General features: G+C 68.8%; 62 protein-coding genes and 1 pseudogene (1 of these 63 only partly in view). 27 read left to right on the top strand and 36 right to left on the bottom strand.

Translation table 11 applies throughout. The features are described 5' to 3' along the window. Nucleotides 1-87: 87 nt before the first annotated feature. On the bottom strand, nt 88-402 hold the full coding sequence (locus ITJ62_RS06180; protein ID WP_191939878.1) for a helix-turn-helix transcriptional regulator: 315 nt from the start codon (nt 400-402) through the stop codon (nt 88-90). An 85-nt stretch (nt 403-487) separates the two neighbouring features. Between ITJ62_RS06180 and ITJ62_RS06175 the strand changes: the two genes are divergently transcribed. Continuing rightward, nucleotides 488-1537, top strand: a complete 1050-nt coding sequence (locus ITJ62_RS06175) for an SDR family oxidoreductase (RefSeq protein ID WP_194600106.1) — start codon at nt 488-490, stop codon at nt 1535-1537. Nucleotides 1538-1551: 14 nt separating this feature from the next. On the opposite strand, the gene bla is transcribed toward ITJ62_RS06175, so the two are convergent. From bla to ITJ62_RS06160, 3 genes are all read right to left on the bottom strand, one after another. Beyond that, nucleotides 1552-2343 (bottom strand): class A beta-lactamase, encoded by a 792-nt coding sequence (bla, locus tag ITJ62_RS06170; RefSeq protein WP_194600104.1) that lies wholly within the window; start codon nt 2341-2343, stop codon nt 1552-1554. A 143-nt stretch (nt 2344-2486) separates the two neighbouring features. Then, complete coding sequence (locus ITJ62_RS06165) at nt 2487-2894, bottom strand: SRPBCC family protein (protein ID WP_194600102.1); 408 nt, start codon at nt 2892-2894, stop codon at nt 2487-2489. 8 nt (nt 2895-2902) lie between these two features. Beyond that, nucleotides 2903-3787, bottom strand: a complete 885-nt coding sequence (locus ITJ62_RS06160) for an AraC family transcriptional regulator (protein WP_194600100.1) — start codon at nt 3785-3787, stop codon at nt 2903-2905. A 123-nt stretch (nt 3788-3910) separates the two neighbouring features. Between ITJ62_RS06160 and ITJ62_RS06155 the strand changes: the two genes are divergently transcribed. The 4 genes from ITJ62_RS06155 (at nt 3911) to ITJ62_RS06140 (ending at nt 6974) form a co-directional block, all read left to right on the top strand. Continuing rightward, nucleotides 3911-4459, top strand: coding sequence for a carboxymuconolactone decarboxylase family protein (locus ITJ62_RS06155; RefSeq protein WP_194600098.1), 549 nt, complete (start codon nt 3911-3913; stop codon nt 4457-4459). A 26-nt stretch (nt 4460-4485) separates the two neighbouring features. Next, nucleotides 4486-4713 carry a hexameric tyrosine-coordinated heme protein gene (locus ITJ62_RS06150; protein WP_194600096.1) on the top strand — a complete coding sequence of 76 codons (228 nt, stop codon included), beginning with the start codon at nt 4486-4488 and terminating at the stop codon, nt 4711-4713. Nucleotides 4714-4817: 104 nt separating this feature from the next. After that, complete coding sequence (locus tag ITJ62_RS06145) at nt 4818-5888, top strand: S41 family peptidase (protein ID WP_194600094.1); 1071 nt, start codon at nt 4818-4820, stop codon at nt 5886-5888. A 249-nt stretch (nt 5889-6137) separates the two neighbouring features. Next, nucleotides 6138-6974, top strand: coding sequence for an alpha/beta fold hydrolase (locus ITJ62_RS06140; RefSeq protein ID WP_086472353.1), 837 nt, complete (start codon nt 6138-6140; stop codon nt 6972-6974). 101 nt (nt 6975-7075) lie between these two features. Here ITJ62_RS06140 and ITJ62_RS06135 read toward each other — a convergent pair whose 3' ends face one another. Further along, nucleotides 7076-7954, bottom strand: a complete 879-nt coding sequence (locus ITJ62_RS06135) for a helix-turn-helix transcriptional regulator (protein ID WP_194600092.1) — start codon at nt 7952-7954, stop codon at nt 7076-7078. A gap of 135 nt (nt 7955-8089) precedes the next feature. Here ITJ62_RS06135 and ITJ62_RS06130 point away from each other — a divergent pair. The 3 genes and pseudogenes from ITJ62_RS06130 to ITJ62_RS06120 form a co-directional block, all read left to right on the top strand. Next, nucleotides 8090-8977: pseudogene (locus tag ITJ62_RS06130) on the top strand (aldo/keto reductase); the annotation flags it as partial. Between the two features lie 65 nt (nt 8978-9042). Further along, nucleotides 9043-9336, top strand: a complete 294-nt coding sequence (locus ITJ62_RS06125) for a hypothetical protein (protein ID WP_194600091.1) — start codon at nt 9043-9045, stop codon at nt 9334-9336. Between the two features lie 53 nt (nt 9337-9389). Beyond that, nucleotides 9390-9788 carry an AraC family transcriptional regulator gene (locus ITJ62_RS06120; RefSeq protein WP_370581847.1) on the top strand — a complete coding sequence of 133 codons (399 nt, stop codon included), beginning with the start codon at nt 9390-9392 and terminating at the stop codon, nt 9786-9788. Between the two features lie 9 nt (nt 9789-9797). On the opposite strand, the gene ITJ62_RS06115 is transcribed toward ITJ62_RS06120, so the two are convergent. The 3 genes from ITJ62_RS06115 to ITJ62_RS06105 form a co-directional block, all read right to left on the bottom strand. Further along, on the bottom strand, nt 9798-10256 hold the full coding sequence (locus tag ITJ62_RS06115) for an NUDIX hydrolase (RefSeq protein WP_194600087.1): 459 nt from the start codon (nt 10254-10256) through the stop codon (nt 9798-9800). Nucleotides 10257-10347: 91 nt separating this feature from the next. Beyond that, entirely contained in the window at nt 10348-10731 is a 384-nt protein-coding gene (locus ITJ62_RS06110) for a cupin domain-containing protein (RefSeq protein WP_194600085.1), read from the bottom strand. Nucleotides 10732-10815: 84 nt separating this feature from the next. Then, complete coding sequence (locus ITJ62_RS06105) at nt 10816-11373, bottom strand: dihydrofolate reductase family protein (protein ID WP_194600083.1); 558 nt, start codon at nt 11371-11373, stop codon at nt 10816-10818. Between the two features lie 121 nt (nt 11374-11494). On the opposite strand from ITJ62_RS06105, the gene ITJ62_RS06100 reads away from it, so the two are divergent. Further along, nucleotides 11495-11968 carry a GNAT family N-acetyltransferase gene (locus tag ITJ62_RS06100; protein ID WP_194600081.1) on the top strand — a complete coding sequence of 158 codons (474 nt, stop codon included), beginning with the start codon at nt 11495-11497 and terminating at the stop codon, nt 11966-11968. Between the two features lie 141 nt (nt 11969-12109). After that, the gene (locus ITJ62_RS06095; protein WP_194600079.1) at nt 12110-12619 is read left to right on the top strand and encodes a hypothetical protein; all 510 of its coding nucleotides are present in this window, start codon (nt 12110-12112) and stop codon (nt 12617-12619) included. Here the strand turns inward: ITJ62_RS06095 and ITJ62_RS06090 are convergent. Together ITJ62_RS06090 and ITJ62_RS06085 are read right to left on the bottom strand one after the other, a co-directional pair. Then, nucleotides 12574-12978, bottom strand: coding sequence for a VOC family protein (locus ITJ62_RS06090; RefSeq protein ID WP_194600077.1), 405 nt, complete (start codon nt 12976-12978; stop codon nt 12574-12576). The two genes, ITJ62_RS06095 and ITJ62_RS06090, sit on opposite strands and share 46 nt — an antisense overlap. A 53-nt stretch (nt 12979-13031) precedes the next feature. Continuing rightward, nucleotides 13032-13520 carry a MarR family winged helix-turn-helix transcriptional regulator gene (locus ITJ62_RS06085; protein ID WP_194600076.1) on the bottom strand — a complete coding sequence of 163 codons (489 nt, stop codon included), beginning with the start codon at nt 13518-13520 and terminating at the stop codon, nt 13032-13034. Between the two features lie 96 nt (nt 13521-13616). Between ITJ62_RS06085 and ITJ62_RS06080 the strand changes: the two genes are divergently transcribed. After that, complete coding sequence (locus ITJ62_RS06080) at nt 13617-14408, top strand: SDR family NAD(P)-dependent oxidoreductase (protein ID WP_194600075.1); 792 nt, start codon at nt 13617-13619, stop codon at nt 14406-14408. Between the two features lie 68 nt (nt 14409-14476). Here ITJ62_RS06080 and ITJ62_RS06075 read toward each other — a convergent pair whose 3' ends face one another. Continuing rightward, complete coding sequence (locus ITJ62_RS06075) at nt 14477-15367, bottom strand: MurR/RpiR family transcriptional regulator (protein WP_194600074.1); 891 nt, start codon at nt 15365-15367, stop codon at nt 14477-14479. 202 nt (nt 15368-15569) lie between these two features. Here ITJ62_RS06075 and ITJ62_RS06070 point away from each other — a divergent pair, with 202 nt between their 5' ends. The 5 genes from ITJ62_RS06070 to ITJ62_RS06050 all read left to right on the top strand — a co-directional run bounded on the left by ITJ62_RS06070 (nt 15570) and on the right by ITJ62_RS06050 (nt 22791). After that, nucleotides 15570-16895, top strand: coding sequence for an MFS transporter (locus ITJ62_RS06070; RefSeq protein ID WP_370581846.1), 1326 nt, complete (start codon nt 15570-15572; stop codon nt 16893-16895). A gap of 8 nt (nt 16896-16903) precedes the next feature. Then, nucleotides 16904-18055: an anhydro-N-acetylmuramic acid kinase gene (locus ITJ62_RS06065; protein ID WP_194600320.1), complete on the top strand. Its 1152-nt coding sequence runs from the start codon at nt 16904-16906 to the stop codon at nt 18053-18055. Nucleotides 18056-18142: 87 nt separating this feature from the next. Further along, nucleotides 18143-19039: an N-acetylmuramic acid 6-phosphate etherase gene (murQ, locus tag ITJ62_RS06060; protein ID WP_194600072.1), complete on the top strand. Its 897-nt coding sequence runs from the start codon at nt 18143-18145 to the stop codon at nt 19037-19039. 19 nt (nt 19040-19058) lie between these two features. Beyond that, nucleotides 19059-19844: a glucosamine-6-phosphate deaminase gene (gene nagB, locus ITJ62_RS06055; RefSeq protein ID WP_370581845.1), complete on the top strand. Its 786-nt coding sequence runs from the start codon at nt 19059-19061 to the stop codon at nt 19842-19844. 118 nt (nt 19845-19962) lie between these two features. Continuing rightward, entirely contained in the window at nt 19963-22791 is a 2829-nt protein-coding gene (locus ITJ62_RS06050; RefSeq protein ID WP_370581844.1) for an FAD-binding and (Fe-S)-binding domain-containing protein, read from the top strand. 52 nt (nt 22792-22843) lie between these two features. Here ITJ62_RS06050 and ITJ62_RS06045 read toward each other — a convergent pair whose 3' ends face one another. Together ITJ62_RS06045 and ITJ62_RS06040 are read right to left on the bottom strand one after the other, a co-directional pair. After that, nucleotides 22844-23665: an ornithine carbamoyltransferase gene (locus ITJ62_RS06045; RefSeq protein WP_194600070.1), complete on the bottom strand. Its 822-nt coding sequence runs from the start codon at nt 23663-23665 to the stop codon at nt 22844-22846. Nucleotides 23666-23763: 98 nt separating this feature from the next. Further along, complete coding sequence (locus tag ITJ62_RS06040; RefSeq protein ID WP_194600069.1) at nt 23764-24639, bottom strand: oxidoreductase; 876 nt, start codon at nt 24637-24639, stop codon at nt 23764-23766. A 110-nt stretch (nt 24640-24749) separates the two neighbouring features. On the opposite strand from ITJ62_RS06040, the gene ITJ62_RS06035 reads away from it, so the two are divergent. Then, nucleotides 24750-25178, top strand: coding sequence for a helix-turn-helix domain-containing protein (locus ITJ62_RS06035; RefSeq protein ID WP_194600068.1), 429 nt, complete (start codon nt 24750-24752; stop codon nt 25176-25178). 141 nt (nt 25179-25319) lie between these two features. Here the strand turns inward: ITJ62_RS06035 and ITJ62_RS06030 are convergent, their stop codons facing one another. Continuing rightward, nucleotides 25320-26051 (bottom strand): hypothetical protein, encoded by a 732-nt coding sequence (locus ITJ62_RS06030; RefSeq protein ID WP_194600067.1) that lies wholly within the window; start codon nt 26049-26051, stop codon nt 25320-25322. Between the two features lie 163 nt (nt 26052-26214). Here ITJ62_RS06030 and ITJ62_RS06025 point away from each other — a divergent pair, with 163 nt between their 5' ends. Then, entirely contained in the window at nt 26215-27021 is an 807-nt protein-coding gene (locus ITJ62_RS06025; RefSeq protein ID WP_228497848.1) for a hypothetical protein, read from the top strand. Nucleotides 27022-27072: 51 nt separating this feature from the next. Continuing rightward, nucleotides 27073-27417 carry a cupin domain-containing protein gene (locus ITJ62_RS06020; protein WP_194600065.1) on the top strand — a complete coding sequence of 115 codons (345 nt, stop codon included), beginning with the start codon at nt 27073-27075 and terminating at the stop codon, nt 27415-27417. Between the two features lie 180 nt (nt 27418-27597). Here the strand turns inward: ITJ62_RS06020 and ITJ62_RS06015 are convergent, their stop codons facing one another. Together ITJ62_RS06015 and ITJ62_RS06010 are read right to left on the bottom strand one after the other, a co-directional pair. Beyond that, on the bottom strand, nt 27598-28485 hold the full coding sequence (locus ITJ62_RS06015; RefSeq protein WP_194600064.1) for a MerR family transcriptional regulator: 888 nt from the start codon (nt 28483-28485) through the stop codon (nt 27598-27600). Nucleotides 28486-28595: 110 nt separating this feature from the next. Next, nucleotides 28596-29468 carry an alpha/beta fold hydrolase gene (locus tag ITJ62_RS06010; protein WP_194600063.1) on the bottom strand — a complete coding sequence of 291 codons (873 nt, stop codon included), beginning with the start codon at nt 29466-29468 and terminating at the stop codon, nt 28596-28598. 85 nt (nt 29469-29553) lie between these two features. Between ITJ62_RS06010 and ITJ62_RS06005 the strand changes: the two genes are divergently transcribed. Then, on the top strand, nt 29554-30051 hold the full coding sequence (locus ITJ62_RS06005) for a CGNR zinc finger domain-containing protein (protein WP_194600062.1): 498 nt from the start codon (nt 29554-29556) through the stop codon (nt 30049-30051). Nucleotides 30052-30097: 46 nt separating this feature from the next. On the opposite strand, the gene ITJ62_RS06000 is transcribed toward ITJ62_RS06005, so the two are convergent. Both ITJ62_RS06000 and ITJ62_RS05995 read right to left on the bottom strand, forming a co-directional pair. Then, nucleotides 30098-30607, bottom strand: a complete 510-nt coding sequence (locus tag ITJ62_RS06000; protein ID WP_370581843.1) for an RES family NAD+ phosphorylase — start codon at nt 30605-30607, stop codon at nt 30098-30100. Then, nucleotides 30604-30855, bottom strand: coding sequence for a hypothetical protein (locus ITJ62_RS05995; protein WP_228497846.1), 252 nt, complete (start codon nt 30853-30855; stop codon nt 30604-30606). The genes ITJ62_RS06000 and ITJ62_RS05995 overlap by 4 nt, the downstream gene beginning before the upstream one ends. A 91-nt stretch (nt 30856-30946) precedes the next feature. Between ITJ62_RS05995 and ITJ62_RS05990 the strand changes: the two genes are divergently transcribed. Beyond that, complete coding sequence (locus ITJ62_RS05990) at nt 30947-31270, top strand: hypothetical protein (RefSeq protein WP_194600060.1); 324 nt, start codon at nt 30947-30949, stop codon at nt 31268-31270. Nucleotides 31271-31558: 288 nt separating this feature from the next. On the opposite strand, the gene ITJ62_RS05985 is transcribed toward ITJ62_RS05990, so the two are convergent. The 8 genes from ITJ62_RS05985 to rpsF all read right to left on the bottom strand — a co-directional run bounded on the left by ITJ62_RS05985 (nt 31559) and on the right by rpsF (nt 36268). Continuing rightward, nucleotides 31559-31990 (bottom strand): hypothetical protein, encoded by a 432-nt coding sequence (locus ITJ62_RS05985; protein WP_194600059.1) that lies wholly within the window; start codon nt 31988-31990, stop codon nt 31559-31561. Beyond that, the gene (locus ITJ62_RS05980; RefSeq protein WP_194600058.1) at nt 31987-32307 is read right to left on the bottom strand and encodes a transcriptional regulator; all 321 of its coding nucleotides are present in this window, start codon (nt 32305-32307) and stop codon (nt 31987-31989) included. Before ITJ62_RS05980 ends, ITJ62_RS05985 begins: the two co-directional genes overlap by 4 nt. Nucleotides 32308-32332: 25 nt before the next feature. Further along, nucleotides 32333-32566: a hypothetical protein gene (locus tag ITJ62_RS05975; protein WP_194600057.1), complete on the bottom strand. Its 234-nt coding sequence runs from the start codon at nt 32564-32566 to the stop codon at nt 32333-32335. 24 nt (nt 32567-32590) lie between these two features. Continuing rightward, nucleotides 32591-33964: a replicative DNA helicase gene (gene dnaB / locus ITJ62_RS05970; RefSeq protein ID WP_369808454.1), complete on the bottom strand. Its 1374-nt coding sequence runs from the start codon at nt 33962-33964 to the stop codon at nt 32591-32593. 575 nt (nt 33965-34539) lie between these two features. Beyond that, the gene (gene rplI, locus ITJ62_RS05965; RefSeq protein WP_056780635.1) at nt 34540-34992 is read right to left on the bottom strand and encodes a 50S ribosomal protein L9; all 453 of its coding nucleotides are present in this window, start codon (nt 34990-34992) and stop codon (nt 34540-34542) included. Between the two features lie 12 nt (nt 34993-35004). Further along, nucleotides 35005-35268 carry a 30S ribosomal protein S18 gene (gene rpsR, locus ITJ62_RS05960; protein ID WP_056010351.1) on the bottom strand — a complete coding sequence of 88 codons (264 nt, stop codon included), beginning with the start codon at nt 35266-35268 and terminating at the stop codon, nt 35005-35007. Nucleotides 35269-35333: 65 nt separating this feature from the next. Then, nucleotides 35334-35855 (bottom strand): single-stranded DNA-binding protein, encoded by a 522-nt coding sequence (locus tag ITJ62_RS05955; RefSeq protein ID WP_064295656.1) that lies wholly within the window; start codon nt 35853-35855, stop codon nt 35334-35336. A gap of 5 nt (nt 35856-35860) precedes the next feature. Further along, nucleotides 35861-36268: a 30S ribosomal protein S6 gene (gene rpsF / locus ITJ62_RS05950; RefSeq protein ID WP_217485263.1), complete on the bottom strand. Its 408-nt coding sequence runs from the start codon at nt 36266-36268 to the stop codon at nt 35861-35863. 204 nt (nt 36269-36472) lie between these two features. On the opposite strand from rpsF, the gene ITJ62_RS05945 reads away from it, so the two are divergent. Together ITJ62_RS05945 and ITJ62_RS05940 are read left to right on the top strand one after the other, a co-directional pair. Beyond that, a complete protein-coding gene (locus ITJ62_RS05945; protein WP_194600056.1) occupies nt 36473-37780 on the top strand; it encodes a heparan-alpha-glucosaminide N-acetyltransferase domain-containing protein in 1308 nt (435 codons plus the stop codon). After that, entirely contained in the window at nt 37777-38880 is a 1104-nt protein-coding gene (locus tag ITJ62_RS05940) for a hypothetical protein (protein WP_194600055.1), read from the top strand. The genes ITJ62_RS05945 and ITJ62_RS05940 overlap by 4 nt, the downstream gene beginning before the upstream one ends. Before the next feature lie 80 nt (nt 38881-38960). Here ITJ62_RS05940 and ITJ62_RS05935 read toward each other — a convergent pair whose 3' ends face one another. From ITJ62_RS05935 to ITJ62_RS05925, 3 genes are all read right to left on the bottom strand, one after another. Continuing rightward, complete coding sequence (locus tag ITJ62_RS05935) at nt 38961-40109, bottom strand: cupin domain-containing protein (RefSeq protein ID WP_194600054.1); 1149 nt, start codon at nt 40107-40109, stop codon at nt 38961-38963. Between the two features lie 20 nt (nt 40110-40129). Then, complete coding sequence (locus tag ITJ62_RS05930; RefSeq protein WP_194600053.1) at nt 40130-41110, bottom strand: ester cyclase; 981 nt, start codon at nt 41108-41110, stop codon at nt 40130-40132. 149 nt (nt 41111-41259) lie between these two features. Then, nucleotides 41260-42261, bottom strand: coding sequence for a LacI family DNA-binding transcriptional regulator (locus ITJ62_RS05925; RefSeq protein ID WP_228497845.1), 1002 nt, complete (start codon nt 42259-42261; stop codon nt 41260-41262). A 149-nt stretch (nt 42262-42410) separates the two neighbouring features. On the opposite strand from ITJ62_RS05925, the gene hisD reads away from it, so the two are divergent. The 3 genes from hisD to ITJ62_RS05910 are packed head-to-tail and all read left to right on the top strand — an operon-like array spanning nt 42411 to nt 45234. After that, on the top strand, nt 42411-43739 hold the full coding sequence (gene hisD, locus ITJ62_RS05920) for a histidinol dehydrogenase (RefSeq protein WP_194600051.1): 1329 nt from the start codon (nt 42411-42413) through the stop codon (nt 43737-43739). Next, nucleotides 43736-44494 carry an SDR family NAD(P)-dependent oxidoreductase gene (locus ITJ62_RS05915; protein WP_194600050.1) on the top strand — a complete coding sequence of 253 codons (759 nt, stop codon included), beginning with the start codon at nt 43736-43738 and terminating at the stop codon, nt 44492-44494. The genes hisD and ITJ62_RS05915 overlap by 4 nt, the downstream gene beginning before the upstream one ends. Continuing rightward, complete coding sequence (locus ITJ62_RS05910; RefSeq protein ID WP_370581842.1) at nt 44491-45234, top strand: HpcH/HpaI aldolase/citrate lyase family protein; 744 nt, start codon at nt 44491-44493, stop codon at nt 45232-45234. Before ITJ62_RS05915 ends, ITJ62_RS05910 begins: the two co-directional genes overlap by 4 nt. Here ITJ62_RS05910 and ITJ62_RS05905 read toward each other — a convergent pair. From ITJ62_RS05905 to ITJ62_RS05880, 6 genes are all read right to left on the bottom strand, one after another. After that, a complete protein-coding gene (locus ITJ62_RS05905; protein ID WP_370581841.1) occupies nt 45225-45929 on the bottom strand; it encodes an alpha/beta fold hydrolase in 705 nt (234 codons plus the stop codon). The two genes, ITJ62_RS05910 and ITJ62_RS05905, sit on opposite strands and share 10 nt — an antisense overlap. Nucleotides 45930-45940: 11 nt before the next feature. After that, entirely contained in the window at nt 45941-46825 is an 885-nt protein-coding gene (locus ITJ62_RS05900) for a carbohydrate ABC transporter permease (protein ID WP_085511550.1), read from the bottom strand. After that, nucleotides 46822-47694 (bottom strand): carbohydrate ABC transporter permease, encoded by an 873-nt coding sequence (locus ITJ62_RS05895; RefSeq protein WP_159453361.1) that lies wholly within the window; start codon nt 47692-47694, stop codon nt 46822-46824. Before ITJ62_RS05895 ends, ITJ62_RS05900 begins: the two co-directional genes overlap by 4 nt. A 76-nt stretch (nt 47695-47770) precedes the next feature. Beyond that, a complete protein-coding gene (locus tag ITJ62_RS05890; RefSeq protein WP_370581853.1) occupies nt 47771-48874 on the bottom strand; it encodes an ABC transporter substrate-binding protein in 1104 nt (367 codons plus the stop codon). 304 nt (nt 48875-49178) lie between these two features. Then, nucleotides 49179-49415, bottom strand: coding sequence for a hypothetical protein (locus ITJ62_RS05885; RefSeq protein WP_194600047.1), 237 nt, complete (start codon nt 49413-49415; stop codon nt 49179-49181). 127 nt (nt 49416-49542) lie between these two features. Further along, a complete protein-coding gene (locus ITJ62_RS05880; protein ID WP_194600046.1) occupies nt 49543-51261 on the bottom strand; it encodes a bifunctional 3'-5' exonuclease/DNA polymerase in 1719 nt (572 codons plus the stop codon). A gap of 217 nt (nt 51262-51478) precedes the next feature. Between ITJ62_RS05880 and ITJ62_RS05875 the strand changes: the two genes are divergently transcribed. Beyond that, nucleotides 51479-51793: a YbjQ family protein gene (locus ITJ62_RS05875; protein WP_064294105.1), complete on the top strand. Its 315-nt coding sequence runs from the start codon at nt 51479-51481 to the stop codon at nt 51791-51793. 91 nt (nt 51794-51884) lie between these two features. On the opposite strand, the gene ITJ62_RS05870 is transcribed toward ITJ62_RS05875, so the two are convergent. Then, nucleotides 51885-52386, bottom strand: the end of a protein-coding gene (locus tag ITJ62_RS05870) for an ABC transporter ATP-binding protein (RefSeq protein ID WP_194600045.1). It continues 1220 nt past the right edge of the window; 502 of the gene's 1722 nt are visible here — the last part of the coding sequence; the start codon falls outside the window, past its right edge; its stop codon occupies nt 51885-51887.

Genomic DNA, 52386 nt, shown 5'->3' with positions numbered 1-52386 from the left:
GGTCAAGGCCTACCCCGCACACTCCAGCGAGAGCTCGGTGATGGGCCATGAGCTCCGGAGACAGCTGGCGGCACGCCGTCTCGGCGATCAGAGGTCGAGGGACAGCCGCCGACCGAGCGCTTCGATCGCAGCCTCGTCGCGCTGATAGTGCGACCACTGGCCGATCCGGGTGCACGTCACGAGGCCGGCACGCTGAAGTGTCGCCATGAACTGCGAGGCGGTCGACTGTGACACCTCGGCCCTCGCCTGGATGTGCTTGAGGCATACGCCGACCTCGGCCGCCGGCTGATCCTGCGGCGGGAACGACTCAGGATCCTTCAACCACCCGAGGATCGCGAGGCGAGTCGGATGGCCGAGCGCTTTGAAGATCGCCACCAGGTCCAAGTCGTCAGCGTTCGTCATACGTCGACCATATCGCAATATCGCGATTCCACGATGTTGTGCAACACTGTGGATCGGTAAATCGCGATCTAACGATGGAGATGTCATGACGCAACACACAGCACTGGTGGTCGGAGCCCGCGGAGTGATCGGCGGGAACCTGATCACCCACCTCGAGGGGCTCGGCTGGGACGTGATCGGGCTGTCCCGCCGCGGCGGTACCGACCGGGGATCCGTCAGGCACCTCGCGGTGGACCTGCTCGACCGCGACGCGACCATCCACCAGTTGCAGGGTTTGTCGGAGGTGACACACCTGTTCTACGCCGCCTATCAGGACCGCCCCAGCTGGGCCGAGCTCGTCGAGCCGAACCTCGCGATGCTCACCAACGTCGTCGATGCCGTCGAACCCGTCGCGCCGGGCCTCGAACACATCAGTCTGATGCAGGGCTACAAGGTCTACGGCGCACATCTGGGGCCCTTCGCGACACCCGCGAAGGAGTCCGACCCGCCGCACATGCCGCCGGAGTTCAACGTCGACCAGCAGCAGTTCCTCGAGCGCCGACAGCTCGGGGCGGCCTGGTCATGGTCGGCGTTGCGGCCGTCGGTCGTCGCCGGGATCGGACTGGGCAACCCGATGAACCTGGCGATGGTCATCGCCGTCTACGCGTCCATGAGCAAGGAACTGGGCATCCCGCTGCGATTCCCCGGTAAGCCCGGCGCGTACACGAGCCTGATCGAGATGACCGATGCCGATCTCCTCGCGAAGGCCACGGTGTGGGCCGCGACGCACGAGGCCGGACGCAACGAGGCGTTCAACATCACGAACGGCGACCTGTTCCGGTGGTCGTCGATGTGGCCGAAGATCGCCGCCTTCTTCGACCTCGACGTCGCGCCGCCACTCGAGATGAGCCTCGCCGAGGTGATGGCCGACAAGGAGGCCCTGTGGAACACGATGGTCGAGCGGCACGGCCTCGCGCCCACCAGCTACGTAGAAGTGTCGTCGTGGGCGTTCGGTGACTTCGTCTTCGCGTGGGACTACGACGTCATCGCCGACACGTCGAAGTCGCGCCGGGCCGGGTTCCACGAGTACGTCGAGACTGAGGCGATGTTCCTCCGGATCTTCCAGGACCTCCGCGATCAGCGACTCATCCCGTAAGCGTCGGAGCCCGGCTACTGCTCGGAGGCGGCGAGCGCGACGCTCGCCGCCTCCGCGACCAACGCGTCGTCGTACTCGGCGTCCGGGTCGAGTGTGTTCGTGAGGATGGTCAGGACGATCGGGTCGCCGCCCGGCCGGTCGATGATCGCGATGTCGTTCCGGATCCCACCTGCACCCCCGGACTTGTCGGCCACCTGCCATCCCGCCGGAGCACCGGCCCGGATCAGCGTGTCGCCCGTCGCGTTGCCGCTCATCCAGGCGAGGAGCGTCGCCCGGTCGGCGGGCTCCAGGTAGGAGCCGTCGGCGAGGCGGGTCAGGTCGTCGGTGAACGCGGCAGGGGTGGTGGTGTCATCGGTGCTGCCCGGTTCGATCACGTTCAACAGTGGCTCCGCGTTGACGACCTCGGTCACCTCGTCGCCGAGCGTGACGAGGGCGGCGTCCAGCGCGGCCGGCCCACCGATCCGCGCGAGGACGAGGTTGAGGGCCGTGTTGTCGCTCCGCCGGACGGCGGCCTCGGCGAGCTGGGACAGGGTCAGGCCGGTCTCGACCTGTTCACTCGTCACCGGCGAATAGCCGGCCGCCTCGACATCATCAGCCGACCAGGTGACGACCTCGTCACGCGCCGAACCGCGCACCTCGTGGAGGAAGACCGCCGCGGCGAGCGCCTTGATCGTCGAGGCGTACCCGAAGCGCTCGTCCGCGCGGTAGGACAACCGGGCACCGGTCCCCGTGTCGAGGGCACTCACGCCGACGCGCGCGCTGAACTCAGCCTCCAGGGCTTGGAACTCGACGGACAGGTCCGGCATCGGGGTGGGCGGCGCCGACGTTGGCGCCGAGGTTGGGGAGCTCGGCGCCGCCGAAGGGGACGGAGGAGCGGAGGCGCACCCCACGGGCCCGAGCACCAGCCCGCCAGCGATGGCGATGGCGACGACGCCACCGGTGCTCCGCGTCATCGACGAACGCCGGCCTGCCCAGCGACCTGGTGATCGAGGCGTTCGAGGTCCGCCTCGACCATCGCGATGTCCCGCGCGAACGCGTCGTCGTCCAGCTCGATCTGGCGCACGGTGAACACCACCTCGGCACCCTCCGGATGCGCCAGCACGCGGACCGGGTTGGTCACGACGGTCCCGGACGGCAAGGTGACGTCGTGGTCGAGCACGCCGAAGCGGTTGCTCTCGACGAACCGGACCTCCACCCGACCCATCGGCGACTCGACGAACAGCGAGTCACCTTCGCGCACCACCTCGGCCTGCGCGAGCCCGGCCGCCCACCGCGGGAGGTTGTCGACGTCGGACGCGTACTCGTACACGGCATCCGGCGATGCGCCGATGACCCGGCTCACGTGGTGACTTCTCATGGACGGCATCATGCCACCTCGGTGCGGGAGCCGTCAGGCACGGCGACGGCCGCAGCGAGCCACGCTCGCGGTGAGGCGCCGACCCGCTGGGAGAAGGCGCGGGAGAAGGCGGGCGCGCTCGCGTAGCCGAGTCGCGAGGCGGTGAGCCCGACCGGCTCACCGGCGCGGAGCATGCCCTGCGCGAGCGTCACCCGCCAGGTGATCAGGTATTCGGCGGGCGGCACACCCACCAGTGAGGCGAACCGCGCCGCGAAGGTACTGCGCGAGAGGCGCGCCTCGTCGGCCATCGAGGCCAGCGTCCACGCCTCACCCGGAGCCTCGTGGATCGCGACGAGGGCTCGTGCCAGCGCGGGATCCGCCAGCCCGGTGAGGAGCCCCGCCGGCAAGCCGACCTCGTCCGTGTGGTCGAGCATCCAGCGGAAGAGCTGCATGAGCACCACCTCGAACAGGCGATCGACGATGACCCGCTGCCCGCAGGCGCCGGCGTCGACCTCGGAGAACAGCAGGTCGAGGGCGGGCCGGAGCGTCGCGACAGCGTCGAGCGGGATCACGACGACGGGCGGCAGCGCCAGGAGCAGTGGGTGCGTGGCCCCACCGTCGACGTCGATCGTGGCGCAGGCGAAGTCGGAGTCCTCAGTGGGCGCGTTGTGGAAGGCGTGCTCGAGCGGCCTCGGGTAGAACAACAGACTCGGACGATCGACGATGACGGTCTCCAGCCGACCGTCGGCCTGCTGGTGGGTCACCGACATCTCGCCGTCACGGAGCACGTGGAGGAAGCCTCGTCCGGGCGACGCCGCGAACGTCGTCACGCCGCACAGCGGACCGGCGTGGAAGAGGCTTGCACGGATCCTGAAGTGCTCGAGCATCGACGACAGGCGGTCCACGGGTGGCATGCGGACAGCATCGCAGACGATCTGCACTGAAGTCTAGACGAAATGCATCGAATCGTCCGACACTGACGCGCAGGATGGAGTCATCCCCGGAAAGACCGGGGCCAATCAGGACAGGAACCCCTCATGTCACTCATCCCCCTCGTCGACCGCGAGACCGCGACCGGTACCACCAAGGAGCAGCTCGACCAGATCCACGCCGCGTTCGGAACCGTGCCGGCGATGTTCGCGACCGTCGCCAACTCGCCCGCCGCGCTCACGAGCATGTGGTCGGCCTTCGGGGCGTTCGGGTCGAGCAGCTCGCTTGGTGCCGCGCTCGGTGAGCAGATCGCCGTCGCCGTCGCGAATCGCAACGCGTGCGAGTACTGCCTCGCCGCCCACTCCGCCCTCGGTCGCAAGGCAGGCGTCAGCCGTGACGCGATGTCCGCCGCGCAGACGGGCCAGTCGGACGACCCGAAGACCGCCGCGATCCTCGCGTTCGCCCTGCGGCTCGTCGAACTCCGGGGTCAGATCCCCGCCTCCGACGTCGAAGCGCTGCGCTCGCACGGCGTCACCGACGAGCAGATCGTCGAGATCGTGGGCCAGGTCGCCCTCAATCTGTTCACGAACTACCTCAACGTCGCACTCGAGGTGCCGGTCGACTTCCCGACCGTGCCGCTCCGTCGCGTCGCCTGAGCTCGACCGGAACGACAGGCACCGACATGTCCGAATCCTGGCTCCCGAGCCTGCTGACCCCGACACCCGAGGAGGGCTACGCACTCGCGATCAAGCTCTCGAGGACCGGCGTCAAGATGACCCAGCCCGACGCGGACGTCCGCGCACGCCTGCGCGTCGCTTACGCCGAGAACCCCGACAGTCTGATGGGCGCTTCCCAGGTCATCGCGATCAACTTCCAGACCGTCGCCGCGGCGAACGGCTACTGGCGCTGAGCGACACGACGAAGCACCACGATCCCGCCCGCGGCTGATACTCCGCGAGCGGGATCGTCCTGCGGGCTGACGATTCGAGCATCGACGATTCGTAGCCTGGAGGCATGCCCGGCATCACCCGCAGTCGACCGCCCTTGCCATCACCGGCCCCCATGGAACAGCGACGTCGTCGGCGTCGGCGTGGCCTCATCGCCACCGTCGTCACGGCATCATTCCTCGCGCTGGTGGTCGGCGGCGCCGTCGTCGCCGCGCCGCTCCTGCGGTCGTACGGGATCTACCTCGTACCGCCGTCGCCGCAGACGTATGCGGAGGTCGCGCTCGACGCCATGCGACAGGGTGTCGCGGCCACACCGGACCGCTATGCCGAGGTGCGGGCACGGGCCATGGCCGCCGTCGCGGACGCCTCCGACTACGCCGACACCTACGGGCCGCTCGAGGAGGCGGCGACCGAGTTGGGCGGTCCGCACACCACCTTCAACGATCCTGCGGCTGCGGCCGAACTGTTCGGCCCGTCGTCCGGGTCCGAGGCCGCGAACGAACTGCCCACCGTCACGACCGCCGACGGTGTGACGACCATCCGGCTCCCGACACTCATCGGTGGCGGCTCCGGGAGCGACTCCTTCGGCCAGCGATACATCGACACGGCCGTCGACGCGATCACCGCCGCCGCGCCCCACACGTCGGCATGGGTGGTCGATCTGCGGGACAACCATGGCGGCAACGTGTGGCCGATGTTGGCCGCCGTGGCGCCCCTGCTCGACGACGGGACCGTCGAGACCTTCGAGTCCGTCGACAGGTCGACGGTCGTCTCGGTGTCGGGCGGCGGCGTCTCGTCCGGCGGCAACCGACAGAGCGCGGCGACGAAGCCGCAGCCGAAGGTGGACGGGCCGATCGCCGTGGTCATCGACGGGATGACCGGCAGCTCCGCCGAGGCGGTCGCCATCGCCTTCATCGGGCAGTCGGACGTGCGCGTGTTCGGACAGCCGAGCTACGGCTTCAGCACGGCCAACCAGCCGGTCCGCCTCTACGACGGCGCGGTCGTCAACCTGACCGTGGCCGTCGACGCCGACCGCACCGGCAAGCGCTACGGCGTCCCGATCGAGCCCGACACCGACGTCGAGGACTTCACGCAGCTCCCCGCGGCGATCAGCACGTGGCTCGCCGACCGCGGCTGAACGACACGTCCACCGAGAGTGCCCGTTCTGCCCGTCCGAGCACCACCAGCGAGCAGAACGAGCACTCTCGGCCGCCCGGAACTGGACGTCTGCGGCAACCGGTTTGGACAGGTGTCGGGACTTTCGACAGACCAGCGAAACGGCCGTCGCGCCGCGTTACCGTGGTCGCGCTCCCACATTCCGTGGAAGCGGAATTCGCGAGAGTCGTTCCGAGCGCGGCTTGGCTCGACATGAGCTTGGAGGTCAGTCATGCCATTCGTGACAACGGACGACGGCACGGAAATCTACTACAAGGATCTGGGCGACCCGGCGGCGCAGCCCATCATGTTCCACCACGGGTGGCCGCTGTCGTCGGACGACTGGGACGCGCAGGTGCTCTTCTTCCTGTCGAAGGGGTACCGCGTGGTGGCCAGCGATCGGCGCGGACACGGGCGGTCCTCGGAGATCGGTTCAGGCCACGACATGGACCACTACGCCAGCGACGTGTCGGCGGTCGTCGAGCACCTCGACCTGCGCAACGTCGTCCACATCGGGCACTCGACGGGTGGTGGCCAGGTCGCGCGGTACGTCGCCAAGTACGGCGAGCCGCAGGGTCGTGTGGCGAAGGCCGTCCTGGTCTCGTCCGTGCCTCCGCTGATGGTGCAGACCGACGCCAACCCCGAAGGGACGCCCATCTCGGTCTTCGACGGCTTCCGGAGCGCGCTCGCTGCGAACCGGGCGGAGTTCTTCCAGGCCGTGGCTTCGGGCCCGTTCTACGGATTCAACCGAGACGGTGTCACCGTGTCCCAGCCGGTCATCGACAACTGGTGGCGTCAGGGCATGACCGGCAGCGCCGTGGCGCACTACGAGGGCATCAAGGCGTTCTCCGAGACCGACCAGACCGAGGACCTCAAGGCGATCTCCGTGCCGGTCCTCTGCATGCAGGGTGACGACGACCAGGTCGTGCCGTACAAGGACGCCGTCATCAAGCAGGCCGAGCTCCTCAGCAACGCGACCCTCAAGGTCTACGAGGGCTTCCCGCACGGCATGCTGACCACCCACGCCGACATCATCAACCCCGACCTCCTCGCCTTCATCGAGCAGTAAGGGAACCACCACCGGAGACGGACGGCGCACCCGGGTCAGCTCGGGTGCGCCGTTCGCGCGATGGCCGAGTCCGGCCGTCGCAACGCCCGGCGATCGACCGATCAGCGGCTGGGCCGTCGCTCGAACGCGACACGCCCAGACTCCGCCCAGTTGGCGAGGAGTTGCATGCGGTCGGCGGAAGCGGATCCGGGCTCGGCGGAGAAGACGAGCATCTGCAGGCCACGATCTGAGGCCAGGTCCATGCTCTGGTAGTTGAGAGCGAGATCGCCGACGATCGGATGGTGGACGTTCTTGGACCCACCGCGGTGCTCCCGGACGTCGTGGGCACCCCAGAGCTTGCGGAACAGGTCGCTGCGCGTGGACAGCTCGCCGACGAGGTCGCTGAGTTCCCGGTCGTAGGGTGAGCGGCCGGCTTCGGCGCGGAGGATCGCGACGATCTGATGAGCGTTGCCCTCCCAGTCTTGGTAGAAGTTCTGGGAACGCTGGTCGAGGAACACGAACCGCGCCGCGTTCACCGGTGGGCTCACGTCGTCGAACATCTCAGAGAACAGCGCCCGACCGAGCGTGTTGGTGGCGATGGCGTCGAGCCGCCCGTTCTGCACGAAGACGGGAACCGTGGACATCGCATCGATGGTCTGTTGCATGCCAGCCGTCAATGTCGTCATACGGGTCTGTCGCCGCTGCGGACGAATTCCGGCGTTCGCAGTGCGGATGAGCCCGGCGAGGTGCGAGTGCTCCGCCTCGGTGAGCTGCAGGGCGCGGCTGACCCCGTCGACGACGGCTTCCGAGACCCCGGTGGCGTTTCCTCGCTCGAGCCGCTTGTAGTACTCGGCGCTCATTCCTGCGAGCAGGGCGACCTCCTCGCGGCGGAGCCCGGGCACTCGGCGCCGACCGCCGTAGTCGGGCAGTCCGGCCTGCGACGGCGTCAGCTTCGCCCGGCGCGAGGTCAAGAACTCGCTCAGGTCGTCGTGGATGTCCATGCATCGACGGTACGCCGGCTCACCGCCGTGAGAGGGGCCCTCCTGGTGCACCTGTAGACCGGGCCTCGCTCACCCGAGCGCCGAGCGGTTGACTCGGAGCATCACCCCTCGACAGACACCACCGGCGGCGGGCTCGACGACGACGAATCCGTCCGCACCATCCACCGCGCCCTCGAACTCGGCGTGACGCACATCGACACAGCTGAGGTCTACGGGCCGTTCCACAGCGAGGAGGTCGTCGGACGAGCCATCGCGGGGCGTCGCGATCAGGTCAAGCTCGCCACGAAGTTCGGGCTCGTGTCCCATTCCGGCAAGCAGGGTCGTGTCGCCGACAGCTCGGCGGCGAACGTGCGGGCGGCCGTCGAAGGGTCGCTTCGGCGACTCGGCACCGACCACATCGACCTCTACTACCAGCACCGCGTCGATCAGCACACGCCCATCGAGGAGACGGCGGGCGCCGTCGCCGAGCTGATCGCTGAAGGCAAGGTGCTGCACTTCGGGCTCTCCGAGGCTTCTGCTGAAACGATCCGCCGTGCGCACGCTGTGCAGCCGGTGTCGGCGCTGCAGACCGAGTACTCCCTGTGGACTCGCGAGGTCGAGACCGACATCCTGCCTCTCCTCCGCGGGCTCGGGATCGGGTTCGTGCCGTACTCCCCGCTCGGCCACGGCCTCCTCACCGGGCAGCTGCGTTCGTCCGACGACATCCCCGAGGGCGACTGGCGCAAGACGAACCCGCGGTTCACTCCCGAGAACTTCGGTCGCAACCTGGCGATCGTGGATGAGGTCCGGGCCATCGGCGCTGAGATCGGTGCCACGCCGGCCCAGACCGCGCTGGCCTGGCTCCTCACCCGCGGCGACGACATCGCGCCCATCCCCGGAACACGACGGGTCTCACGGGTCGAGGAGAACACGGCCGCCGATGCCGTGCAGCTCAGCCCCGAGCAGGTCGAGCGGTTGAGCACCCTCACCCCTGCGGCCGGTGCTCACCACGATGACGCCAACATGGCCTCGATCGACCGCTGAGCACACCGTCGCGAGACGTGTTAGACACGAGGCATCCGCCTCGTTTCCGCAGAAGGAGTTCCCAGATGAGTCAGCGCTCCAAACGCTCCACGAGACAACGCCGAGACGAGGAGCGGCGCGCGGCTGAACGCCGTCACCGGCGCCGCGCCTGGCTCATCTTCGGTGCCGTGGTGATCGTCGTGCTCGGGGTCGGAATCGCCTTCGCCATTGTGTCGGGAGAGCTCGGTTTGATCCTCAGCGCGGCCATCGGTCTGCCTGCTCTCGCCGGCGTCGCGGCAGCGATCCAACATCGGCTCCTGCAGGGGGATGACGCCGAGGACAACGACCTCTACGCCGCAGGGAACACGTGGGTCGGATGACACGAGACGCGACCGATTTCCCACGAACCCACTACCTCGGCCGGATCGATGTCGTGACGCTCGACGACATCGCCGCCTTCAGCCAGGACGTCGCACTCGACATCGGGCAGGTGCAGGCGGCATGGCCGGCGTTCGAGAACTCGTTCGACTCGCTGCAGGGCCGCAGGATGATGGGCCTGATCTACGGAGGAAGTGACAGGTACCGCATGGCGTCCGCGCGGCTGGACCGGGATGCCGACAACCCGCTCGGCCTGGACGAGACTGTGATCCCCGGCGGCGACTACCTCAGGCTGCGTCTTCGCGGCGAGGCGCCCGGCGTCTACGCCCGGATCGGCGACGCCTTCGACGTGCTCTTCGACCTCGCCGATCACGACGAAGACCGCCCCCACATCGAGCACTACCGGCGCGAGGGCGAGGTCGACTGCCTCGTTCCGGTCAGGTCGCCCAGCTGAGCTGTCGGCTCAGCCCACCAACGGGAACCAGTGTCGGTCGCGCAGCTGATGCTCGTCATCGTCGAGTCGCACCCATGTGCCGTGAGCCTTCGGAGTCGCGTCCGAAGCCCACACGCCGAAGTGGGCGACCGGTGCCGGCCAGTCGTATCCGTCGGCCGGTGCCTCCACGACGTTGCGTACGGCGCCGATGAAGTGCGTGCCCGTGTGCTCACCGGTGATGCGTTGCGCCAGTTCACGAACGGCCGCCGTGCCGTCGACATCATCGGATGCAGCCTCGAGCATCGGCAGATCGAGCCGCCCTGTGCCCTGCCTCGGCACGCAGAACACCTGGTCGGAGTCGCGCAGGAGCAGGCGCACGACCGCCATCGGCCGGGGTGGCGTCGTCCGGCGGACCACCTCGGCCCGGCCTCCGGGAGGAAGCCACGGCGCGTCGTGCGTCACATGGACGAGCGTCTCGTCTTCGTTCACGCCGCGAGCGTACCCGAATCGAGGGAGCGTCCTCCGACCCCCGCCCGCGCATCCCGACCGGCGGCGTTCACGAGCTGTCGGGCGCCGGACGTCAGCGGAAGTCGCCCAGCTGGCGCTCGACCGGTACCGTGCCCTCGACGATCACGTCACCGGTGTGCGCGGTCGTGACGGTCTCGATCAGGACGATCTCGACCTCCTCGTCGGCGATGGGATTGTGCTGCACTCCCCGCGGCACGACGAAGAACTGGCCCGGCGTGAGCACGACCTCCTCATCGTCGGGGAGCTGGATACGGAGCGTGCCCGAGACGACGAGGAACATCTCGTCCTCGTTCGCGTGGTCGTGCCAGACCAACTGACCGAGGAGCTTCGCGACCTTCACGTATTGATCGTTGACCCGGCCGACCACTCGAGGAGTCCAGTGGGCCTCGACCTGTCGGAGTTCGGCGGCGATATCGATTCCGTGGAGAGGGGTCATGCGTCCATCCTCTCCCGGCTGGAGTGCGCGTGCGGACGTCCCTCTTCAGCAGGGGCACCGAGCATGGGCGTTCTGGCGACGACGTCACGCCGGCCGATACCGCATGGCGACCGCGCCTGAGCGGAACTCGCGGCGGTCCACGAGTTCGAGCTCGATGCGCTCACGCAGCCCTGCGAGCAGGGTCGGCCCACGCCCGGCGAGCACCGGCTGCACGAGGAACTCGTACTCGTCGATCAGTCCCAGGTCGGCCAGCGCGAGCGGCAGGGTCACCCCGCCCACCCACAGGCCCTCGCCCGGTTCCTGCTTGAGCCGCCGAACCGCCTGGTCGAGGTCACCTCGGACCAGCTCCGCGTTCCAGTCGGCGTCTCTCAACGTGCTCGAGACGACGTGCTTCTCCGCCCGGTCGATGGTCTCCGCGAAGGGCACCTGCCACGGCTCGACCCAGTCCGGCAAGGTGCCGGAGGCCGGGCTCCGCCAGGCGGACTCCATCATCTCGTAGGTCACCCTGCCGAACAGGAGGGCGTCCGCCCGCGCCAGCTGCGCGGTCCAGTACTGCATCGACTCCTCGTCGGGCGGGAGTCCGGCCTCGTGATGACAGCACCCGTCGAGCGTCACGTTGATCGAGTATCGGAGTGGTCTCATCGCACTGCGCTCCCTCACGGATCGACGGCCTCCCGACGCTGGGAACCCGTCTTGCCAGCGAACCACGTCGCTGATCGGATGTCGATCACGTGTGTCTCGTCGCCCTGTCAGACTGGCGTCGATGATCATCCGCACCGAACGAACCACCCTCGAACCGATCTCACCGGCGCTCGCGCGACGCATCGTCGAACGCGACGAGCGTGACGGTGACGCCTGGCACCCGGAGTACCCCTTCGCCGATGAGCTCGGCCCGCTCCGCGGTCTCGCGGAATCGACCGTCAGCGACCCGATCTTCACGATGTACCTCATCCGTGATGCCGACGGTTCGGCCATCGGTGGACTCGGCTTCTTCGGGCCGCCCGACAGCGACGGTCGCGTCGAGTTCGGCTACGGTCTCGTTCCCGCCGCTCGCGGGGTCGGACTCGCGACGGAAGCGGTCGTCGGCGCGCTGTCGTTCGCCGCAGCGCACGGCGCAGAACGGGCGGCCGCTGAGACCGACGTCACGAATGTCGCATCCCAGCGGGTCCTCCTGAAGGCGGGACTCGCAGAGACCGGACGCACGGCCACGACGGTGTCGTTCGCGCGCGAACTCTGAGAGGAGATGCAAACCATGGTCGAGGCCTGATGCCTCCACTCGCCCGCGCGACGTGAGGAGACCGTCGGGGTTCCGGGGATCGACGTATGGATCCCGTGAGGACCGCGACTCGAGCGGGTGGCGAGGCGTAGACCGGAGGTCATGACCCTCACGACGATCCTGCCTTCACTCCGCCGCAGCATCCCGGACCCGTTCGTCCCCGACCGCTGGCCGGCACACACCCACCTCAGCACCACGGACGTGATCGTCGACGACGTTCCGATGCTGCGCCTGGTCGAGCAGTTCGGAACCCCGTGCGTCCACTCGGCGACAGCGGTGATCCCCGGCACGGGTGGATACCCCTCGCCCGTCGAGCAGACCTCCGTGGTCGTCATGCGCGTCGTCGGTGCGACGTTCGGCGAGGACGGCCATCACCTCATCCTCGACGCCTGCCTCTCAGACGTCGAACCGTGCTGGTCGGAACTCCGGCTGATCGGGCGAGCGTCGACGACGCACACGGTGTCGTTCCACCTCGACAGCGCGGCAGGAACCGAGCAGCGCGTGCTACTCCCCCGCGACCTCGCGCCCGGCGACCTGCTCGCCGTGCCGTGTCGCGGCGAGGTCGCTCAGTCGGTCGGCTCGGCGTCGGGCTTCATCCAGAACGGCGAGTAGTGGTACCCGTCGGGGTCGTCGAACTGGCGCTGGTACATGAACGGGTAGTCGTCGGTGTCGCCGATCCGTCCGCCTGCGGCGCCGGCCCGCTCCACGAGCTCGTCGACCGCCTCGCGGCTCCCGAGGTCGAAGGAGACCGTGACCTTCGAGGGCGTGTCCGGTCCACCGATCAGCTCCTCGGTGCCGCCGACGCTCGCGTACATCTCGCGGCTGCCGAGCATGACGTACTGCTCGGGCGCGATCTCGAAGCAGGACACCTGGTCGGTGGACATCGCGGCGTTGCGGGTCCAGCCGAGGGCGTCGTAGAAGGCGGTCGCGCGTTCGACGCTCTCGACCGGACACGTGATGAAGAGGCTCATGCGGTCAAGCTACGCCCGGCGTGAGCGCGCCCACAAGGGCGTTCTTCCGAGGTTCACTCGGACGGCGCCCATGGCACGGTCGGATCGATCGCCGTCGCGATCTTCGCGCTGATCTCAGCCAATTGCCCCACCTGCGCCTCCGTGAGCGAGCCGAAGACGAGCTCCTCGACCAAGGCGTGGTGCGCGGGCGTGGACCGGGCGACGTGGGCGTGGCCGCCGTCCGTGAGGACGGCGAGGGTGAACCGACCGTCGGTCGGGTCGACCTCGCGTCGCACCCAGCCCTGCTTCTCCAGCCGCGAGATCGCGCGGGAGAGCCGAGAGAGCGTGCTACTCGCGTACCCGGCGAGTGTGCTCATCCGGAGCGTATGGTCCGGGGCTGTGTCGAGCGCGAAGAGCAGCCCGTGCTCGTAGTGACTCAGTCCGCTGTCGCGCTGCAGCTGGGCGTCGAGCGCCGCGGGAAGCCGCTCCAGCAGGGTGGCGACGGAGGCCCAGGCCGCGAGCCGCTCGCCGCCGAGGGCGGGACGTTCGGCGGAATCGGTCATGGGGCAAGCCTATTCGACTTGCTTGAGCAAGTGAACCGACCTAGAGTGACTTGCCTGAGCAAGTGAATCAGCGCATCGCCGATAGAGGGAGACGACATGGACCTGCAGCTTCGAGGCAAGACGGCCTTCATCAGCGGATCGACCGGTGGCATCGGCGCAGCCATCGCCCGGTCACTCGCCGCGGAGGGCGCACGGGTCATCGTCAACGGGCGCTCCGAGCAGGCGGTGGGCGACATGGTCGCCGAGCTTCGGCGCACCCACACCGATGCCGGCCACGACGGGATCGTCGCAGATTTCGCCGATCCCGCCTCCGTCGAGCGACTGCTCGGCGACCTCGGCGCTGTGGACATCCTCGTGAACAACGTGGGCCAGTTCGGTCTCGCGGAATTCGAGTCCATCTCGGACGACGAGTGGTCCAACGTCCTCGAGGTCAACCTGATGAGCGGCGTCCGGCTGTCCCGGCACGCCCTGCCAGGCATGTTGGATCGAGGCTGGGGGCGCATCCTCTTCGTCAGCAGCGAGTCCGGGGTGAACATCCCCGCCGACATGATCCACTACGGCGTCACGAAGGCGGCGATGATCGCCCTCGGCAACGGACTCGCGAAGCGGACCCGCGGCACCGCGGTGACGGTGAACACGATCCTCGGCGGCCCGACATACTCCGACGGCGTCGCCGAGACGGTCGAGTCCATCGCCGCATCCCAGGCCGCACCGGTCGACGCCGTGAAGGCCTCGATCATCGGTCGCAACACCACCACCCTGCTCGAACGGTTCATCGAACCGCAAGAGATCGCCTCACTGGCGGCCTACCTCGCGAGCCCACTGGCATCGGCGACGAACGGTGCGGCCCTCCGGGCAGACGGCGGAGTGCTGACCGGGATGCTCTAGGCGCAGGCCGGTCGCGATGGCAACCCTCGCGGTCGACGAGCTGCTGTGCCGAGGGCCCGGCACCGACGTCACTCGGAGGAACGACGCTCCCGAACCGCGTCGAAGGTCCGCTGCAGCGCACCGATGGACGCCTCGGAGTCGACCTGGGCGACGCCGATGAAGAGGCAGTCGACGACCATCAGCTGTGCGATCCGACTGCCGAGCGCTCCCGAGCGGAACGCCGTCTCCCGCGCTGACGTCTGGAGGACGATGTCCGCGTTGGTCGCCAGAGTCGACTCCGCGTGGTTCGTGATCGCGATGGTCGTCGCGCCGGAGCGGGCCGCGAGCCGGAGGTAGTCGACGGTGTCAGCGGTCGCGCCGGAGTGCGAGATCGCGACGGCGACCGCCTGCTCGTCGAGGATCGCCGCAGCGGTCCAGGCGGCATGCGGGTCGGGCCATTCGAGCGCCACCCGTCCGATCCGCGAGAGTTTCCGCTGCAGGTCGACGGCGACGATGGAGCTCGCTCCGACACCGAAGATGTCGACCCGGCGAGCGCCGGCGACCGCGGTGACCGCACGCGTGAGGGCTGCCGTATCGAGGGCCTGAGCGGTGTCGGCGATCGAGAGGGATTCGTTCGCGGCGACCTTCGCGACGATGTCGTCGAGGCTGTCTCCGGCGACGATGTCGGGCGACTGCACGTTCGTCCCGGCGAGCGCGAGCCGCTCGCGGAGGTTCTCCTCGGTCAGGTCGTGTCGGAAGTCCTTGAAGCGGTCGTAGCCGATCTTGCGCGTGAAGCGCACGACCGTCGTCGCCGACGTCGACGCCTCTTCGGCGATCTCGGCGACCGACCGCGTCGCGAAGGCGCCCGGGTCGGCGAGCAGCGATTCGGCGATCCGCCGCTCGGAGGGACGGAGCTCGTCGAGACGGGCGCGCACCTCGGTGGACACCGCCCGTGATGTCCGGTGGACGTCGGCTCCCATCGGTGCTCCTCTCGACCGTCAACACTGTACCGCCGGCACCCACCGGCCGGATGTATGGAAATTACCATCCATCATTGAATTGTGTATGTTTGTTGCACCGACTCGCGACCAGTGCCCTCCTCAGGTGCGGACTGGCCGACACGTGTAGCGGAGTACCGCGGGTGCTGCCGGCATGCACGATCCAGGAACCAAGGGAGGTCCCGTGACCAGCTCCACACCACGCAGCGACGTGATCAGCAGCACCGCCCGACGCCGGGCGATCGTCGCCGGCAGCGTCGGCAACTTCATCGAGTGGTACGAGTTCGGGATCTACGGGTTCCTCGCCACGATCCTCGCCGCGCAGTTCTTCAGCGACGGCCAGCAGACCGGCTTCGAGTCGCTCATCGCGACCTACGCGTCCTTCGCGATCGCCTTCTTCTTCCGCCCGGTCGGGGCGGCGCTCTTCGGCCGGATCGGCGACCGGATCGGGCGGAAGCCGACGCTCATCCTCGTCCTGGTCATGATGTCCGGGGCGACCGCACTGATCGGCATCCTGCCGACGTACGCCTCGATCGGCATCGCGGCACCCATCCTGCTCACCCTCGTGCGCATCCTGCAGGGCCTCTCCGCCGGCGGTGAGTTCGGCGGCGCCGTCTCGGTCATGACCGAGTTCGCACCGGCCGGGAAGCGCGGCTTCTACGGATCGTGGCAGTCGTTCACCGTCGCACTCGGACTCCTCGGCGGCGCCGGCACCGTCGCGCTGCTGTCGTCCCTGCTGTCCGAAGCCGATCTGGCGGCGTGGGGCTGGCGGATCGCCTTCCTGCTCGCCATCCCCCTCGGCGCGGTCGCCCTGTTCCTCCGCCTGAAGCTCGAGGAGACCCCGGAGTTCCAGAAGGTCGCCGCCGCAGACACCACCGACGTCGCCAAGCCGGTGGTCGTGCGTGCGGGTGCTGCAGAGACCGCCAAGGCGATCCTCCTGGGGATCGGTCGCCTGATGGGCTGGTCCGCCGCGGGTTACACCTTCCTCGTCGTCATGCCCTCGTACCTCCAGAGCAGCCTCAACGCGTCCTTCCAGGAGGCGCTGATCTCCACCGTGCTCGCGAACGCCGGCTTCGCCGCGACGATCCTCCCGGCCGGCTGGCTGTCGGACAAGATCGGTCGGCGCTGGGTGATGCTCGCCGGCACCGGGCTCATCGTGATCCTGGCGCTACCCCTCCTCAACGTGCTGCAGAACCCGGACCTCGGCGTCGGTGTCCACGGCCTCGCCGTGTTCGTCGCCGGAGCGGTCGTCGGCCTGATCGCAGGCCCAGGCCCCGCCATGCTCGCCGAGATGTTCCCCACCTCCGTGCGGTACACCGGTCTCGGACTGTCCTACTCGATCTCGAACGCGATCTTCTCGGGCAGCGCCGGCCTCATCATCACCTCGCTGATCGCCTCGACCGGCAACGTCGACGTCCCGGCCTACTACGTGATGGCGACCTGCCTCGTGAGCGCGATCGCCATCGCCACGCTCCGCGGGACCGCCCACCGGACGGAGCTGCGCAAGTGAGCCGCCCGATGCGCGTCATCGGTCTCATGTCCGGCACGTCGCACGATGCGATCGACGCCGCCGCAGCCGAGATCAGTGCGGACGGCGACACCCTCGTCGTCCGCCCGCTCGGGATGCTCACCGCCGGGTACGACCCGGAGCTGCGAGCCGCGATCACCGCCGCCCTGCCACCGGCGACCACCAGTGTCGACGACGTCTGCCGGTTGGACACGCGGATCGGGCAGGCCTTCGCGGATCTCGCGGTCCGAGCGGTCGCTGAGCTCTGCGACGGTGACGCCGACCTGATCGTCTCCCACGGGCAGACGATGTACCACTGGGTCGAGGACGGCCGGGTCGAAGGCACGCTGCAGCTCGGCCAGCCGGCCTGGATCGCCGAGCGCACCGGTTGCACCGTCGTCGCCGACCTGCGTTCGCGTGACGTCGCGGCCGGTGGGCAGGGTGCTCCGCTCGTCAGCATGATCGACGCGCTCTGGCTGGGCGGTGAGACCGCTGCGGCCGTCAACCTCGGCGGCATCGCCAACGCCACCATCGTGCGGCCGGGCCAGGACCCGATCGCCTTCGACAGTGGACCGGCGAACGCGCTCATCGACGCCGTCGTCGCCGAGCACACCGGCGGCGCCCGGCAGTTCGACGCCGACGGCGAGCTCGCCGCACGTGGCACCGTCGACGAGGAGACGCTCGACCTCCTGCTGCGCGAGCCGTACTACCAGCGGCCCGCCCCGAAGTCGACGGGCAAGGAACTGTTCCACCTCGACTACCTCCGCGAGCAGCTCGCCGGCCGCCCGACGCTTCTGATCGAGGACCTCGTCGCGACCCTGACCGAGCTGACCGCACGGACCGTCGCCGACGCCGTCCGCGGGGTGGAGCGCGTCATCCTCGCCGGTGGTGGAGTGCGCAATCCTCAGCTCGTCGCGCGCATCCGGGCTGCACTCCCCGAGGCCGACGTCGTCAGCAGTGACGACGCAGGCCTCCCGTCCGATGCAAAAGAAGCGCTCGCCTTCGCCGTCCTCGGCTTCCTGACGGTGAACGGCCAGGCGGGGTCACTCCCCTCTGCCACCGGCGCCTCGCACGGCAGCGTCCTGGGCGCGATCGTCCCCGGACACTCGCTCCCCGCGCGGACGCTCGACGGGCCGCCTCGCTCGCTGCGGTTCGAAGCATGACCGTCGACAGCCCCACGGACCACCACGACGGCGTCAGCCCGTCCGACCCAGAACGGAGGGCCGTTCGTGCCTGAAGCATCGAGTACCTTGGCAGCGCTCTCCACCGAGGGACGCAACCCGCGCACGGTCGACCTCGACACGCTGGACACGCTCCGGCTGCTCGAGGTGATCAACGACGAGGACCGACTCGTCGCCGACGCCGTCCGTGCGGAACTGCCGAGCATCGCGCGCGCCGTGGAGCGCATCACGGAGGCTCGCCGGCAGGGCGGGCGACTGATCTACCTCGGCGCGGGGACGAGCGGCCGGATCGGACTGCTCGACGCGGTCGAGTGCCCGCCGACCTTCGGCACCGACCCCTCCGAGGTCGTGGGGCTCATCGCCGGGGGTGAGCACGCGTTCGTCGTCGCCGTCGAGGGTGCCGAGGACGACATCGAGCTCGGCGCCTCGGAACTCATCGCGGCCGATCTCCGCCCCACGGACGTCGTCGTCGGTCTCGCGGCCAGCGGTCGCACCCCGTACGTCATCGGCGGCCTGCGCTACGCACGCCACCTGGGCGCGGGGACGATCGCGGTGTCCTGCAATCGGAACGCCAGGATCAGCGCCGAGGCGGACATCGCCATCGAGGTGATGACCGGCCCCGAGGCGCTCACCGGTTCGACCCGGCTGAAGGCCGGCACCGCACAGAAGCTCGTGTGCAACATGCTGTCCACCGCGTCCATGGTGCGCTCGGGCAAGGTCTTCTCCAATCTGATGGTCGACGTGAAGCCGACGAACGAGAAGCTCGTCGACCGCGCGCAGCGGATCGTCGCGGACGCCACCGGCGTCGAACGGTCGATCGCCGACGCCGCCCTGGAGCAGGCCGGCTCGCACGCCAAGACCGCCGTCGTCATGCTCCTCGCCGACGTGGACGCAGCGACGGCCGCCCGGCTGCTCGAATCGCATGACGGCGACGTCCGCTCGGCCGTGGCCGCGGCGAGCGCCTGAGCAGGAACGAGAGGACACCGTGGAGATCATCATCCTTCCCGACGCCGCCGAGGTCGGTCGCGTCGCCGGCGCGAAGATCGCGTCGATCGTCGCCGGGCGGCCCCAGTCCGTCATCGGGCTCGCGACCGGGTCCAGCCCGCAGGGCATCTATGAGGAACTGGCCCGTCGCGTGCAGGCGGGCTCGCTGTCGTTCGCCGAGGCCCGCGGCTTCGCGCTCGACGAGTACGTGGGTATCCCCGCCGACCACCCCGAGTCGTACGCCAGCGTGATCGCGCGCGAGGTCGTCGCCCCGCTCGGCTTCGACCCCTCACGCGTCCGCGTCCCGGACGGCCGCGCCGCAGACCTCGCGGCCGCCGCGAAGGAGTACGACCGGGCCATCGCCGAGGCCGGCGGCATCGACGTGCAGATCCTCGGCATCGGGTCGAACGGGCACATCGGGTTCAACGAGCCGACGTCGTCGTTCGCGTCACGCACGCGCATCAAGACCCTCGCGCCGAAGACCCGCCAGGACAACGCCCGCTTCTTCGACTCGCCCGACCAGGTGCCGACCCACTGCATGACGCAGGGACTCGGGACCATCCTCGAGGCGCGCGAGCTCGTGCTGGTCGCCCAGGGTGCTGGGAAGGCCGACGCCGTCGCGGCCGCCGTCGAAGGACCGCTCAGCGCGTTCGTCCCCGGGTCGGCGCTCCAGCTGCACGAGCACGCCACCGTCGTCGTCGACGAGGCAGCGGCATCGGGGCTGCGGTTGTCGGACTACTATCGCTACACCTACGACAACCGGCCGGACTGGCAACGCTTCGAATGAATCGGCCGGGCGATGGCCGACGACGCCCCATCCTCTGAGGCGTCCGGCCACCGCAGCCGCAACCCAGCACCCCGCTCCCCTGCACCCCGCTGACGCCCGCATTCGAGAAGGAAGCCTCGTGGCACACCCGACCACCGTCCCACCCCTCATCACCGAAGCCATCGGCGAAGCCGTGGGTGACCCCTCCCGGATCCGCACCCGGGCGATCGACCTGGCCGCGTACGCCGGGGATGCATCGCACTACCTGCTGACGCCCGAGGCGGTCGTCATCGCGGAAAGCGCTGCCGAGGTCGCATCGATCCTCCGGGCGGCGACGCGGTCCGCCGCGCCCGTCACGTTCCGGTCGGGTGGCACCAGCCTGTCCGGTCAGGCGTCCGGTTCCGGCATCATCGTCGACACCAGGCAGCGGTTCAAGTCCATCGAGGTGCTCGACGACGGCAAGCGCGTCCGGGTGCAGCCGGGGGCGACGGTGGCGCAGGTCAACGCGCGACTCACGCGACTCGGCTACCGTCTCGGTCCGGACCCGGCGAGCGAGGTGGCGTGCACGATCGGCGGCGTCATCGCGAACAACTCGAGCGGCATGGCCTGCGGGATCGACGAGAACACCTACCGGACGCTGGAGTCGATGGTGTTCGTCCTCCCGTCCGGCACGACGATCGACACGGCCGATCCGACTGCCGACCGACAGCTCCACGAAGCGGAGCCGGAACTCGCCGAGGGCATCGAGCGCCTCCAGCGCCGCGTGCGATCGGACCCGGCATCGGTCGCGTCCATCGAGCGCCAGTTCTCCCTGAAGAACACCATGGGGTACGGGATCAACGCGTTCCTCGACTTCGAGTCGCCCGTGGACGTCCTGCAGCACCTCATCATCGGCTCGGAGGGCACGCTGGCGTTCGTCGCCGAAGCCACCTTCCGCACCGTCCCCGTCCTCCCACTGGTGTCGACGGCGCTGGCCGTGTTCCCCTCTCTCGACGCGGCGACGCGCGCGCTGCCCGAGCTGGTCGCGTCCGGAGCCGCCACGCTCGAGCTCATGGACGCCACCTCCCTGACCGTCGGGCAGCGTCTCCCCGGCAGCCCGGCGGAGATCCAGGGCTTCACGCCGCAGGATCATGCGGCGCTCCTCGTCGAGTACCGCTCCGAGGACGCCGTCGAACTCAGGGACCGCGCGACGGCGGGCGGTGTGCTCCTGAACGGTCTGGACGTGCACGCGCCGGTGGTGTTCTCGAGCGATGCATCCCAGCGGTCGCGCGCCTGGGCGCTCCGGAAGGGCCTCTACGCCTCGGTCGCGGGAGCGCGTCCCTCCGGCACCACGGCCCTCCTCGAGGACATCGTCGTCCCGACCGCCGCCCTCGCAGACACCTGCGCGAGCCTGCAGGAGCTCTTCGTGCAGCACGCCTATCGCGACTCGGTCATCTTCGGCCACGCGAAGGACGGCAACATCCACTTCATGCTGACCGACCGGTTCGAGGGCGATGCAGCCCTCGGCCGGTTCAACGGCTTCACGGAACAGATGGTCGACCTCGTCCTCGAAGCGGGCGGCAACCTGAAGGCCGAGCACGGCACGGGTCGCGCCATGGCACCGTACGTCCGCCGGCAGTACGGCGATGAACTGTACGGGGTGATGCTCGAGCTGAAGCGGTTGGTCGACCCGGCCGGGGTGATGAACCCCGGCGTGCTGATCGACGAGGATCCCAAAGCGCACCTCCAGGGGATCAAGCTCCAGCCGACCGTCGAGGAGGAGGTCGACCGCTGTGTGGAGTGCGGGTACTGCGAACCCGTCTGCCCGAGTCGCGACCTGACGCTGACGCCGCGGCAGCGCATCGTCGTCCGCCGCGCCGAGGAGTCCGCTCGCGCTCGCGGTGACATCGCCCTCGCGGAGGAACTCGCGGACGACTACGACTACGCCGGCGTGCAGACCTGCGCCGTCGACGGGATGTGCCAGACGGCGTGCCCGGTCCAGATCAACACGGGCGCGCTGGTCAAGCGCATCCGGCGCACGGAGGCGGCTCCGGTCGCCGCCGCGGGCTGGAAGGCGGCTGCCACCGGCTGGGGGCCGGTCACGCGGATCGGTTCGGTCGCGCTCTCCGGCGCGAAGCTCCTGCCGGCGCCGGTGGTCGGCGCGGTGACGGACGTCGCGCGTGCCGTCCTCGGCGCGGACACCGTGCCGAAGTACTCGGGCGATCTGCCGGGCGGCGGACGCTCGCGGAAAGCACTCGGTCGGACGGTGGGCGCCGGTGACGGTCCGACCGTCGGCATCTACGTCCCGGCGTGCGTGAACAGCATGTTCGGCGCGGCGGACGGTGGGGACGGCGTCATGGGTGCCTTCACCCGGCTGCTCGAGCGGGCGGGCCTGAGCATGATCGTGCCCGACGTCGAGTCGATCTGTTGCGGCACCCCGTGGTCGTCGAAGGGGTTCGCGTCCGGTGCTGCGGTGAACGAGCAGCGCACGGTCGAACGCATCCGAGCGGCCGTGGCCGACAGTGGCCTGGTGGTCGTCAGCGACGCGTCGAGCTGCACGGAGGGCTTCGCGAAGCTCCTCGGCGAGAGCGGCGTGGTCGTCGAGGACGCGGTGGCCTTCGCCGCCCGGGAGATCCTGCCGCGGGTCGACGTCTCTGCGCAGATCGAGCAACTCGTCCTGCACCCGACCTGCTCCTCACGGCAGATGGGCCTCGACCCGGATCTCGTGCTGATCGGCGAAGCCGTGGCCGAGCGCGTGCACGTCCCGGACGACTGGGGCTGCTGCGCCTTCGCCGGCGACCGCGGCATGCTGCACCCCGAGCTGACGGCTTCCGCAACGAAGGCCGAGGCCGCCGAGGTCGCCGCCCTGGGTGCCGACGCGCACGCGTCCTGCAACCGCACCTGCGAACTCGGGATGACCCGCGCAACGGGCGAGGACTACCGCCACGTGCTCGAGCTGCTGGACGCCGCGTCGGCCGACCCGACCTAGGAGACACTGCGCCGCGCTGCCGTTCTGATCCCGGTTGTCGCTGAGCTGTTGCTCAGGACGCCCCGATGGCGAACGCCATGATCGCCTGCTGCACCGGAAGCAGCGACGCCTTGAACCGGTGACCGACGAAGGCGGGGTGCTCGATGGCGTCAGCGCTGACCTCCTCGCCGCGCGTGAACGGCGGGCAGGGGTTGAGCAGGACGCCGGCCGGTGCGCTGTCGAGTAGGGCTGCGGTGATCTGGAACGACTCCAGCTGCGCCACGTGCTCGCCGAACCCGTCGGTGAGGATGACGTCGGCCGTGCGGACGGCGGTTTCCAGGTCGTCGGTCCACACCGCACCGGGGATCGCGAGCTCCGCGGGGCAGCACTGCGTCAGATCGAGACCCAGTACCCGCGCGGCTTCCTGCCACGCCCGGGCGACGTTGCCGTCGGCGCCGACGAAGAGGAACCGCTGCCCGTCGAGCCCACGCCGCTCGCGGATCGCGAAGAGGTCGGACAGCACCTCGCAGGGGTGATTGACGTCGGTCATCGCATTCACGACGGGGAGCGCCGCGGCGTCGGCCAGTTGTTCGAGGACGCCGATGTCGCCGTGCCGCACGATCATGACGTCGGCCCATGACTCGAGGTACCGGGCGACGTCGGCGAGCGCCTCCGACTTGTCGAGGGTCTCACTGGGGAACACGATCGGCTGCAGCCCCATCAGGGCGGCCCCGCGCTCGAAGGAGACACGCGTGCGCAGGCTGGTCGACGGGAAGAACATGACGGCGGATCCGTCGAAGCTCGGCCCGGATCCGTCGCGGTAGGCCTCGGCGAGACGGAACACCTCGTCGACGTCCGCGGGTGACCAATCGTCCAATCGAACCAGGTTACGCATCACTCAAGCCTACGGACGATTCGAGCCTCGCTCGGTGACCGGCGGCCCGAGTCGACGCCCTCGACCTCCCGTGCTCAGGGTCTCGCTCGCTCGGTCGATCAGGGCACGGCGATCCGGTCCAGTTCGACGAGGTCCAGCTCGGTGAGCGCGAGCGAGGCGCCGGCGACGTTCTCCCGCAGGTGGGCGACGGACGAGGTGCCCGGGATCAGCAGGATGTTGGGTGAACGTTGCAGCAGCCACGCCAACGCCACGGACATCGGCGAAGCGTCGAGTCGAGCTGCGACCGCGGTGAGGGCGTCGGACTGCAACGGGGTGAACCCGCCGAGGGGGAAGAACGGGATGTAGGCGACCCCTTCCGAGGCGAGTCGGTCGATGAGTGCGTCGTCCCCTCGGTTGGCCAGGTTGTACATGTTCTGCACCGACACGATCGGCGCGATCGCCTGCGCCTCCTCCACCTGCTCGGCGGTGGCGTTGCTCACGCCGAGGTGGCGGATGAGTCCTTGTCGTTGCAGGTCGACCAGGGTGTCGAAGGCTTCTGCGACCGGCTCGGAAACAGGTCCGTTGGCATCGCCGAGGCGCAGATGGACCAGAGGGAGGACTTCGAGGCCGAGTGTTTCGAGGTTGTCGTCGACCTGCGCTCTGAGCTCGTCGGGCCTCCGTGCTGCCGGCCATCCGCCCTGCGGGTCACGGCGGCCGCCCACTTTCGTCGCGATGAGCAGCTCCGCGGGGTACGGGTGCAGGGCCTCGCGGATGAGTTCGTTGACGACGCGGGGCCCGTATGTCTCTGCGGTGTCGATGTGGGTGATGCCGGTGCCGACCGCTTCGCGGAGGACGGCGATCGCGGCGTCATGGTCCTTCGGCGGGCCGACCACCCACGGCCCTGCGAGTTGCATGGCGCCGTAGCCGAAGCGGGAGACCGTGTGGTTGCCCAGGGTCCAGGTGCCGCCGGGGAGTTCCAGGGTGGTCGGGTTCATCGATATGCCTTCCGGTGTGTGTCGGACGAAGTGTCGTCATCCACTCTGGGCGAGGCGCTACCCTTTCGGAAGGAGTTACCCGAAAGTGCGTTGATACCGAAAGCGAGACCATGGCCACCATCACCGCGGCAGATCAGCGGGCGGCGGCGAAGACGCAGTACAACGCGTTCCTCGCCGCATGTCCGAGCCAGCAGCTCCTCGCGCAGGTGTCGGGGAAGTGGGTGGCTCTCGTACTGTCGGCACTCGGGAGCGGTCCAGACTGCGATGGCGAGCCGCGGCCGATGCGGTACTCCGAGCTCGCGCGGACGCTCGCGGGGGTGAGCCCGAAGATGCTGTCACAGACCTTGAAGTCGCTGGAACGCGACGGGCTCATCAGCCGGACGGCGACGGCGACGGTCCCCGTGACGGTGACCTACGACCTGACCGACCTCGGGCTCTCGCTCCATGAGACCGTCCGGCAGCTCAAGGTGTGGTCCGAGCTGCACCGCGACGAGGTCTCAGTGCATCAGGCACGGTTCGACGCCGCCCGGGACCGCTGAAATCGCGAGCCTCGGCACGATTCGATCGGAACCTGAGAGACCTCGTCCTCGACGCACTCCCCGTCGCCCGAGCGCGTGAGCATGCCCCGCGCCCTGGCTCCGGAGAAGCGGAACCAGGACACGGGGCTCATGCGGAACCGATCAGTGACCGGGCCCACCATAGGCGGCGTCGGCGACGAATCCGCAGGACGCCTCCCAGGTGCTCTGCTCCGACTCGGGGTAGCTGGAGTCGTAGCCGGTCGCATCCAACTTCCACTGGTGGCTCTCCTCAGGAGACAGGCCGTCGGGCATCCCGGTCGCCTGCTGACCTTCGGGGTACGGGTAGGCCTGGAGCGTCATGTCGACGGCGCCCACGAACTCGTGGCCGCGGTCGGCCATGCACGAGCGCATCGCATCGATCCAGCCCTGATACTGCGTCGCGAACGCCAGTGCCGTGGCACGCTCCTCCTCGGTCGGCACGTAGGCCGCCTCGGCAGCAGCGGTCGCCGCGTCACGCTCCTCCCGGCAAGGGACCGCAGCCGCCTGCCAGGCGTCCTGGTCGGCCTCGCTCAGGCCTGACGGCATCCCGTCGAAACTGGTGTCGTCGAACCCGAACCCCGCTTCGGTCATGCAGGACGCCATCGCGGCTTTGCCCACCTCGAAGAATCGCTGCCACAGACCCTGCAGGTAGAACTCGTTGATGTGCGTGGACTCGGTCGGCGGCGTGGTCGCGGCCGGCGTCTCAGTCGGCGTCGCGCTCTCGGTCGGCGTCGCGGTCGCCTCCGCCGGCGCCTCCGCGGAGCTCGCCACGGCCTGCGCCGCCACACCGCCGAGTCCGCCGGCGACCACCAGTCCGGACGTGAGCAGTACCAGGATCTTCTTGCGAATCATCATCTCCCCCAATGTTCATGGAACGTGTTTATAGGAAGATAGCTTCCCCAAGCGGATGTCGCAACCAGTCTCTGAGACGGAACACGTCTCCCGGCCACTCGTCGAGCACTGCGGCGGTGCCTCTACCCTGGGTTCTGTGAGCATTCCTCGGAACGACAGTGGGCCGGTGCGCGGCTGGCTCGGCCCGGATTGGGAAGCGAGCGTCGATCCTCGCCGCCTCGACGAGTTGCGGTGGAGCATCGAGCAGGAGATCAGTACCCTCGGCGGCTTCCGGCGCCGGTTGAAGACTGAAGGCGAGTACTCCATACTCGGGCTGGTGCTCGGGATCCCGTTCCTGATCCCACAGGTCTTCGGACTGGTCGACGCCTTCACAACAGCATCCGAGCCCGGCATCGGCGCGCTCGGGGAATGGCTCTCGAGGCCGGCCGTGGCAGGGTGGGTCACCACTGGTGTCCTGCTGATCGCCATCTCGATGGTGTCGATACAGGTGCGTCTCCGCCGGGAGTTCGGGATCTTCCGCAGGGCCGGCTGGGTCGCCTTGCAGGCGCCGACCGGGCTCGCCGAATGGGGTGGCGAGGGTTCGCCCACCATCACCTACGATCAGCGCTTGGTCGGCGGCAGGGGTGAAGCTCGCGCTCGTGATCTCCAGAAACCGTTCATGCTGGTCTCAGGCCCGCGGATGCCGACGTGGGTGTTCGCAGGCGCCCTGCGCACGGTCCGCGCGGCCACGGTGGCGCATGCATTCGACATCCACCGACTGGCGGTGCTCAAGCAGCAGATCGGCGTCTTCCGCGCCATCCCGGCGACGACGGTGTTCCCTCAAGCGGACGGTTGCCTGTTCGGCGCACAGGACGAGGGACCGCTCACCGTGGCGCTGCCGCGGCCGGTGAAAACCGGGCAGCGGATCCGTCTCGCCCGGGTCAAGCTCACTCGCGCCGAGCGGGAGAGCGTCACGATCGGCCAGCCGTCCTGAGCGCCGATCGGCCCGGGGCTGTTGGTCACCAGTCACTGGCATCATCGACCCATGAGTGAATCCCCGATCGAACGAACGACCCTGAGCACGATGACGCTCGATGGGGCTCCGAGCTTCGCCTCCGTCGAAGTTCGACGCATCACGATCGCCCCCGACTTCCACGTCGGGGCGCACTGGCACAACGGCCCGGTCTTCGGCACCATCGAAACCGGCTCCGTGAACTTCCAAGTGGGGACCGGGCCTCAGACCGTCCTGCGTGCCGGCGACACCTTCCACGAGCCGGCTGACGAGACGATCGTCTTCGACGCGACCGACGAGGGCGTCACCTTCCTCGCCTGGTTCCCGATGCCGGCCGGCGTCGAGCCGGAGTTGACGATGGGCGAAGCGCCCGCCTGACGTCCGACCAAGCGGCATTGGGCGTGGGCATGACGATCGGTGGCGGAGGTGTCGGACCCGTACGAATCCGGGTCTGACCGCGGACGGGCCCCGAGAGGTCTCCCGGGGCCCGGATGCCTCGCGAGGATCGGCTCGGCGCGGTGCCGACCAGTCCCGACACGGACGATCGCGGTCGACGACTCAGCGTTCGACCGCTGGCGCGACGTCGAGCGCATCGAGTTCCAGGACCAGTTCCATGCACCGCAGCCGTGCGCGGGAGAAGTCGTAGGGCATCATCCGGACGGCCTCGGTGAGGCCCGTCGAGCCGCACGTCGAGCCTGCGCCGTCCTCGTCGTCGGGAAGGGGGTGGGACTCGTCCCACGCGTCGAAGCGGTCGTCGTCAGTCTGCGCCAGGCCGGAGTCCTCGATGACCGTGCGGAGGACCGCCTCGAAGGCATGCCGTTCGGCGGCGATCTCCGCCACCCGGGGGTCGTCGACAGCGACCGTGTCGTCGAGTGCTGCTTCGGCGGAGTCGACCCGGTCGGACTCCTCCCGCAGCTCCGGGTGGGTGGCCAGGGCGATGAACCGTGAGGCCTGGGCGGACGCGCCGAGCCCGCCGAAGATCCGTTCGGTCACGAGCAGGGTGTCCAGGTCGTCCTGCCGCAGAGCGCCCTCGGGCAGGTCTGTGAGGCGGTCGCTCACGACGTCGGAGAGCAGCCCCAACCTGCTGCCCTGCGCACGCATGCGCTGCACGGCGGTCCGCTGCTGCTCGAGTTCCGCCTGCCGAGCGACGAGGGAGCCCTCCAGGCGGTCCAGGATGCGCGCGACATCGTCGTCGGTATCGGTGATGCCATCCGCGAAGGCGTCGCGGATGTCGTCGAGGGCGATGCCGGCGTCCGCCATCCGACGGATCCACAGCAGTCGGATCATCTCGTCGTAGCCGTAGCGGCGGCGATCGCCACTCCCCCGCTCGGGCTCAGGGAGCAGACCGATCTGGTGGTAGTGACGGATCGCCCGCGGGGTGGTGCCGACGAACGCAGCAGCGCCTCCGATCGTGACCTGGCGCGGCGGGGTGAAGGACGAGAACATGTGGGGGCCTTCCTCGGTGGGCGGGATACGTCCACTGCACCACATGACGCTACGGCAGGTGCAAGTCGACTTACGGCCGTCCCCCGGGAGACGGATGCCGACCCGCCGATCTAGGCGCTTCGCTCGGTCGTCCGGAGCCAGTCCGTGATGGTGGCAGCGACGTGGTCGAGGTCGGATTCGAGGAGGAAGTGTCCGCCGTCGACGAGTTCGACGCGAGTATCGGGGACGTCGCGGGTGAACGCCGTGGCGCCGGCGGCGGCGAAGATCTCGTCGTGACGCCCCCAGATCGCGAGCACCGGTACCTGTGAGGTGCGGAGCCATTCGTGCACCGCGGGGTAGAGGTCCCGGTTGGTGGCGTAGTCGCGGAAGAGCGCCAGCTGCACGTCGTCCTGACCCGGACGGGCGAGGAGCGCGAGGTCGTGCTCCCAGGCGTCGGGGTCGACGGTCGTCGGGTCCGGTACGCCGTGGGTGTACTGCCATTCGACGGCTTCCCGCCCGAGGGCTGGACGAAGCGCGTCGCGCGTCTCGGTGGTCCGTTCGGCGGCGTCAGCCCAGATCGGGTCCCAGAAGCTCGGCACGAAGCCCTCTTCGTAGGCGTTGCCGTTCTGGGAGATGACCCCGACGACGGCAGTGGGGTCGTTGAGGGCCAGGCGCCAGCCGACCGGGGCGCCGTAGTCCTGGACGTAGATCGTGTACTGCGTCACGCCGATGGTCGAGAGGAACCGGCCGGTCACCCCTGCGAGGGCCGCGAAGGTGTACTCGAACTCGTCGACCGAGGGGGCGGAGGAGCGACCGAAGCCGACGTGGTCCGGAGCGATGACGCGGTACTGGCCGGCAAGCGCCGGGATGAGGTGCCGGAACATGTGGGAGCTGCTCGGGTACCCGTGGAGGAGCAGGAGCACGGGAGCGTCGGCCGGGCCGGCCTCGCGGTAGAAGACGTCGAGTCCGTCGATCGAGACGGTGCGGTGGTGGACGGTGACCATTGCTAACCCCTTTAGATTGTTTTACTGGTTAGCCAGACGGTAGCATGGATCCTGGGCGCCGGTCGGCGCAACAGAACGGAGAACGATGCTTCGCGACGAGGAGCTGCTGCTGGGCCTGTTGAACAGTGCACCGGTCGTCGAGGGCACCCCGACCGACCGTCTCGAGGGGGCGACCGGACAAGACCTGGCGCGCAGCTGGGGCGGCACGGGATCCGCGGACGAGGTGGCGCGCCTCCGACATGCGAGACAGGCGCTCCAGACCATGGTCCGTGGAGATGACGGAGGAGCGATCAGAGACCTTGCGGGCATCCTCGACGATGCCGTGCGCACGCCGCGCATCACCCCGGACGGCGTGGTCTGGGAGCTTCAGGTCCCTGAGGATGATCGCCTTGTGGCGGGGGTCGTGCTGGCGTGGTCGAGCGTCATCACGGAGTTCCCCGGGCGCCTCCGTGCCTGCGCGAACCACGAGTGCACCCAGTTCCTCGTCGACCACAGCCGCCCTGGCACCGCGAAGTGGTGCTCGATGGCGGTCTGCGGCAACCGGATGAAGGCGCGCACGCACGCGCGCCGCGCTCAGAGCTGAGCGGCCCGGTACACGCTCGGATCAGGACGAACGTCGTATCGCGGCGTCAATTCGCGGAGGCGAGACGGGTTCCTCTCAAGCTGACGGTCGGCGCACCGGCCTCGTTCCAGCGGAAGAGCACCAGATGCCAGAGCCCCGGGCGTTTTCGCGAGGGGTCGATCAACCCGTTCGCGCCGCCGGCAAGGAGACGGTCGCGGACGCGCCACGATGTCGGCGTGCCTCCGGCGGCGGCGATGTCCTGCCACGGGGCTGACGCGTCAGCGAGGTCGATGCCTGCCGACTCCAGCGCTCCCGCGTCGCGCAGGTCGACGATGCCGGACGCCTCGACATCGATCTCCACGATCTCGCGCGCCGCCGCCCGAGCATCCTGGTGGGCGATCATCGCGGCCTCGACGCCATCGACGGACGAGCTCAGGTAGAGCGTCGGCTCATTGGCCCGCGAGTAGCGCCCGGCGGTGCGCGATCCGGCGATCGCGAACTCACGGAAGCTCGGGTCGATCGCGCGGTAGAACGTGCCCCTCAGCGGTGGCGCGAACGTCAGGTCGATACCGGTCACAACGCAAGCTTCTCACCGCGGAATGTCGCGCGCGACCCGGTGCCAAGCTGCTGCTCTACCTCGTCCAGGAGCTGTTGAGCGATCGTCGCATACGCGCGGAAGCTCGATACCGAGCTGTTAGCTTCGCGGCCGTTCGCAATGTCGGACCGCTCGATCTCGTCGGCCTGGTGGTCCAGGTGGGCCGCGTACTCCAGCAACGCTGACACCAGCACCTCGACCGGTCGCTCGTGCACCGGCGTCCGAACCATCTCCCTCTGCTGGCGCATGATTCGGGCACTGGCCAGATGGTCGAGCCCAGAAACCCCGGCTGATCGGCCACGGTGCTGCTTAGATGAGCCCATGAGCAACCCCCCTCCCACAGCACCTCCGAACGACCTGCCGCCGGAACCCTTCCCGTGGATGAGCACGAATCGACCCTCCGGGCCTTATCGGATGACCCTGAGAACTCCGCTCAGTGAGGCACTGCTGGGGTCGTTCCTGCTGGTAATGGCTCTCTTCTTCTTATTGACCGCGATAGATGGTGACTCCACAGGCGTCCTGGTGGTGGGCCTTGGCATCTTCGTCATCGCGGGCGGCGCCGGAGTATTCATGCTCATTGTCGCGATAGCGCGCGCACGCTGGTTCCGGGCCTTTGAACGAGCCCACGGCCGTCGACCGTTCTGACCGCCTGTCGGCGAACGGGAGTCGCTGAGTAAAGGATCGCCCGTACGAAGGGTGGTGGGGTGCTATCGACTGCGCCGTGGGTCGCGGTTCTGCTCCGGGGAACGGCCTTCGGGTGCAGCGGTTGGCGGGGTTGGTCCTGCCTGTCGCTGGGTGCCGGGCGCGGTAGGGAAGCTCAGCCGGCGGAGCTCGGCCAGGCGTTGCAGCTCGGGGTCGAGTGACGCGCCCTCTGGCCGGCCTTCGGGGTTCCGCAGTTCAGCGGCCCAGCTGGTCAGTCGGGTCTTCATCCCGTCAAGCTCCGCGGCGTCGACGTCGTACACGATCGTCTGATCCGGTCGGAGTCGCTGCACCGCTTCGAGCTGCTGCGGCGACGAGGTCGGCGTCGGTGAACTTGCCGGAGGTGCGGATCGCGTCGACGTCGAGGTAGTCGCGGGCTTCGGCGCGGCTGTAGAGAGCGCTGACCTTGTTGGCGACGGCGTCGTCCAGGCCGAGCACGGGGCCGACCGAGCGGGTGACGGGTTCGCCTCCGCGGTCGTCCACGCCGAGGTCCATCTCAACGACCTGGCCTTCGTCGGTGGTGAACAGGTCGATGTCTTGGGTGGGGCGGTCGATGATGCCGTGCTCTCGGATCGCTCCTGAGCCCGCGAGGGCGAAGGGGGTGCCGTCGAGCGCCCGAAGGGCGAGGCGGGTTATGTCCCGCTGCAGCTCTTCGTCAGTGCTCATGCGAACTCCGCGAGCTCGAGGAAGCGGCCCTCCCACAGTTCACGGACTCGCGGCGGCATGTGCAGTTCTGGCCAGAGTTCGATGAGGCGGTCCCCGTTGAGGATCTGCACCTGGTCGACGGTGCGGCCTTCCTGGATGGTGGCCTGGTAGGCGCGGATCGCGTCACCTATGCTGTCGAGGTTCGCGACCGGGCTCGGGCCCCAGTAGACCCACGGTGGCAGCTGGACGGTGCCATGGGCCGGGCCGCGCAGCTCGTCCAGGCGCTCGGGAGCGTCGTAGGGCTTCACGTCCTGGAACCGCACTCGCTTCTCCGCCATGGTCACCACCTCTCGTGCCGCGATTCTACCTATGGTCGTCTTCGGCGCCCTGGTGATCGGCGTCTGCGGTGGTCTCATCCGGGACGATTGCTCCGATGAGGTCGGGGCGGAACCCTGACCAGTGTTCGTGGTCGTCGATGACGACGACGGGTGCGGCGCTGTACCCGAATTCTTCAGAGATGTAGGCGAGGGCTGCATCGTTTCCAAGGCACGTGGCAAATGTGCCAAACGTCTGCCACGTCCTCGTGGAGGATGCCATATTCACCCGGAACCTACAGCTCTACTACATCCCAGGCGCCATGTCGGCGAAGCGCGAGAAGTGGCCGTGGAAGCCCACGGTGATCGTGCGGGTCGGTCCGTTACGGTGCTTGGCGATGATGAGGTCGGCCTCGCCCGCTCGCGGGCTGTCCTTCTCGTAGGCGGACTCGCGGTGTAGGAGCACCACCATGTCGGCGTCCTGCTCGATCGAGCCCGACTCACGGAGGTCGGACAGCGCCGGCATCTTGTCGGCTCGCTGCTCAGCACCACGGTTCAGCTGCGACAGCGCGATGACGGGGACCTGGAGCTCCTTCGCCATGAGCTTCAGTGCACGGGAGAACTCCGAGACCTCCTGCTGGCGGCTCTCGACGCGCTTACCGGACGTGAGCAGCTGCAGGTAGTCGATGACGACCATCTTCAGGCCCACGCGCTGCTTGAGTCGACGGCACTTCGCGCGGATCTCGACGAGCGTCATGTTCGGGCTGTCGTCGATGTAGAGCGGAGCGTCGTTGATGCGGCCGCGCACCTGCGCGATCTTCGTCCAGTCCTGCGAGTCGACGGTTCCCTTACGCATGAGCTGCAGCGGCACGGACGCCTCAGCGCTCATGAGGCGCATCGCGATCTCGCTGCGCCCCATCTCGAGCGAGAAGAAGATCGACGGCTGGTTGTAGTGGACCGAAGCTGCGCGAGCGAAGTCGAGCGCGAGCGTGGACTTACCGATAGCGGGTCGGGCGGCGACGATGATGAGCTGACCCGGGTGCAGACCGTTCGTCAGTTCGTCGAGCTCGCGGAAGCCCGTCGGGACGCCGGTCATGGAACCGTCGGTGTGCTTGGCGGCCTCGATCTCGTCGATCGCCGCGCTCACCGCGTCGGTCAGCGGAACGTAGTCCTCGACCTCCTGATTGCCGGAGACGGCGTAGATCTCGGCCTGAGCGGAGTTGACGAGCTCGACGGCCTCACCCTCGGCCGCATACCCCATCTGCACGATGCGGGTGCCAGCCTCGACGAGACGACGCAGCAACGCGCGCTCCGCGACGATGCGGGCGTAGTAGCCGGCGTTCGCCGCGGTCGGCACGAGGCTCGTGAGCGTGTGGAGGTAGTCAGCACCACCGGCGCGCGACAGCTCGCCCGTCTTGACGAGCTCGTCGGTGACGGTAATGACGTCGGTGGGCTCACCGTGCGAGTACAGCGTCAGGAGGGCGTCGTAGATGACCTCGTGCTTGGGGATGTAGAAGTCCACGCCACGGAGCGTCTCCACCACGTCGGCGACCGCGTCCTTCGACAGCAGCATGCCGCCGAGTGCACTCTGCTCCGCGAGGAGGTCGTGCGGAGGGACCCGCTCGTTGCCGCGCGGCTCGTCGTACGAACCGCCGCCTTCGGAGCGGTTGAGGTGAGCGATCGACAAGTGGACATCCCTTCTCGATGTGGACTCGGGTGGTGCTGGTGGTGACGACTCAGGTGTAGCAGGAACATGCGACACGCACGGGCCCTGCGAGACGCCCGAGGGCTACGGACGAGGGCTGCTCAGCCTGCTCGCCCGGCTGTTCCGAGACGCCGATGACTCACGATAGGGCCACTCGTCTCCACAACCAACTCTGCCTGTGGATAACTCTGTGGAGAGATCGGGGGAAACGCCGCGTGTCGTGTGCACAAGCTGTGGGAAACCCTGTGGAGAGAGAAGTTTTTCTGACGCACAATACACCTCTGACCAGGTGATTCTGATTCCACAGGCTGTGTGTGGAAAGTTCTTTCGATCCTGTGTCGAACGTTGGGGAGAACGGGGGTCACCTGTGTACAACTTGCTTGACGCAGAGGGCAAAACGGGTGTAGCACACAGGCGTCCGGGCGGCCCGTCACCCCTCTTCTGGGCACAGAAAAACGCGATGGCAGCAGACCTCTCGGTCCACCGCCATCGCGCTCATCACGACGTGCATGATGCGCCGGACCCGAAGGTCCGACACCGCACGGCGGGTACTACTTGGCCGCGACCACCTGAAGGGTGATCGTGGCGACGATCTCGTCGCGGAGGCTGATGGTGGCCTCGTGCTCGCCGACGTACTTGATCGGGGTGTGGATCTCGATCTTGCGCTTGTCGACCTCGCCCAGCCCGGCTTCCGCCACGGCCTTCGCGATGTCGGCCGGCTTCACGGAACCGAACAGACGGCCTTCGCCACCCGTCTTGACCGTGAGCTTGACCTTGGTGGCCTGGAGGCGAGCCTTCAGGTCCTGGGCCTCTTCGATCGTGGCGTGCTCGCGCGCAGCGCGGGCCGACTTGATCTGCTCGACCTGCTTCTCGCCACCGCGGGTCCACGGGGTCGCGAAACCCTGGGGCACGAGGAAGTTGCGAGCGTAGCCGTTCTTGACGTCGATGACGTCACCAGCGGAGCCGAGGCCGGAGACCTCGTGCGTCAGAATAACTTTCGACATGTGCGGCGCCTCCTAGCGGCCAGAGCCGGCGTAGGGCAGGAGCGCCATCTCGCGTGCGTTCTTGACCGCACGTGCGATGAGTCGCTGCTCCTGGACGTTGACACCGGTGATACGACGAGCACGGATCTTTCCCCGCTCGGAGATGAACTTGCGAAGCGTGGCGACATCCTTGTAATCGATGACACCAACGCGGATCGCCTTCGCGGGAGCGACGTTCTTGCCGCCCTTAGCACCGCGGGCAGGCTTGCGGCGGTCGCCGCTCGACTTTCCAGCCATGGTTGTTCCTTTGCGTGTGAATGGAGTGATCGGCTAGCCGGCAGAACCGGACCGATCGAATCTGTTTAGAAGGGGGTCTCGTCGCTGTAGCTGCCCGGAGTGTTCCAGGCATCTGCACCGCCGTTGCCGCCGGAAGCTGCGGGTGCGCTCTGAGCCCAGGGCTCGTTCTGCTGCACCTGCGGAGCTCCGCCGCCGCGCTGCTGACCACCGCCGCCGCCACCCGAGGGTGCACGGCTGATGGTCGCGGTCGCGTACCGGAGCGAAGGGCCGATCTCGTCGACTTCGAGTTCCATCGAAGTCCGCTTCTCGCCTTCCTTCGTCTCGTAGGAACGCTGCTTGAGACGCCCGGTCGCGATGACGCGGCTTCCCTTGGTGAGCGATCCGGCCACGTGCTCGGCGAATTCACGCCAGACGCTCGCGCGCAGGAACAGCGCTTCGCCATCCTTCCATTCGTTCGTCGCGCGATCGAAGTTGCGCGGCGTGGAAGCGATGGTGAAGTTGGCGACAGCCAGGCCGTTCTGCGTGAAACGCAGTTCCGGATCGCTGGTCAGGTTGCCCACCACGGTGATGACGGTCTCGCCGGCCATGAGCCCTAGGCTTCCTTGGTCTCAGCCGCAGCCGGAGCCGCGTCTGCCTTGGGAGCCGCGGCGACAGCAGCAGCGGGCTTGGCGGCAGCCTTGCGGGCGGCCTTCTCTTCGCTGCGCTTCGTCTCGGTGGCGACCTGAGCGATGGCCTCTTCGGCACGCAGCACCTTGGTGCGCATGACGGCCTCGGAGAGCTTCAGCTGACGGTCGAGCTCCTGCGTGGCAGTGCTCGTCGCAGTGAAGTCCACGACGGCGTAGATGCCTTCGGTCTTCTTGTTGATCTCGTAAGCGAGACGACGACGGCCCCAGATGTCGACCTTGTCGATGGTTCCACCATCGTTGCGGATGACGTTGAGGAACTTGTCGAGGCTCGGTGCAACCGTGCGCTCGTCAATCTCGGGGTCGAGGATGACCATGAGTTCGTACTGATGCGTCACTAACCCACCTCCTTCGGACTCGAACGGCCACAGACTTTCTGTGGCAGGAGGGTGTAAGCATCGTTGCGATCGGGCGAGAACAGAGCGGACGCACCCGGGCAACCTTCACAGCGTACCGGACGGGAGCCCGTACCGCCACCGCGGGCCTGTCGCGGAGCCGCTACGCGTGGGATGCTGGACCCGATGAGCAGCCCAGCCAGCCGACAGCGCGCCGACCGACTGATCGGTCTCGACCTCGCGCGCTTCCTCGCCCTCATCGGCATGATGGCCACGCACGTCTGGGCGTTCGACATCGCGACCGGCGGACACACGCCGATCACGGAGGTGTTGTCGGGCAAGGCCGCGGCCCTGTTCGCGGTGCTGGCCGGGATCGGGATCGTCCTCACCAGCCGCCGCGACCTCTCCGCCGGTTCTCCAGCAGCAGCGCGCCTCAACCTCTTCGGACGCGGCTTCGCCCTGCTCGTCCTCGGCCTCACCCTCGGCGTCCTGCCCGGCGGCATCTACGTGATCATCGCGTATTACGGCGTGACCTTCTGGCTCGCGATCCCTGCCGTCACATGGCGTCCGCGCACGCTGCTGATCGTCGCGGCCGTCTGGGCGGTGGTCTGGCCGATCTGCTCGCAGGCGCTCCGGGTGCCGCTCAGCGGCGTCGACTCCCCCGAGATCGGCAGTGCGTCCTGGTTCGACGTCTCGAGCGGCGGATTCGCCCGAGGGCTGCTCCTCACCGGGGTGTACCCGGCGCTCACCTGGATCGTCTACGTCCTCGTCGGGATGGCCGTCGGTCGGCTGCTCATGGGTGCACGGGCGAACGGGACCCTGCGGCGTTTCGCACTCCGGCTCGCGGCGATCGGACTCGTCGTCGCCATCGCCGCGGATCGCCTCGCCGCCCTGCTCCTCGGTCCCGTCGGCGGCGTGCAGGGCATCGCGCGCGCCTGGACCGGCGGCCTCGAGCCCGATCCGACGACGATCACCGCCGTCGAGGACGCCCTCGCCGAAGGGATGTACGGAACGAGCCCCACGGAGTCCTTCTGGTGGCTCGTCGCCCGCGCCCCGCACTCGGGCACCACGCTCGACCTCGTCTTCACGATCGGGATCGCGGCGGTCGTCATCGGCCTGTGCCTGGCACTCGGCACGGTCCTGACCCGCGGCTGGTCGCTCGCACTCCTGCCGGCGACCGGGGCCGGGGCCGCGCCGCTCACCGTCTATTCGGCGCACGTCTTCATGGCGTCGGTGGGCGCCTTGATCGCCGCGATCGCCGGGACGTATGCGGACACGGCGTGGTTGATCTCGAGCCCCCAGCTCTGGCTCGTCCACGTCGCCGGCGCGCTCCTCCTCGGCTGGATCATCGCCCTCACCAAGCGTCGCGGTCCGCTCGAGACCCTGGTCCACGCGGCCGGCCGGGTACTCACTGTCGCCGCGAACCGCCCTGGCCGGACGCCCGCGACGATGACGCCCGTGCCCGAACCGCACGGAACACCGCACGTACGATGACCGGTCCGACGACACGAACCGCGACGCTGGACACGCGACCACTCACCGAACGGATCGACCGACGCGCGCTCCGCGAGTACCGCACGGGCCTCCCGGGCGAGGTCCGTCCACCACTCATGGCGGCGATCTGGCCCGCCGTCGTGCTGGCGGTGCTGCCGATCTTCTTCCTCTCCGCCTGGTGGTTCGTACTCGAGGACGGCTCGATGCCGGATGAACCATGGGACTGGTCGGCCCTGATCCTCCTGCCCTACCTCGCGCTGCCGGTCGGCATGCTCGTCCTGCTGGTGCGGACGGTCCGACGACGCAGCGGCGTCCGCCAGTACCGGCTGGACCGGTTCGCGCGGGCGAACGGCCTGAGCTACCGGCCGTTCGCCATACCGGTGGCGCTGCCCGGCCTCATCTTCACGATGGGCGGGACGAGCGTGGTCAGGGACCTGCTGTGGCGGGACGGCAGGTCGCCGCTGTCCGTCGGGAACCTGCGAACGACCATCGGTTCGGGACGGAACCGCAAGGAGCATCGGTGGGGCTACGTGGCGCTCCGGCTGCCGGTGGCGCTCCCCCACATCGTTTTGGACGCCGTCGGCAACAACTCGCTCCTGCACCCCCGCCTGCCCGTCACCTACGCCAAGGACCAGCGGCTCTCACTCGAAGGCGACTTCGACCGCCACTTCGAGCTGTACTGCCCGCGCGGCTACGAGACCGACGCCCTCTACCTCTTCACGCCCGACATCATGGCGAGGTTCATCGACACCGTCGCCGAGCTCGATGTCGAGATCGTCGACGACCACCTCTTCCTCTACTCACCCAAGGACCTCTCCACCCTCGACCCCGAGGTGTGGAGGTGGCTGATGTCGGTCGTCGACATCCTGACCGAGCGCATCACTCAGTGGGAGCGTTGGCGGGATCGCCGACTGGAACCGGTCGACTCGGCGACGATGCGGGGTTCGGTCCCGCTGATCCGTCCGCCCCGAGGCGTGGCGCGTCCTGGCAGACGCCTGTCCCGGCGGACCGAGTGGTGGTGGCTCATCGGCCTCGCCCTCGCCGTCTACGGCTGGTACCTCATCATCGGCGACGCGGTCCGGGCGATCACCGGCGGCTGAGCCCGCGAGGGGTCCCGGACGGCGGGCGGCGGGCGGGCCGCACCAGCCGTTCGGGACCCCTCAAGAGCGAGCGGAGCGGGTCAGTCGTCCTCGGTCGCCGTCAGCATGACGCCGAGCGGAGCGAGGTAGCCGTTCGGGTCGATCGTCCAGTCGGCGTCTGCCGCGGCCGACACGACCTCGGGGGCCCATTCGAGCGTGACCCGATCGTCGCCGCCGTTGATGACGAGGATCTCGCCCGCACCGGTGTCGCCGCCGTCGACGCAGACATAGGAGCGCCAGCTGCCCTGCGGCACCGAGAAGGAGTCACCGGCGCCGATCGTGACGGTCGTCGACGGGTCGCCGTTCAGCGTGATGTCCCAACGCCCCGACTTCACCAGGAGCGCCTGCGTCTGGTCGTGGCGGTGCCGCAGCACACCCTGGCCGGACGCCGCGCGCACCCAGGCGAGGTTGAAGGAGTGCGGCTCGTGGATCGACGGGACCTGCCGACGGTTCTCCGACATGCCGTAGCCGATGACGAGCGCGAGGTCGGCCGCACCGCCCTCGACCGCGGTGCACAGCAACGCGGAGGAGGAGTAGACGCGGTCGCCGGGCTGGACGACGCGGGATCGCAGTTCCTCGACGGAGTAACTCGTCAGCTCGTCGATGTACCGCTGCTTCATCGGGGTGATGAGCGCGACGTCTTCGGGCAGCTCGTCACCCGCCACGGTGTCGATCAGCTGGTTGTCGGCCGTGAGGTGGAGCCCGTAGGACTCGGCCTCCTTGAGGACCGACGGCCCCCAGATGATGCCGCCGGTGACATCGCGGCCGAGCACCGTGTACAGGATGCCCTCGTCCGGCCCCTCGTTGGTGAAGCCGCGGAAGATCCAGGTCGGGATGGAGATGACGTCGCCGTCGTGGCTGACGTACTCGCCCTCCGTGCCGTCCACGCCCCAACGCAGGCGGAACTCGCCGCCCAGGTTGATGAACACCTCGGCGGTGAAGTGCAGGTGCAGGTTGTTCGAGATGCCGTTCGGCATGCCCGCGGCACCGGTGTTGAAGCCGTGGTTCTCGGTGAGGTTCACGACCTGGTTCGGGTTCTGCGAGACCCCGGCGCCGATGAAGGCGTAGTTCTCCTTGCGGTCCGACCCCGGCGTCCGGCAGTCGATGAAGGCGGCGTTGCAGGCCACCCAGTCGGAGCGCCGGATGGTCCGGCGCTCGATCTCGCGCGTGTCGACGATGACGTCGCTCATGGTGATGCTCCTTCGGTGTGTCAGTAGATGTTGGACGGCCCGACGGGCTCGTCCCCTCGTGCGGCGGCGATCTGCGCCCGTAGGGCGATGTCGTCCCAGAGCCGGACCTCCTTGACGATGGCCCCGTTGTGCAGCGTGAACTGCGAGATCCCGAGCAGGTCCACCGGCTGCCCGGTGAGCGGACCGTAGTTCGGGACGCCGGTGTAGTCGCCGACGAACTTCCAGGTGACGGCCACCCGGTGTCCGGCGTACCGGACGTCGTAGTGCGCCTGGATGTCGCGGATCTCGAACCGGCCACCCGGGAAGGACTCCAACAGGCGCAGCAGCGCGCGGCGGTACCCCTCGGGCCGGATGACGATGCGGTTCCCCACGGTGAGGAGGGTGAGGTCGCGCTCGAAGAACTTCTCGACCTTCTGCAGGTCCCGCTCGTTCCAGATGGTCTGGATCATCTCGAGGACGGTGCTCACCTCGGCGTGGTGGTCGTCGGGACGCGGACCGGAGTCGCCGACGGCGATCGGGTCGGCGGGCGCAGCCTCGGTCCAGGAGCCCTGATACCCGCGGAACGCCTGCACCCTGGCCAACTCCTCGACGTCGACACCGTGGAGGAGCGCGCCGGCGAGGGTGTCGCGGACGACCCACTCCTCGACCATGCGGCCGCGGCGGTAGAGACAGTTGGCGATCGTCCGGCTGTACTCGGAGGTCTGCAGATGCCCGGAGAACACGAGGTGCGAGCTCAGGAACGCGTCGTCGCCACGCGCCTCCCAGATCACGTCCTCGGCCTGACCGGTGCGGTCGGGGGTCGCGGAGATGCGCATGAGCGTGCCCTGGATGACCTCCTCACGCGTCGTCGACGTGCCGTAGGCGCCGTGGACGATCGAGTCCGGCTCGTAGTTGTCCCGGATGAAACTGATGGACCGATCCACCCAGATGAGGTCGGTGACCTCACGGATGAAGTCGTCGGGATCCTGGTACGGCCGATAGGCCACCGGGTCGAGAGGCATGCAGGTCACTCCTTCGTCGTCAGCACCCGCCGGTCTTCGTCTGGACCGACCAAGCGGTAGATGCAGTGTATGCGTATGCACAACGCCATGCAAGAGGCTGACCGAGAACACACGGTGTCATAGCCGTGGAGCGGAGAACGGCGCCGAACTCAGCGCGCGGGACCGAGGGTGCGGCGACCGTGGAACGACGAGGCGAAGACGGCACGCTCGAGCTCGGCGTCCGGGTGTTCGATCCGACGGACGACCAGGTCGGCGGACGCGCTCGCCATGCCGGCGATGTCGAATCCGACGGTCGCGAGGTCGATGATCGGCCAGGCGGCCTCCGGCAAGTCGTCGAAGCCGACGACGGACAGGTCCTCGGGCACCCGGAGGCCGAGCCGATGTGCGGCGTTCAGGGCACCGTAGGCGACGACGTCGTTCCCGCAGAACAGCAGGGTCGGCGTGGGCTCTCCGCCGGACTCCAGCAGCTCTCGAGCCGCGACCTCCCCGGCCGCGGAGGAGTAGGGCACCCGCCGCACCAGGCGCTCGTCCAGCACGATGCCATGCTCGCCGAGCGCGGCCCGCAACGCCTGCTCGCGGTGTTGCGCCGTGCTCGTATTGCTCGGGCCGAGCACGGCGCCGACGTTCCGATGCCCCAGGTCGACCGCCGCCCGGACCGCCTCGCGGTATCCGGGAGCGGCGTCGACCACGGTCGCATCGGCGTCGACGAGCGATCCGGTGCGGTTGAAGTACACGAACGGGAGACCCCGGTCGCGCAGCCGCAGTGGCGCCGCGGAATCGATCGTGGTCGTGGCGAGGATGACGCCGTCGAGTCCATTGGCGAGCAACCGCTCGACGATCGTGTCGTTGTCGGCCGTCTCGGTGTGGAGCATGAGCTGATATCCGAGTCGCTCGAGCTCGCGATGCACGGGCGCGATGATGTGCGAGTAGAACTGACTGTCGAGATCCGTCAGGAGCATCCCGATGCGTCGCGTGCGCCCCGACGAGAGCGCTCGGCCGGCCTCGCTCGGGATGTAGCCGAGAAGCTGCGCGGCCTCGCGGACGCGCTGCTTGGTCTGCTCCGAGACGCGGATGTCGTCGCGGAGCGCCCGCGAGACGGTGGGCTGGGAGACGCCGGCGAGTCGCGCCACGTCTCGGCTGGTCACGACCATCGGGTACCTCCGTGCGTCCGTCCTTCCGGAACCGCCTGTGGAAGGCGACCGATGTGATCGGTTCCGGAGTCCTTCGGATTGTACCGCCTTGACCCTCTGTGCATACGCGGGCATACTATTGACATACGTATGCAGTCAAAGGAGACGGGATGCCCCTGCACTTGAAGAGCGCGCCGACGAAGACCTTCGCCGACACCGCACAACTGGATGTCGCCGAACGCGTGCGCGGCATCATCGGCGACGTCCGGACCGACGGCGACGCCGCGGTCCGGCGCTACGCCGAGCAGTTCGACGGCTCGAGCCGCGACTCGTACCGTCTGTCCGACGAGCAGGTCGACGAGATCATGGCGACGCTCGACCCGCAGGTCATCGCCGACATCGAGTTCGTGCAGGCACAGGTCCGCCGCTTCGCCCAGGCGCAGCGGGACTCGCTCGTCGACATCGAGGTCGAGACGCTACCAGGCGTCCTCCTCGGCCAGAAGCACGTGCCCGTCCAGGCCGCGGGCGCATACATCCCCGGCGGCAAGTACCCGCTCACCGCGTCCGCCCACATGACGATCATCACCGCGAAGGTCGCCGGCGTCCCGCGGGTGGTCGCCTGCACGCCACCGATCCGCGGAGAGATCCCCGCGGCCACGATCGCGGCCATGAAGCTGGCCGGGGCGGACGAGATCTACCTGCTCGGCGGTGTCCAGGCCGTCGCCGCGATGGCCGTTGGTACCGAGTCGATCAGCCCGGTCAACCTCATCGCCGGGCCGGGGAACGCCTACGTCGCCGAGGCCAAGCGCCAGTTGTTCGGCGAGGTCGGGATCGACCTGTTCGCAGGTCCGACCGAGATCCTGATCGTCGCCGACGAGCATGCGGACCCGTTCTTCACCGCCGTCGACCTGCTCTCCCAGGCGGAGCACGGCCCCGAGTCACCAGCGGTCCTCGTGACGACGTCGCAGACGCTGGGCGAACAGGTGATGGACTGGATCGAGCGCCTGCTCCCCGGGATGCCGACGCGTGACTACGCCGAGCCGGCCTGGCGGGACTGGGGACAGGTCATCGTCGCCGACGACCTCGACGAGGCCTACCGCATCGCCGACAGCCTGGCGTTCGAACACGTCCAGGTTTTCACCGAGCGCCCTCGGGAAGCCCTGACCCGGATGCACGACTACGGCGCGCTCTTCCTCGGCGAAGACACCTGCGTGTCCTACGGCGACAAGGTCATCGGCACGAACCACGTGCTCCCCACCCTCGGCGCGGCCCGCTACACGGGTGGGCTCTGGGTCGGCAAGTACCTGCGGACCGTGACCTACCAGGAGATCGTCGAGCCGTCCTCGTCGGCAGACCTCGGCGAGGTCTGCGGACGAGCGGCCCGCGTCGAACTGTTCGAAGGACACGCGCGCTCCGGCGATGCCCGCGTCTGGCGACACCGCGGAACGGACTTCCCGTGGATCGACGAGGCCCACACTGCCGGGACGGACGCGCCGTGACCGACCTCCGTGGCCGCACCGCGCTCGTTACGGGTGGCGGTAGCGGTCTCGGCGCGGCGATCGCGACGTCGCTGCACGCGGCCGGCGCCGACCTCGTCCTGGTCGGGCGGGACGAACAGCGGCTGCAGGCGGTGCGGGACCGGCTGGGGGGTCGGACCCGCACCGCCGTCTGCGACGTCGCGTCGCCCGCGTCCGTCGACGAGCTCCGCGACTCCCTCGCCGACACGGAGGTCTCGATCCTCGTCAACAACGCCGGCGTCCCGGGCCCGGTCGCCGCGCTCACCGACATCGAGCCGGCGGACTGGGACGAGGTGTTCGCGGTCAACGTCCGCGGCACCTACCTGCTCTGCCGGGCCTTCCTGCCGGGCATGACCGCTCGTGGCGACGGCGACGTCGTCAACATCGCATCGGTGTCCGGCAAACGGCCGCTCGCCCACCGCACGCCGTACTGCGCCTCGAAGATGGCCGTCATCGGCCTCACGTCCACCCTCGCCTTCGAGGTCGGCCCGGCCGGCGTCCGGGTCAACACCCTCTCCCCCGGCCCGGTGAGCGGGCCCCGCATGGCACGCAACTTCCGGCTCGAGGCCGAACGCTCGGGGGCGAGCGTCGAAGCCGCCGAAGCCGCCTTCGTCTCCCGGGCCGCACTCGGCCGCATGGTCACCGAGGAGGAGGTCGGCGCCGCCGTCCTCGCCATGCTCGGGATGCCGGGTCTCTGTGGCTCCGACGTCGACCTCTCCGCGGGGATGATCGCGTGAGCGCGTCCCTCCGCGAGCGCGCCAGGCGCGGAGATCGGCTGCTGGGCGTCCTCCTGCGTATGCCCGCCGAGGAACTCGTCGAGATGGCGGCGGTCGCGGGCTTCGACTTCGTCCTGATCGACACCGAGCACGGACCGGCCGACGTGGTCGCCCTCCGACAGCACATCGCGCTGGCATCGATCCACGGCGTCCCGGTCATCGTCCGAGTCGCGGAACACGACACCGCCCAAGTGCTGCGCATCCTCGACCAGGGCGCCCAGGGCATCGTCGCGCCGCACCTCGACTCGGCCGCCGACGCCGCAGCCGTCGTCGATGCGGCGATGTACCCGCCGGTCGGATCACGCGGCTTCGCCACCTACAGCCGTGCCGGACGCTTCGGCTTGACCCCACCGGAGGAGCACAGCCGGTGGTTCCTCGAGCACACGCTCCTCATCGGCATGGTCGAGTCACCCGCCGGCGTCGCCGCGGTCGGCGAGATCGTGGTGACCCCGCGACTCGACGGCATCCTGGTGGGGCCAGCGGACCTCGCGGCGTCGAGCGGACCGGAGGATCCGTCCGTCAGCGACTCCATCGCCGCCGTGCATGCGGAACTGGCCCGGTCCGGCGCCCTGCGCATGGACATCGTCGGCACCCGGGCGGCAGCGGCGGAGTCCTTCGCCGACGGGGCCGGCCTCGTCGTCGTGAACCTCGCCCACGCCCTGATGGCGGAGCTGCGCGGCTTCGTCGCCGGTCAGCGCTGACGCGGCCCTCCCGCCACCTCCGCCAACCAGGTGTCGAGCACGGCTCGCACCGCATCGGGGCGTTCGAGGGGCGGGAGGTGTCCGGCGTCGACGGACACGAGCCGTGCACCGCGGACCGCGGCGGTGATCTCATCATGGAACGCGCGTGGGCAGATCGGATCGGCAGCCCCGGAGACCACGAGCGTCGGCAGATCGAGCGCGGCGAGCCGGTCGAGCAGTGGCCGCCGGCTGAGCTGTTGCGCGAGCTGCGCGTCGAGCTCATCCGCCGTCGTCTGCGCACCCATGCCGAGCACGCGATCGGTGAGGTCGGGTCGGCGCCGTCGGACCGGTGCCTGCAACAGCGATGGCAGGATCTCTCGTTGCAACCCCGCCGGAGTCTCGCCCGTCGCAAGCCGCTCGCGCCAGGCCCGCCACCCCTGTCGCTGCGCCGCGGTCGGCGCCCTCCCGTTCACCGACATGACGCAGAGCCCCGCCACCCGGTCCGGTGCGGCCAGGGCCGTCTCCATGGCGATCACCCCACCGAGCGACAGTCCGGCGATCACGAAGCGCTCCGGGAGGCCGTCGAGCAGCTCCGTCACCTGCCGCGCGACCGACCGCTCGGCGAGCGGCCATCGGATCGAACCCGGTACGTCGACCTCGGCCCAGAGGTCGTCGCTGCAGTTCATCCCGGGAAGCAGGACGAGCGGTGGTCGCACGGCCGACCCGGTCACCCCTTGACGGCGCCGTCGCTCAGGCCGGCGACGAGGTACTTCTGTGCGATGAACGCGATCACGACCACCGGGATGGTGAGCAGCATGGATGCGGCGCCGGCCTGCTGCAGCATCGGAAGGGTCTGCCCGAGCTGGGTCGCAATGAACACCGGCACCGTCTTCGAGGACGAGTCGGTGAGGACCAGCGCGGTGAGGTACTCCTGGAACGCGAAGAGGAACACGAAGATCCCGGCCGTGAGGATGCCCGGACCCATGAGCGGGATCATGACCCGACGCAGCATGCCGATCCGGCTGCACCCGTCGATCATCGCCGCCTCGTCGAGCTCGCGCGGGATCTCCGCGAAGAAGTTCCGGAGGAGCCAGATCGTGAACGGCTGGTTGATGGCGACGAGGGCGAGCGCGAGCGCGAAGGTCGTGTCGTAGATGCCGAGCGACTTGCTGATGTCGTACATCGGCAGGACCACGGCGAAGCGGGGAAGCGCGCGGAAGACGAGGGCGAGCACCAGCAGGAGTGCGGAGACGTAGCTCGGGAACCGCGAGAGCGCGTAGGCCGCCGGGATGCCGATGACGAGCGCGAGGACCGTCGAGACCACCGCCACGACGAGCGTGTTCACGAGGTAGTCGGCGAAGTAGGTCGTCTGCCACAGGTCGACGAACGCCTGGAGGGTCGGCGTGTACCCAGAGAACACGGGCGGGTTCGCGAAGGCGACGTCGGTCGGCTTCGTGACCGACAGGGTCATCCAGATGAACGGACTCAGCATGAGGACGCACAGCAGGCCGAGCAGGATGCCGGTGAGCGGCCGCCGACGAGTCGGCTTCCGGCGGGGCGCTCCGCCGGTGGTGATCGCGCGGGTGGAGAGGTCGAGCGGCTTGATGGTCATCGTTCGGCCTTCGCTTCCTTGAAGATCCCCCGGATGAACGGGATGAGCATGATGAGGATGAGGAGGATGGTGAGCACGTTGATCGCGCTGCCGAGACCGAGACGCTGGGCACCGTCCGCGAAGGCGACCGAGTAGACGTAGAGCATGATCGACTCGTTGCCGATCGACTGCGCCTGCGGCGACAACGGGATGAGGTTGTCGAACATGCGGAGCACGTCCATGATCGTGATGAGCGTGACGAAGCCGAGCACCCCGCGGATCGTGGGGATGATGACGTGCAGGTGGGTCTGGAACGAACTCGCGCCGTCGATGCGGGCCGCCTCCTTCAGCTCGGACGGCACCCCCTGCAGACCCGCCAGGATGATGAGCATCGCGAACGGGATCATGCTCCAGACGGTGTTGGCGATCACGAGGATCCCGTTCGGCACCTGATCGGTGAACCAGAGCACCTGATTGCCCGTGAAGGCCTCGATGATCCGGTTCGCCAACCCGCCGAAGCTGTCGTCGAACAGCCAGGAGAACGCCACGGCACCGACGAGGTTCGGCAGCACGTAGGAGACGAGCATGATGCCGAGGACGAGCGGTCGCGTGATGGTGAGGCGGTTCACCGCCGTGGCGATGATGTACCCGCCGACCAGCAGGATGATCGTGGTGACCACCGTGACGCTCACCGTGAAGAGCACGGCGCGCCCGAACCGGACATCCGTGAGCGCCTCCACGAAGTTGGCCAAGCCGACGAACTCACCCGGTACGCCGTAGCGGACCTGCTCGAAACTCCACTGCACCGTCCGCACGAGCGGCAGGACGAGCAGCGCCCCCATCACCAGCAGACTGGGGAAGAACAGCACCCAGAACTCGCGTGTCTTCATCGACATCCCTTCTCGGAGACGGTGCGGCCCGGACCGTTCGTCCGGGCCGCACCCATCGGATCCTGCACTCGGTGGATCAGCCGGCGATCTTCTCGCCGGCGGCCTGCATCTGTGCCAGGCCGTCGTCCACGGAGAGGTTGCCGTTGAGCACCTCGACGAGGATCGGACGGATCTCGTTGGTCATGTCGGCCAGGTAGGGCGACACGACGGGCGGCATGGCCGAGTCGATCGAGTCGTTGGCGGCCGCCCCGTACGGCGAGTTCTCGTCCGTGACCATGTCGGCGCGAGCCGGATATGCGGCCGGGACTGAGGCCTTGGACGCCTTCTCGCTGACCGCCGACGCCATCATCGTGAAGAGCATCTTCTTGTCGAGCTTCGTATTGAAGGGGATCGACCAGCCGTCGATGGACAGGCGGTTGTAGGAGTACGGCGCGTCCGCGGTGAGCTTCGGAGCCCCCGCGAAGCCGAAGGAGTCGGACAGCTTCGAGTTGGCCGGCAGCGTCAGGTCGTTCATCCGGCCGGAGAACATGATCGACATGGCCGCCGTCCCGTTGAACATCTGCTGCTGCACCTTCGGCTGGTCGAAGGTCGTGACCTGCGGGTCCATGTACGGCTTGAGCGACAGCATCGCCTCGAGCGCCTGCTTGGCCTCAGGGGTGTCGAGGGTGACCTCACCGTCGGCGGACACGAAGTCCGCACCCAGGGAGTTCATCGCCGCCTGGTAGCTGGTCGACACGTCCGCGGTGGCGAGCCACGGCAGGGCGATCGGGTACTCCATGACGCCGGCCTGCTTGATGGCCTCGGCTGCCGTGATCATCTCGTCGAAGGTGGTCGGCGGCTTGAGGCCGAGGTCGTCGAAGACGTCGGTGCGGTAGGCCGTGACGAACATCTGCGCCTGCATGGGCAGGGCGTAGAGCTTGCCGTCGTAGGACATGCCTGCGCGCATCGACTCGCTCAGGGCGTCGAGGTCGTACTCCTCGGCGAGCTCGTCGTAGAGGTCGTCGAGTGGCACGAGCTTCCCGTCCTCGGCGAGGCCGGGGATGACGAAACCGTACGTCTCGATGATGTCGTACGTGCCGGTGTCGCCGGCGAGCGTCGCGGTCGTCTTCGTCACCTGTCCGCCGAAGTCGATCGGGTCGTGCTTCAGCGTGACGTCGTCGGTGGAGCAACTCGAAACCATCGTGTCCGTGAAGGGGTCGATGGCCGACGAGTTGTAGGCGAGGACGTTGACCGTGGTCTTGCCCTCGGGAGCCGTGTATCCGCACGACACCGTTGTCGCATTCGCGTTGCCGGTGCGACTGCCCGCGCCACAGCTGGTGAGGGCGAGAACGCCCACGGCCGCCAGTGCGATGATCGGTGTCGCCCGATATCTGATGAGTACCATGCGCTGATGGTATACGTATGCAGTGGACTTAGGGAAGCCTTATTCCACGGGCCATATGCGATTGAATACGTATACGGCAGGTGGGGGCCCGGGGCGGTTGTCATCCACCTGCGCCTGCCGGCGCGAGGAAGGCCGCGGCGAGCATCGCGGCCGTCCCGCCGATGCAGATGGTGCCGATCACGGAGGCCCCCAGGAAGATCCCCACGACGACGACCCAACCGGTCACGCAGCCGATGACCGTCCCGCCGGTCTCCAGCACCCTGGTCAACGACTGGCCACTCTCCGACTCGACGACGGTGCTGGCGATCGGGCGGGTCGAGACGTGTTCGACGGTCATGGTGCATCCTTTCGACGGTGATGCACCCATCCCACCCCGCGGCCTGTTTCGACAGCGTCAAGCCCGCGAACGGTCACTTCGGAACAGTGCGGGCCGCGCACACCCGCATCAACTGACAGTTCGCGGGCTACTTGGCGTCGGCGTAGGAGGTGACGACGGCGGTGGTGACCGGGAACTCGACCGGCGCGGTGCCGAAGATCAGGCGGCCGGCCTCTGCAGCCGCCTCACGCACGAGGGCGACGACCCGCTCGGTCTGGTGCTCGGGGCAGTGGACGACGATCTCGTCGTGGAGGAAGAAGACGAGGTGGGCCGACTCGGTGAGCGCTGCCGCCGGACCGACTGTCTCTGCGGCGAGCGCCTGCAGCCGTGTCCGGAGGCCGGCCATCCAGCACAGCGCCCATTCGGCGGCGGTGCCCTGCACGACGAAGTTGCGGGTGAAGCGACCCCAGCTGCGCGCCTCCATGCGGGCGCGCTGGGTCGCGGCGGCGTTGGCGCCCTCCATCGACGCGGCCGACTGGATCTCCCGCCAGGTCTCGCCGGGCAGCGGTGAGGTACGTCCGAGCCGGGTGCTGACCCGTTCCCCGCGCTCTCCTGCCCTGGCGGCCGTCTCGACGAACTCGATCGCGCGCGGGAACGCGCGTGTGAGCCGGGGCAGGAGGCGCCCGCTCTCCCCCGTCGTCGCGCCGTACATGGCACCGAGCATCGCGATCTTCGCGTGTGGTCTGGTGTCGACCGCGCCGACGTCGACCATGCCCTGGTAGAGGTCGACGCCGCGTCCGGCATCGGCCATCGCGCGGTCGCCGGACATCGCCGTGAGGATCCGTGGCTCGAGCTGCGCGGCGTCGGCGACGACGAAACGCCACCCCTCGTCCGCGAGGACGGCGCCGCGGACCTGGTGCGGGAGCTGGAGTGCACCGCCGCCGTCGGACGCCCAGCGGCCGGTGACGACCCCGCCGGGCACGTAGGTGGGGCGGAAGCGTCCGTCCTTCACCCAGGTCTCGACCCACGTCCAACCGTTCGCGGTGAGGAGGCGGGACAGCTTCTTGTACCGGAGCAGCGGCTCGATGACGGGGTGCTCGATCTCCTGCAACTCCCACTGCCGGGTGGAGGTCGCGTTGATGCCGGCACGCTGGAGGGCCTTGAGGAGTTCGCCAGGCGACTCGGGGCTGAGCTCCTGCACTCCGAGGGCGGCCTTGACCTCCTCGAGGACCGCGGCCAGCTTCGCCGGACGGACACCGGGCGGCACCTTGGGGCCGAGGGCGTCGGCGAGTATGCGGTCGTGGGCCTCGGCGTCCCACGGGAGACCGGCGAAGGTCATCTCCGTGGCGATGAGGGCACCGGCGGACTCGGCGGCGAGGAGGAGTCCGAGCTGCGAGCGTCCCTGCGGTGTCGCGCCGTCGACGGCGTCACGCTGGAGCGTGAACTCGGCGACGGGATCGCGTTCGCCGCCCGGGAGGTCGAGGTCGAAGAGGGTCCCGACCGCCTCCGCGCGCTGGGCGACGCGTGGGTCGAGGACCTCGTCCCACGGGCCGGCCGGAGCCGACGCGAGGGCGGAGTCGGCGGTGAAGGCGGCGTTGCGGAGGAGGTTGTGGGAGAGCCGGAGATCGACGCAGCGCGCGACGCGGACACCCGCGGCGAGGAGCGCCGGGTACCAGAGCGTCGTGTCGTCCCAGACCCAGCGCGGCGGATTCGGCTCGGCTTCGAGACGCCGGACGAAGGCCGCGAGGTCGGCGCGCGGCATGGTGGTCTCGGAGACCGGAGGTGGCTCGCCGGACGGAGTGGGGCGGTCCTCGAGGTGCACGACGCGCACGCGGGCGCCGTCGAGCTGCTGGAGGACGATGTGCACCACCCCAGTCTGCCGTCACCCGCCGACCTCGCCCGACGCGACCTCTCGCTGGAGACACGAGACCCGGACGGAATCACGGATTCCGTCCGGGTCTCGTGCGGGCAGCGCAGGGACGGAGCGGGGGTGGGCTCGCTGCGCGGCAGGCACGGCCAAGCAGTCCGCGAAGACGGGACATCCCCCCCTATGGGGGCGGGCTCAGCGGTGCCAGACTGCGAACATGCTGATCTCGACGATGAACGATGTCCCCGGCCGCCAGGTCACCGAGGTGCTGGGCGAGGTGACCGGACTCACGGTCCGTGCACGCAACGCGGGCGTGCAACTCGGCGCCAACTTCAAGGCACTGCTGGGCGGTGAGCTCTCCGGGCTCACCAAGCAGCTCGCTGAGAGCCGCGAGGAAGCGAAGCAGCGACTGATCGAGGCGGCCACCGCGCTCGGCGCCGACGCGGTGCTCGCGATGCGGTTCGACGCGGCCGAGGTCGGCCAGAACTACCAGGAGGTCGTCGCCTACGGCACCGCCGTCAAGCTCGGCTGAGGTCACACACCACCGCTTGGTAACAGGAGAAGCGCCTGAGGGCAGGACCGAACGCGACGTTCGATCCTGCCCTCGTGCAGATCTCCTGCTGTCAGGCGCGGAGGCGCTTGAGTTCCTCGCGTCGCACGGCCTGCTCGGCCGGGTCTGGCACGGGGAGCGACGCGAGGAGACGACGCGTGTAGACGTCGCTCGGCGCACCGAGCACCGCTGAGCCGGGCCCCTCCTCCACGATGTCGCCGCGGTACAGCACGACGATGCGGTCGGCGAGGATGTCGACCACCGCGAGGTCGTGGCTGATGAACAGCGACGCGAACCCGAACTCACGCTGCAGCTCGGCGAAGAGCTCCAGCACGCGGGCCTGCACGGACACGTCGAGCGCCGAGGTCGGTTCGTCGGCGACCAGCAGTGCCGGTTCGAGCGCCAACGCCCGCGCGAGCGAAGCGCGCTGCCGCTGCCCTCCGGAGAGCTCGTGCGGGAACCGGTCGCCGAACGCCTTCGGCAGCTGGACCGCCTCGAGGAGCTCGTCCACCCGACGCCGGGCCGCCCGTGCGTCGCCGAAGCGCCCGTGCACGATGAGCGGCTCCGCCACGCAC

It is taken from the genome of Plantibacter sp. VKM Ac-2876, from assembly GCF_015350715.1.
GTDB lineage: Bacteria > Actinomycetota > Actinomycetes > Actinomycetales > Microbacteriaceae > Plantibacter > Plantibacter auratus.
This window is presented reverse-complemented; position numbering and strand designations above follow the sequence as displayed.

What these genes read in the sequence shown, in the direction of transcription:
- rpsF (WP_217485263.1), bottom strand. Translation starts at nt 36,268, where the DNA reads ATGGTCATCCTCGACCCCGAGATTGACGAGCGCACGGTTGCACCGAGC.
- ITJ62_RS06085 (WP_194600076.1), bottom strand. Translation starts at nt 13,520, where the DNA reads ATGACCGATTCCGCCGAACGTCCCGCCCTCGGCGGCGAGCGGCTCGCG.
- ITJ62_RS06045 (WP_194600070.1), bottom strand. Translation starts at nt 23,665, where the DNA reads ATGCGTAACCTGGTTCGATTGGACGATTGGTCACCCGCGGACGTCGAC.
- ITJ62_RS06140 (WP_086472353.1), top strand. Translation starts at nt 6,138, where the DNA reads ATGCCATTCGTGACAACGGACGACGGCACGGAAATCTACTACAAGGAT.
- ITJ62_RS06150 (WP_194600096.1), top strand. Translation starts at nt 4,486, where the DNA reads ATGTCCGAATCCTGGCTCCCGAGCCTGCTGACCCCGACACCCGAGGAG.
- ITJ62_RS05885 (WP_194600047.1), bottom strand. Translation starts at nt 49,415, where the DNA reads ATGACCGTCGAACACGTCTCGACCCGCCCGATCGCCAGCACCGTCGTC.
- ITJ62_RS06005 (WP_194600062.1), top strand. Translation starts at nt 29,554, where the DNA reads ATGCTTCGCGACGAGGAGCTGCTGCTGGGCCTGTTGAACAGTGCACCG.
- ITJ62_RS06165 (WP_194600102.1), bottom strand. Translation starts at nt 2,894, where the DNA reads ATGAGAAGTCACCACGTGAGCCGGGTCATCGGCGCATCGCCGGATGCC.
- ITJ62_RS06095 (WP_194600079.1), top strand. Translation starts at nt 12,110, where the DNA reads ATGACCCTCACGACGATCCTGCCTTCACTCCGCCGCAGCATCCCGGAC.
- bla (WP_194600104.1), bottom strand. Translation starts at nt 2,343, where the DNA reads ATGCCGGACCTGTCCGTCGAGTTCCAAGCCCTGGAGGCTGAGTTCAGC.
- ITJ62_RS05985 (WP_194600059.1), bottom strand. Translation starts at nt 31,990, where the DNA reads ATGAGCACTGACGAAGAGCTGCAGCGGGACATAACCCGCCTCGCCCTT.
- ITJ62_RS06010 (WP_194600063.1), bottom strand. Translation starts at nt 29,468, where the DNA reads ATGGTCACCGTCCACCACCGCACCGTCTCGATCGACGGACTCGACGTC.
- ITJ62_RS06145 (WP_194600094.1), top strand. Translation starts at nt 4,818, where the DNA reads ATGCCCGGCATCACCCGCAGTCGACCGCCCTTGCCATCACCGGCCCCC.
- ITJ62_RS06015 (WP_194600064.1), bottom strand. Translation starts at nt 28,485, where the DNA reads ATGTTCTCGTCCTTCACCCCGCCGCGCCAGGTCACGATCGGAGGCGCT.
- hisD (WP_194600051.1), top strand. Translation starts at nt 42,411, where the DNA reads ATGCCCCTGCACTTGAAGAGCGCGCCGACGAAGACCTTCGCCGACACC.
- ITJ62_RS05900 (WP_085511550.1), bottom strand. Translation starts at nt 46,825, where the DNA reads ATGACCATCAAGCCGCTCGACCTCTCCACCCGCGCGATCACCACCGGC.
- ITJ62_RS05945 (WP_194600056.1), top strand. Translation starts at nt 36,473, where the DNA reads ATGAGCAGCCCAGCCAGCCGACAGCGCGCCGACCGACTGATCGGTCTC.
- ITJ62_RS05930 (WP_194600053.1), bottom strand. Translation starts at nt 41,110, where the DNA reads ATGCCTCTCGACCCGGTGGCCTATCGGCCGTACCAGGATCCCGACGAC.
- ITJ62_RS06075 (WP_194600074.1), bottom strand. Translation starts at nt 15,367, where the DNA reads ATGGGAGCCGACGTCCACCGGACATCACGGGCGGTGTCCACCGAGGTG.
- ITJ62_RS06030 (WP_194600067.1), bottom strand. Translation starts at nt 26,051, where the DNA reads ATGATGATTCGCAAGAAGATCCTGGTACTGCTCACGTCCGGACTGGTG.
- ITJ62_RS06040 (WP_194600069.1), bottom strand. Translation starts at nt 24,639, where the DNA reads ATGAACCCGACCACCCTGGAACTCCCCGGCGGCACCTGGACCCTGGGC.
- ITJ62_RS05925 (WP_228497845.1), bottom strand. Translation starts at nt 42,261, where the DNA reads ATGGTCGTGACCAGCCGAGACGTGGCGCGACTCGCCGGCGTCTCCCAG.
- ITJ62_RS06110 (WP_194600085.1), bottom strand. Translation starts at nt 10,731, where the DNA reads ATGACCCCTCTCCACGGAATCGATATCGCCGCCGAACTCCGACAGGTC.
- ITJ62_RS05990 (WP_194600060.1), top strand. Translation starts at nt 30,947, where the DNA reads ATGAGCAACCCCCCTCCCACAGCACCTCCGAACGACCTGCCGCCGGAA.
- ITJ62_RS06160 (WP_194600100.1), bottom strand. Translation starts at nt 3,787, where the DNA reads ATGCCACCCGTGGACCGCCTGTCGTCGATGCTCGAGCACTTCAGGATC.
- ITJ62_RS06090 (WP_194600077.1), bottom strand. Translation starts at nt 12,978, where the DNA reads ATGAGCCTCTTCATCACGTGTCCGGTCGAGAGCGTCGAACGCGCGACC.
- ITJ62_RS06180 (WP_191939878.1), bottom strand. Translation starts at nt 402, where the DNA reads ATGACGAACGCTGACGACTTGGACCTGGTGGCGATCTTCAAAGCGCTC.
- rpsR (WP_056010351.1), bottom strand. Translation starts at nt 35,268, where the DNA reads ATGGCTGGAAAGTCGAGCGGCGACCGCCGCAAGCCTGCCCGCGGTGCT.
- ITJ62_RS05955 (WP_064295656.1), bottom strand. Translation starts at nt 35,855, where the DNA reads ATGGCCGGCGAGACCGTCATCACCGTGGTGGGCAACCTGACCAGCGAT.
- ITJ62_RS05995 (WP_228497846.1), bottom strand. Translation starts at nt 30,855, where the DNA reads ATGGTTCGGACGCCGGTGCACGAGCGACCGGTCGAGGTGCTGGTGTCA.
- ITJ62_RS05975 (WP_194600057.1), bottom strand. Translation starts at nt 32,566, where the DNA reads ATGGCATCCTCCACGAGGACGTGGCAGACGTTTGGCACATTTGCCACG.
- ITJ62_RS05940 (WP_194600055.1), top strand. Translation starts at nt 37,777, where the DNA reads ATGACCGGTCCGACGACACGAACCGCGACGCTGGACACGCGACCACTC.
- ITJ62_RS06020 (WP_194600065.1), top strand. Translation starts at nt 27,073, where the DNA reads ATGAGTGAATCCCCGATCGAACGAACGACCCTGAGCACGATGACGCTC.
- ITJ62_RS06155 (WP_194600098.1), top strand. Translation starts at nt 3,911, where the DNA reads ATGTCACTCATCCCCCTCGTCGACCGCGAGACCGCGACCGGTACCACC.
- ITJ62_RS06105 (WP_194600083.1), bottom strand. Translation starts at nt 11,373, where the DNA reads ATGAGACCACTCCGATACTCGATCAACGTGACGCTCGACGGGTGCTGT.
- ITJ62_RS06100 (WP_194600081.1), top strand. Translation starts at nt 11,495, where the DNA reads ATGATCATCCGCACCGAACGAACCACCCTCGAACCGATCTCACCGGCG.
- ITJ62_RS05980 (WP_194600058.1), bottom strand. Translation starts at nt 32,307, where the DNA reads ATGGCGGAGAAGCGAGTGCGGTTCCAGGACGTGAAGCCCTACGACGCT.
- ITJ62_RS06135 (WP_194600092.1), bottom strand. Translation starts at nt 7,954, where the DNA reads ATGGACATCCACGACGACCTGAGCGAGTTCTTGACCTCGCGCCGGGCG.
- ITJ62_RS05890 (WP_370581853.1), bottom strand. Translation starts at nt 48,874, where the DNA reads ATGGTTTCGAGTTGCTCCACCGACGACGTCACGCTGAAGCACGACCCG.
- rplI (WP_056780635.1), bottom strand. Translation starts at nt 34,992, where the DNA reads ATGTCGAAAGTTATTCTGACGCACGAGGTCTCCGGCCTCGGCTCCGCT.
- ITJ62_RS06065 (WP_194600320.1), top strand. Translation starts at nt 16,904, where the DNA reads ATGCGCGTCATCGGTCTCATGTCCGGCACGTCGCACGATGCGATCGAC.
- ITJ62_RS06125 (WP_194600091.1), top strand. Translation starts at nt 9,043, where the DNA reads ATGAGTCAGCGCTCCAAACGCTCCACGAGACAACGCCGAGACGAGGAG.
- ITJ62_RS05875 (WP_064294105.1), top strand. Translation starts at nt 51,479, where the DNA reads ATGCTGATCTCGACGATGAACGATGTCCCCGGCCGCCAGGTCACCGAG.
- ITJ62_RS05895 (WP_159453361.1), bottom strand. Translation starts at nt 47,694, where the DNA reads ATGAAGACACGCGAGTTCTGGGTGCTGTTCTTCCCCAGTCTGCTGGTG.
- ITJ62_RS06035 (WP_194600068.1), top strand. Translation starts at nt 24,750, where the DNA reads ATGGCCACCATCACCGCGGCAGATCAGCGGGCGGCGGCGAAGACGCAG.
- ITJ62_RS06080 (WP_194600075.1), top strand. Translation starts at nt 13,617, where the DNA reads ATGGACCTGCAGCTTCGAGGCAAGACGGCCTTCATCAGCGGATCGACC.
- ITJ62_RS06175 (WP_194600106.1), top strand. Translation starts at nt 488, where the DNA reads ATGACGCAACACACAGCACTGGTGGTCGGAGCCCGCGGAGTGATCGGC.
- ITJ62_RS05935 (WP_194600054.1), bottom strand. Translation starts at nt 40,109, where the DNA reads ATGAGCGACGTCATCGTCGACACGCGCGAGATCGAGCGCCGGACCATC.